Below are 55,796 nucleotides of genomic sequence, written 5' to 3'. Positions count from 1 at the left end.
TCTTCAACATCCCGATCTTCGGTTCGGTGAAGGAAGCCGCCTCGCAAACCGGCGCCACCGTGTCGGTGATCTACGTGCCGCCGGCAGGTGCCGCGGCCGCCATCTGGGAAGCCGTCGAGGCCGACCTGGACATGGCGATCTGCATCACCGAAGGCATTCCGGTTCGCGACATGCTCGAAGTGCGCAACAGGATGAAGGCCAAGGAAGCGGCCGGCGGCAAGAAGACCTTGCTGCTGGGTCCCAACTGCCCCGGCCTGATCACGCCCGACGAAATCAAGATCGGCATCATGCCCGGCCACATCCACCGCAAGGGCCGCATCGGCGTGGTCAGCCGCTCGGGCACGCTCACGTATGAAGCCGTGGCGCAGCTCACCGAAATCGGCCTTGGCCAATCGTCGGCCGTCGGCATTGGCGGCGACCCGATCAATGGCCTGAAGCACATCGACGTGATGCAGGCCTTCAACGACGACCCCGACACCGACGCCGTCATCATGATCGGCGAAATCGGCGGCCCCGACGAAGCCGACGCGGCCCGCTGGTGCAAGGAACACATGAAGAAGCCGGTGGTCGGCTTCATCGCCGGTGTCACCGCCCCTCCCGGCAAGCGCATGGGCCACGCCGGCGCGCTGATCTCGGGCGGCGCCGACACGGCCGATGCCAAGCTCGCCATCATGGAGGAGTGCGGCTTCACCGTGACGCGCAACTTCTCGGAACTTGCCAAGCTGCTCAAGGCACAGCTCTAGACAAGCCCCGGCAGTTTCTCCGCGATCCCACGCAAAAAGAAAAAGCGCCCGCAATCTGGATTGCGGGCGCTTTTTTCACTACAACACAGTGGAACAAGAGACATGGAACTCCTTCAAAGCACCGACTTCTGGATCGGCCTGATCAAGATTGTCTGGATCAACATCATTCTTTCGGGCGACAACGCCGTGGTGATTGCCATGGCGGCCCGTTCGCTGCCGCCCGCGCAGCAGCAAAAAGCCGTTCTGTTCGGCTCGGGCGCGGCCGTGGTGCTGCGCATCGTGCTCACGGTGGTGGCGGCCAAGCTGCTGGCGCTGCCCTATCTGCAGATCGTCGGCGGCCTGCTGCTGCTGTGGATCGGCCTTCAGCTGCTGAGCGAAGAAGACGAAGGCGAAGGCGATGCCAAGGAATACGGCAGCATGATGGCGGCCGTGCGCACCATCCTGCTGGCCGACCTGGTCATGAGCCTGGACAACGTGATTGCCGTGGCGGCCGCTGCGCAGGGCAACATGGTGCTGCTGGTGCTTGGCCTGGCCATCAGCATTCCGCTGGTGATCTTCGGCAGCACGCTCATGATCAAGCTGATGGAACGCTTTCCGATCGTCGTCATGCTGGGCGCCGCCCTGATCGGCTGGGTCGGCGGCGAAACCATTGCAAGCGACGTCTCGCTGCGGGAGGTGCTGGTTGCAAACCCCTGGCTGCACTATGCGGCGGCAGCCGCCGGTGCGTTGTTCGTGGTGGCCGTGGGCCGCCTGCTTCAGCGGCGCGCGCAAGCCGTTGCGGGGCACTGAAACCGTCGCGCGTCGACGCTTTTTGAAAATATATGGCAAGTGTCGGCGCGTCCCTTTTTTCCACCCGGCCCCATCTCGTGTGGGAGTTTGCGGCGCTGACCGATGTCGGGCGCACGCGCGCCCACAACGAGGACGACCTGCGCGTCGACCCGGCCCTCGGCCTGGCGGTGCTGGCCGATGGCATGGGCGGCTACAAGGGCGGCGAAGTGGCCAGCGCCATGGCCGTGTCGCTGGTGCAGGCCAGCTTCGCGCGCTGGTTCGCGCAAGCCGGCCTGCAGGCGCCGGCGCGGGTGGTCCGGCGTGCCTTGCAGGCGGCCACCGACGAGGCCAATTCCGCCATCTTCGATGCCGGCCTGGACAATGCCGAACTGCAGGGCATGGGAACCACCCTGGTGCTGGCCGCGTTCCGGCCGCAGCGCGTGCTGGTCGGCCACATCGGCGATTCGCGCTGCTACCGCCTTCGCAACAACAAGCTCGAGCAGCTCACGCGCGACCACTCGCTGCGCCAGCAGCAGCTCGACGCCGGCGCCATCACGGCCGAAGAAGCGCTGATTTCACCGCACCGCAACCTGGTGACGCGCGCCATGGGCGTGGAGCCACAGGTGGTGCTGGAAATGCACGAACACACCGCAAGGCCCGACGATCTCTATATGCTCTGCTCCGACGGGCTCAGCGAGATGGTCCCGGATGCGCAGCTTTTCACGCTTTTGAATCACGATGTCGAGCTTCAGCAGAAAGCCTCACTGTTGGTTGCGGTTGCCAACGACAATGGCGGCCGGGACAATATTTCAGTTGTCCTGGCCAGGGCGCGCGTTGGCAGTGCGCCTGAATAAAAACATGCATTCAGGGAGTCGGCAATGCCGAAGATGATCATTTCGATCGATGGCACTGTCATCGGGCAAATGGCGCTTGCCAAAGACCGGACCACGCTGGGGCGGCGCGCCTACAACGACATCGTGCTCGACAATCTCGCCGTCAGCGGTGAGCATGCCGTGCTGCACATGCGCGGCGCCGAAGTCGAAATTGAAGATCTCAACAGCACCAACGGCACCTACGTCAATGCGATCGTTGTCCAGAAGCAGCAGAAGCTCAAGGACAACGACGTCATCGAAATCGGTGGCTGCCGCCTGCACTTCCGCGCGCGCAGCAGCGTGGCCGCCAATGCCGCTTCCACGCGCAATGCGCGCGGCGAGTACCCGGCGTCCGTTCCGCTGTCGGCCGCGCCCACCGAAGCCGGCGCGCTGCTCGAACTGGGCGTGCCCGTGCTGCGCGTTCTTTCCGGCGCCGACCAGGGGCAGGAAGTGCCGCTGCAGAAAGTGGTCACCACCATTGGCAAGCCCGGCGTTGCGGTTGCGGTCGTCACGCGCCGCCGGCAGGGCTACATGGCCTCCACCATCATGGGCGGCGTCACGCTCAACGGCGCTCCGCTCGGCGCCGACCCCGTCGGACTGCAGGAAAGCGACGTGCTGGAACTCGGCGGCGCCACGCGCATGCAGTTCGTGCGGGTCTGATTTTCGCGGCGCAGCAGCGCCTAGGGTGCACTAGCGTGACCGCGCTCAGGCGCCACTGGCCGCGCATTGCCATCACCCTGCTGCCGGTCTTGCTCGCGCTGGCGCATGCCACCGGCCTCTGGCGCCTGGATGCCATCGACCGGCTCGACCACCTGATCTACGACACGCGCCTGCGCGCCACCATGCCCGGCACGCTCGACCCGCGCATCGTGATCGTCGACGTCGACGACGCCAGCCTCACCCGGCAGGGCCAATGGCCCTGGGCGCGCGACAAGCTGGCCCGGCTCACCCGGGAGCTCACCGGGCGGCAGCAGGCCGCGGCGCTGGGCTTCGACGTGATGTTCGTCGAGCCCGACCGGAGCGCCAGCCTCGACAAGCTGCGCCAGATTGCGCGCGGCCCGCTGCGCGACATGCCGGGCCTGGCCGCCGAAATCGACCGGCTCGCCCCCACGCTCGACAACGACGCCGCCTTTGCCGCCGCCATGCAAGGCCAGCGCGTGGCGCTCGGCTACTACTTCACGCGCACCGAAAAGCCCGGCGCCAAGGGCCAGCTGCCGCCGGCCCCGCTGCTGCGGGCCGAAGCCTTTCCGCCGGGCCGCGGCTACGCCACGGGCTGGAACGGCTTTGGTGCCAGCCTGCCCGTGCTGGCCGCTGCCGCGCCGGCGGCGGGTTTTCTCAACACGCTGGTCATGTCGAACGGCGACGGCGTCATCCGCGCCGTGCCGCTCATCGCCCGCTATGAGGGCGACCAGGCCCGGCCCGGCTACTACGAGTCGCTCGCGCTCGCCGTCTACCGGCTCGCCAGCGGCACGCCGCCCGTGCGGCCGGCATTTGCACCAGGTGGACCAGGCGGCGCCGCGCCGCGGCTCCAGTCATTGCTGGCAGGCGGCCTGCGCATACCCGTCGACGAAGCCGCCTCCATGCAGGTGCCGTTCCGCGGCCCCGGCGGCGCGCACGGCGGATCGTTCCGCTACGTGTCCGCCGGCGACGTGCTCGAAGGGCGGCTCGCGCCGGGCGAGCTGAAGGACCGCATCGTGCTGGTCGGCGCCACCGCGCCAGGCTTGCAAGACCTGCGCGCCACCCCCGTGGGCGCCGCCTTTCCCGGCGTCGAAGTGCATGCCAACATCGTCTCGGCCATGCTCGACCATCGCCTGCTCGCGGTGCCCGACTACGCCCCCGGCTACGAAGTGCTCAGCGTGCTGGCCGCGGGGCTCGTGCTGGCGCTGGGCCTCACGCTGCTGCCGGCCCCGCGCGCGGTGGTGCTCGCCCTTGCCACCGTCGCGGCCCTGGTCGGCGTGAACGCCTGGCTCTACCAGCGCCACAGCCTCGTGCTGCCGCTCGCCTCCGCGCTGGCCATGGCGGCGCTCGCCTTTGCCTTCAACATGGGCTGGGGCTACTTCATCGAGTCGCGTGCGCGCCGCGGCCTCATGCGGCTTTTCGGCACCTACGTGCCGCCGCAGCTGGTCGACGAAATGCTCGCGACCCCCGGCCGCTACAGCATGCGCGCCGAGAGCAAGACCATGACCGTCATGTTCTGCGACATGCGCAACTTCACCCGCCTGTCCGAGCAGATGGCCCCGGCCGAGCTGCAGACTTTCCTCAACACCGTGTTCAACCGGCTCACCCACGTCATCAGCACCCACCGCGGCACCGTCGACAAATACATGGGCGACTGCGTCATGGCCTTCTGGGGCGCGCCCATCGACACCCCCGAGCACGCCACCCTGGCCGTGCGCGCCGCGCTCGACATGGCCGAGGCCGTGCGCAACATCAACAACATCCACCGCACCACCGGCCGCCCTGAAATCAGCGTGGGCATCGGCCTCAACAGCGGCGTCATGAGCGTGGGCGACATGGGCTCGGCCGCGCGCCGCAGCTATACCGTGGTGGGCGATGCGGTCAACCTCGCCTCCCGCCTCGAAGGCCTGAGCGTGCACTACGGTGTCGAGATCGTCGCCAGTGCCGCCACCCGCGAACTCGCACCCGGCTTCGTCTGGCAGGAGCTCGACAGCGTGCTCGTCAAGGGCCGCGCCCAGGCCGTGGCCGTGTTCACGCCGCTGCACGCCAATACCGAGAGCGAGCAGCAGCCAACGCCTGCCGCACTGCAGCAATCCGCCCAGCTGCAGCGCTGGGCCGACGTGCTTGCCGCCTACCGCCGCCAGGACTGGGCCGTGGGCCGGAACCTGCTGGATCCGCTCTTGGCCGCGGATGCCAAAAAAATCCTTTACCAGCTCTACGCACAACGATTAGCCTCCATGGCGTTGCGGCCCCAAGACCCCGAATGGGACGGCGCAACCCGGTTCGAAACCAAATGACGGCAGCAGAAGACACAAGCAGAGGGTCTCTCACAATGCAGGTTCGCGTGCTGGGTTGCTCGGGCGCCATTGCCAAGGACTGCCGGACCACCTCGTTCCTGATCGACACCGACCTGCTCGTCGATGCGGGCACCGGCGTGGGCGACCTCACCCTCGAAGAAATGGCCGGCATCGACAACGTGGTGCTCACCCACAGCCACCTCGACCACATTGCCGCGCTCCCCCTCATGCTCGACGCCGTGGGCGGCCGCCGCACCCGCCCGCTGCGCGTGCACGCCCTGCGCGCCACCATCGAGGCCCTGCGCGCCCATGTGTTCAACAACGTCATCTGGCCCGACTTCGAGAGCATTCCAAGCCCCGAGGCCCCCTTCGTGAGCTTTCACGACATTGCCGTGGGCCAGGTGCTGCAACTGGGCGCCGCCGCCCCCAAGCGCATCGAGGTGCTGCCGGCCGTGCACACCGTGCCCGCCTGCGGCTTTGCCGTGAGCCGCGCCGAGGGCGGCGCCAACTGGGTCTTCACCGGCGACACCGAGCGCAACACCCCCTTCTGGGACCGCCTCAACGCGCTGGACGTGGCCATGCTCGTCATAGAAACAGCATTCAGCAACCGCGAGCAGGCCCTGGCGGAACGCAGCCTGCATCTGTCGCCGCGGGCGCTGGCCGACGAGCTGGCGCACATCGATCCGGGCAAGAAGTTTCCTATCTACATCACGCATACCAAGCCGGCGGAAACCGAAGAGATCATGTGGCAGATCGAGCACCTGGCCGGGCATCAGGTGGCGGGGCTGGCGCAGCGGGATATTCGGTGGTTGAAGGCGGATGGGGTGTTGACTTTTTGAGTCGGGCGGCGCCTAGCGCGCTGACAAATTTGTCACGACTCGTAGCATTTAGAAGCGATTTCTGTCACTTGATGTAACCAATATGAGTGCAAAGTGCTCAGTTCTGGCGGCATCGGGCCTCGAAGCGGGGTGGCACAGATGCTGCGGAAGTTACTGCGCTCCGGGCTTGGTTCCCGGGCTCTACAAACCAACCTGGAGTTTTTGAATGAACCGTCGTTCTATCGCACGCAACGTGCAAAAGGGTTTCACCCTTATCGAATTGATGATCGTTGTGGCGATCATTGGTATCTTGGCTGCTGTGGCGCTGCCGGCTTATCAGGACTACACGATTCGTGCCAAGGTGACTGAAGGTCTGATCTTGGGTAGCGCGCTTAAGACGACGGTTGCGGACAATGCTGCCAATGCTCTTCCTGATGCCTCGGGTGGTCTGTTTGCTAGCATGACCACCGGCACGAGGGCTGCGCCAACTACGTGTAGTGCCGCTGGTACCTGCGTTCTAACCGCTCCGACCAAAAACATTGCGACCATTACCGGAACCACTGGAAATGGCTTGATTTCGATCGCATTCACTACTGACATCGCGCCGGCCGCATCGAACACGCTGGAACTCTGGCCTTCGTCGAACGGTGCACTCTTGGCTGTGGCTACCCCCCCGCCAGGCCCGATCGTTTGGACTTGCTACACGGTTGGCAAGACAGCGATCAATGGCGCGACCAATGGCGCAACGCTCTTGGCAAAATACGCACCTGCCGAGTGCCGCTAATTAGTTGATTGGCTTTTAAAAAAAGGAAGGCCGCGATAGCGGCCTTCCTTTTTTGCGTTCAGAGGATGGTTTGTTGTTTGTGCATTTTGCGGAGTTGGGGAGCCGAATGTCAGATGAATATTTGATCAAAAAAATCTCGGCAGTGAATCTTCGATTTAGAGCGGCGGGAAGAGCAGCCCTACTGCATTGCTTGGGCTGTCTGGTTGTCGCCTTAATTGCCGCGGCACTAGTCTTCGGGATTTGGTTTCCCCATCCGTATGAAGCAATTGAGGGAGGGGGGAAGTTATTTGCACTGGTTATATCGATTGATGTTGTATGTGGACCATTGCTCACTTTCATTCTTTTTGACCCGAAAAAATCAAACAAAGAACTAGTGCGAGATCTTTCATTCGTTGTCCTTGTTCAATTGGCGGCGTTGGTTTACGGTCTCTGCAGCGTGTATATTGCCCGGCCCGTCTTTTTGGCATTTGAAGTAGATAGATTCCAGGTAATCAGCGCAGCCGAGATTTCAGAACAAGATCTTTCAAACGCAAGACAACCATTTCAAAAATTGAGTGTTCTTGGGCCAGCAGTAATCGCTGTGGAAGTACCAAAACCAGGTGACCCTACATACTTGCAGAGCATAGAACTTACTCTCAATGGTTTAGAGCCATCGCTCCGCCCAAGCTTGTGGCGTTCCTATGATGAGCAAAGAGAGTCGGTTAAGCGCAAACTGCGTTCAATAGCTGAACTGAAGCTGCGGCATCAAGAAAAACACATACTAATCAACTCAGAGATTGCTAAAACCGGAATGCCGGAAGATGAACTAGGCTACTTGCCAGTTGTCGGTCGAGGGGGTTCTGGATGGATTGCGCTCATTACTCGAAATGAAGCCAACTTATTGGGGTTTGTCGAAGTTGATGGATTTTGATTGTTGAATTCCAGCGATCTCTGACCTTAGATTTCCGCAAAAACTGACCTATCCGCTTTGCGAGCCTGAAGGCTTCACGGTGTGGATCCGTGCTTGATGTTCTCCTTTTAAGACGGAGACTGTCTGGATCTGCCGCAGATTGCGCCGCTGTTTCCGCGATTTGGTGGTTTCGATCGAGATCGCGTCGGACAATGACAACGCCCGATCCTCAATAGTTTTAGAGAATCATGAAATTCATCCGTTGGTCTGCTGCGTTTGCGTTATTGGCGCTTGCCGGTTGCTTCGCGTTCAAGCCCGTCGAGGTCCGCATTACCCCATCCGCCTATCAAGTAGGTGAAGTCAAATCTGCGCTTGCCACACCTGTAGTGGATGAAGTGGTACGGATCAAGCCGAGCAAGGTTCTGATTGTGTTTTGTAAGGCCACGCATCCGATGAAAGTTTTTCAGTTCGAACAAATGTTGAAAGCTCGGCATCATGTCGAACTCAGTTGGACCTTGGTCGACGAAGAAGGATGTCGATCTGCTTAGCTGTTGACTGCCACGAGAGGACTGTCGCTGCAAAGGTCAGGTCCGGACTCCTTCACACTTCACGGACAATCTGGACCATGATTTTTTCTTGGATCATGCTCGCTGCAGCGGCAATCTTTGGGTATCTCGCCTATGACGCTGCGCGCCTTTCGACGCGGCGAAGGATGTTTCTTCCTCCATGACCGCAAAGGGCTGGGGTGAGGATGTCGCGCATGTCTCGCTCGCGGAGCAAGAAAAGCGAAAGCAGTACAACGCCCTCCGTGGTCTCGGCGACCTCGGACAATCTGTTTGGCTCTTCGGCATTCTCTGCGTAGGTTGCCTGGTTTGGGCGGGACACGCTTTCTATGCTTGAGCGACGGGCTTGGCAGTCAAGCGCGATCGGATTCTCGAATGCAGTCGGCATCAGAATCGAAGTTCTTCGACTATTCCGCAGAAGCGAGCCGCCCCTATCTGCTGCCCTTCTCCGCAGCCGTATTGTCAAATACCACCTCCACCTTCTGCCGCGATCGGACCGCGCGGCCATCCATTTGCCCCGGTGAAAAAAATGCCGCGCTGAAGGATTGACGCGCAACCTGTTCAAACGCGGGAGGAAGGGGCGCGCCCTCCGCAGCTACATGTTTCACGTGCCCTTCTTCATCAATGAAGAGCGACAGAACACCGACATAGCGCCCAGCCGCAAATTCGCCCTCCGGCATATCCAGAACAATGGCAGTGAGGGCAGCTGGCGGAACTGTGAGCAGCGAACGAGGGATGTAGTCGCGGCCGTCGAAGTCTTCTTGGTCCGATGAGACGGTTTCGACGACCTGCGGGCGGACCTCGGGCAGGGGGTCCGGCGCAGCCTGCTCGATGGCGGGCTGTGGAGGCGTGCTGGGGGTCGGCGCGTCCGGTCGGGCGGGTGCCGCCATCGCCGCTGTTCCTGCGACAGGACTCGACAGCACTGCCGATTTCGCGGCCTGCGGCTGCTCTTGTCGCTGCTTCGCGGCTTCTTTGATCTCAGACACGGCGGCCGGTCGCGTCGGAATCACGCGTATCCGTGTGGCCCCGGAAGCAATGCTGCCATGGCCACCATGTGCGGCCGCTTCCGACGACAGCGGGGACGAAGGCGTCATGCGATACGCAAGCACTGCCGCGTGCAGCGAAACGGAGAGGGCCGCGCACAGCAACAACGGGCGCATGCCCCGCATTCTGCCGAGCACCCCCGTCATCGCGGTCATCGTGCGCACGTTCAGTCGGCAAGCTCCCGCCACGAGGTCCGAAGCGGGTTGCTTCCCGAGCCAGGTGGGTTGCCTCCCGACTCTCCCCTCAAGGCGCCATCCGTCGTCGGTCGAACGACGATCGTGGTGCCGTCCTTCAGCTTGACCCAGCTCTGGCCGGCAATCAGCGAACTGGCGCTCCAGAGTTCGCCGGCGTTCGCGAGAGAACCCGTGCCATCGGTCGCATTCAGGAAGTAGCGCCAGGAAGAACCGCCCGAACTGCAGGCGTCGCCACTCGGGATGCCTGTTGCTACGGAAAGCACGCCAAACTGCAGCGCGAGATTGGTGAACACGCGTTCTCCGCTGTGCGGCAGGTCGGCCCACCAGCCGTTGTTGGTGGTCCAGTTGACCGGGTTCTTGGTGATCGTTGCCGTATTGCCTGAGACGGTAAAGGTCTGGCGAACCATGGTGATGTTGGCGCGAACGTCTCCCAGGCCGGTTTCGGTGAGCGAATCCTTCACGGCATAAATGGTTTGCTGCGTGGTGTCTTCCACGTCGGCAGCGCCGAGATAGCGGCCCGTCGCAACGATGACCACCGGCTTGCCCGAGACCTCGACGGTTTCGGGCCGCGTGGTAATCGGCTGCGGCGTGGTCGCATTGACCTGGAACTTTGCCAGCAGCAGAGCGCCCTGGTTCGGCAGCACAAGGTTGTCGACGTCGAAGCGCCAGAGATTGCCCTGCAGGTCGCCCCCGTAAAAGCGCTTGGACGTGTTGTCCGACACGTCGTCGATCCAGGTATTGATCTTTGCAAGGCCGCTCGGATCGCTGGTCGAGCCGGCCGTGGTGGGAATGTCGCCGGTGATGACCTTGGCGCCGGTATTCGCATTCAGCACGTAGAGACGTCCCTTGCCGTCACCGCCGCTGCCGCCATCGCCCGTGCCGTTGTTGTAGCCGGAGGCGAACACCACCACCCAGGTGCCGTCCTTGCGCTTGGTGAGGATCGGGTTGCCGAAGGTAAGGCCGAGGTTGGCGTCGGTGAACTCCCAGAGCGGCTTGGGATCTTCCGGGTCGGTGATGTCGAGCGCGTAATAGGCGCGGCCGCCCTTGTTGAGGCCGCCGACGAGAATGGTCTTCCAGTCGGAACCCACCTTGATGTCGCCGATGACCGGGGCACCGTCCACGAAGTAGCGGTGACGCGATTCATAGCCTGTGTCCGCCAGCCTGTACATCTCCGGCATGACGGCGTTGGGAACGTAGGCCCAGCGCTCTGTTCCGGCATCGTCGCCACCGGCCGAGAAGGCATGCAGCATGCCGTCGTTGGCCCCGACGTAGACCATGGGCTTGCGGTCCTTCTTGGCAACCACGAAGTTGGTGTAGCCGGCATCGCTGTAGGTGAACGGCGGCTTGCCGACATACGCCGGCGCGCCGTTGATGATGTCGCCCAGCACGCCGCCGGCGCGCGGACGGTACAGCGCGCGGGTGGTTCCGTTGGCGGTGCTTGCCGATTCGAAGGTGCGGTCGCCGCGCAGAAACTTGACCAGGTTGTCGCCGCTGTTGATCTTTGCCTTTTCGTCATCCGTTGCGTTGTTCAGGCACTGCACCGCCACGAGCGAGCGCGAGCACAGGTTGCTGAAATAGGTGCCGTAGCCGTCCGCATTCAGGTTGGTCCAATCGAACATCTGGCGGGTGACAGTGTTGGGCTTGCGGTAGTAGATCTTGCGATCGCCGTAAGCTGTGGCGGCGAGCTTCGCCTTGGCCGACCAGACCGCCGTGGTACCAATCGCGCCGGTGTCGCCGTTGAGGGTATAGGCCTCGACATCGCCGCTCCACTTCTTGGTGGTGTAGCTGGCCTTGTAGACCTGGTTGTTGTCGCCGGCAACGAGTTCCAGCGCGCTGGTGGAAGCGGCAGAGGAGGTGCCTGAGACTTCCTGGATGGTATTGACCACGCCGCTGATGGCCTCGGCCAACGCGGTGGCGTTCAGTGCCGAGTAGTACTGGCCGCGGCCGTTGACGGCGGCGTGCCAGAGGTCGTCGATGTTGGTGGCATTGCCGCCGCTGTCACTCACTTCCGGAGCAGGCCAGTTCGCGTTGTTCTTGTCGTTGACCAGGTCAAAATAGGAGCCCGATGCCTGCGTCAGGTAATTGCGGTCATAGTTGAGCGTACCGTTCACACCCAGCCCGATGGTGAACGTGGTCATGTGCTGGCTCGTAGCGGTGTCGCGGCCTGCGGGCACGATGTTGTTGGAACACACATCCTGTTCCGAACCGGACGCCGACGATTTGCAGTTGCCCAGACCGGTGGTGCGCAGGTCTGTGTTGTAGTAGTACGCAGCCACGTCAGCCAGCGTGTTGCTGGTGCCCGCATCTTTCATGGGACGAGCCTCGGTACCGTCCTGCTGGCCTACTGAGCTCGATCCGTCGAGTTGGAGCGGGCCATAGCTGCTGCTCTCAGCGTCGGTGTTCCAGTAGCCGTCGGTCGAGAGCAGCGCATAGTTCCGCTGACAGGAGTACTGCATCGGATCGTAGGTCTGGTTGCTCATTTTCTTTGCGAAGTAGCGCCCGGCCTTGGAAAGCGCGCCTCTCAATGGCGTGTAGGAATTGCCCGTGGCCGCATAGAGCTTTGTATAAAAGGTCTGTTTGTGCGTGCCGCCGAAATCGTCGACATCCTGGAAGCCGGCATTCGTCGTGACACCGGTGTCGCTGATGGTCGTGAATCCGACGCGATAGCTTGAGTCGAGGGCCAACATGGCTTTGCCAGTCGCAGTGCGCATCAGGAGCCGCCGGGTGCGGTAGTACGAATACCAGTTGGCGTAGTTCTTGGCTTCGTCGGATGCGCTGGTTACAACCACCGGCTCGAAAAGAGCTCTGCCGGCCGAATCAGTCACTGCGTATTGGCACTCGGTATAGAAGGTGTTCTTAATGACCGCCGTACTGTTGTACTTCCAGTCCATCTTGGGTTGGCTGCCCTTGTAGACGTAGTAAGTACCGCCAAGTCGCGCAATCGCCCATGAAGTGGCGTTGCCGCTGCCGGAAGAACTGGTGACGTTGAGTGTGAGCGTCTTGGTTCCTGCGCTCCAGTTGGTGCTTGAATTGGTCCATGCTGTAACGACGCCGGTCAGGACTTTGGCATTTTTGCCGGAGCCCGAGGTCAATTTCAAGATTTGACCCACAGTGAACATGTTGGCCAGATAGCTCGGATCCGTGAACTGAAAAGACTTGCTGCCAGTGCCGACCGTGACCGAAGCGGTGGTGCTGACACTTCCGACATCGGTTGAAACGTCGTCAAGATCGTCAGAGCCCGATTTCGCGAAGCCGTCGGTCCACGCCGAACCGAAGGATGCGTTGGCAAATGCGATTCCGGCAGAGTCGACTGGCGGCGAATAAGTCAACGCAGGGTCATAGGCCACGCCATTGCATTGGGCGCTGCGGAAACCGAAGGCTCCCGTGTTGTTCATGTTGTCCGGCATGTACGCGTTGGCCATACTCCCGGAGTTGTCCAGGATAAAAAGCAGGTTGGGCTTTGCCTTGACGTTGGGCCGCGTGGCCAGCGGCTCGTCGAGGATCAGCGTATCTGCGGCCGAGGGCGCTGATGCCGTGCAGGCGAGCACGCCCATGCTGAAAGACAGCAGTACGGCAAACGACCGACGCGAGCCGGCATGCCACCGACGGTGGAAAGATGCATGAGACATTGAATTGGACTCCTCGTGTCGCGAAACCGCGCACCTGCTAATAGAAATTGACGATGGTTTCGGTGAAGCCGGTGGTGCTGCGCGCACCGAGTACACGTACGACGATTCGGTAATACGGGCCGCCTGTAGTGCTGAAGCGCGGCGTGGAATAGTCGATCAGCCCTCGCCCCGATGCCGACGTACTGCCTGCCAGCGGCTGGGCGCAGCTGTTGTTGATGTCGTCGTTGGAGTTGCCCGCGCTGGCGCACAGCCTGAAGATCACGTAGCGCACGTTGTTGCTGCCGGCAACCGAGGCGGCTTTCACGGATTGCAGATCGCAGGAGCCAAAGGTGCCCGCCGCGGCATAGGGACACTTCTTGTCCTGCCCATCGCTCCAGTCGACGAGCTTGCGATTGGCGACCGTTTGCTGTTGGCCGGTGACGTCGACCGGCGCATCCTTGGTCTTGTCGGCCTTCAGCTCCTTGGTGCTGGCGTAATAGCCGCTCGCGGGCGCGTCCGTATTGAGGTTGGCGGCATTCGCTTTCAGCCAAGCAATGGCTTCGCGCGCGGCCTGGTCGCCCGCCACGGTGGCATCTTGCTTGAAGCCTATGTTGCCCAGCACGAGGGCACCGGTGTCCACCGAGCGGACCAGCGCCAGCGTTGCGAGCGACAGGGCCACCAGCGCCAGCAGCGCAAAGATCAAGGAGACGCCGCGTTGCGCGCGGAAGGAAGTTTGAAATTTCATGGCGTGGCTGCCGAGTTCCAGAGCATGTTGCGCAACGGCACGATGGTGTCGTAGACCTTGTATCGGTAGTGCTCCCAATCGGGAACGTGGCTGATCTTGAGTTCGACACATTTGCTGGAGCCGCAGGTCGCTGCGCCGTCGACCGTGCTGTTCGCGCCAACGTCCCACGAAGGCGCAGCGCGTGTGACGATCTCCTTTTCGTACTGAGCACTTTTCGCCACCACGGCAATGCGGATCGCCAGAACGTTCTTCCAGTCGGCAGCGGTGGCAGGTGCGACCGTGTCGTAACTGCTGACCTGGCCTGTTCCGACCGCGGCCTTTCCGTACATCGCCTGCATGTTGACGATCTGCGGATAGAGCGACTCGGTTGCCGAAACAGCTTCGGCCGTGCGGGCTGTGACGTCGAGGCTCTGCGCGGCGGTGTTGACCGAATATGTGTTGAACGACAGGCTCCCCATGTTCAACAGATAGCTCTTCTCGAGATAGCCGTTGTCCGGAAACACGCTGCCGCTGTTCCACTTGCTGGTGCCGCCCGCAACATGGGGTACGTGGTGCGAATCCAATGTGGTTTCGGTCGGAGTGGCCGCGCCGTCGTCGGTCACGCTGAAAACCGAACACCAGTTGTTGGCATCCCATGTGCCTCCGGAGGGGACGGCGATCATCAGGTCGCCGGCACTAACGCCGAAGCTCGATTTCACGGTGAACGAGTTGCCATCTTTCGCGTGGTCTTTGGATACGAGCAAGGGAGCCGAGAAGTTCGCTTTCCGGCTTTGCAGCACGGTGATCTCGTCGGGTGCTCCGTTGGCACCATCCTTGATGACGACTGGCGCCAGAGTCGGCTTGAACTCAATGGCCGGCGTGGCGGCCGCGGCGCCGGGATCCTTGAAACTGCCTTTGACCGCACAGCCCAATGCTTCAAGGTTGCCGACGGCTCCATACCCTGCCATCTGGATGTCGCGTTGAAGCGTGTAGAGAGACAGCGCGCCATTCACCTGGGCATCGCTGCCCGAAGAAACTGTGCGCTTCTTGCCTTCCGCCAGCGAGGTCACTTCCGTGATGACGAGCACCGTGAGCATGCCCAATACAAGGCCCACCATCAGTTCGACGAGGGTGAAGCCGCGCGACGCGCGAGGGGCTTTCTGCCGTGAAAGGCGAGGGGGATGAATGTGCATCATCGTCAGCTCGCCGTCCTGAGCGCAATGGTGCTGCGCGTCACGTACTTGTGCGTTTCGCCGCCAGGCATCGACCACGATACGGTCACCGCTACATCGCCATTGGCAGCCACAACGATGGCGGCGGCGCCGCCTGGCAGCACGCTGGTCACCTTGTTGCGCCACTCGAGGCAACTTGCAGCCGTGCAGGTGGTGGCACCCGCATAGGCCGAGAGATTGGCAATGTCCACCCACATGCGGCCAACGACTTCGCTGGCTAGGTTGGCGGCGTCCGCCCGCATCTTGGAGTCGGTCTGCGTGCGGGTCATGGTGCCCTGCAGGCCGACGAGGCCGAGCACGCCAAGCATGAAGATCAGCATTGCGACCAGCACCTCGATGAGGGCCACGCCGCGGCTGCGAGAACGGGCTGCTGCGCGGCGCTGCCGGGGTTTGTGATGTGGGTGCATGGTCTTAATTCGATTCGGCCGGGCACAGGCGTGGGTCTGTGGTGGCTGTGCTGGGCACACTGGGGTCGCACATTCGGACCCCGCCTGAGGCTGTGAGATTGACGCGAAGATTCCGATACCGCGCACCGTCCCGAAGGCCGGTCACGTCGATCTGGGTAATGAAGGCGCCTGCGGCAGAGACCACCCGGCCAAAGCTGTTGAAAGTGACGGTGTTGCCGTCCGCGCTGACCTTCACGCTGCCGCCGCCATCTCCCACCGCGCGGGTTTCAACGATCATGGGCGCGTCGGTCGTAGAAGGGGCACTCGCGCATTTGCCGACCGGAGAGGTCACGCTGATGACCCAGGAGCCGCTTTCCGTAGAGAGCGCACAGGTGTTGTCCAAAGCGCCTGAATCGTTCGGCGAAACAAGGAAGAACGAAATGTTCTGGTTGCGCCGTATCGCTTCGCTGCGCGCCGTAAGCAAGCCGTTCTGCAACGATTCCGTGGCGTTCCGGATGCGGCTGTTGTCCATCCACGAGCCGATACTCGGCATGGCAAGGGCAAGAATCAGTGCCAGCACCGCGATGGTGACGGCCAGTTCGACGAGAGTGAAGCCGCGTTGCCTCATGGAAAACATGCTGCTCAGCACGTGGCGCTCTTGGTGAGCCAGCAGTTCTGGTCTACGGTTGCGTTCTTGAACTTTGTCGTCTTGCGCAAGCCGGCTTCATTGATCGTGTACACATGCCCTGTCACGGGGCCGCCGGAGCCGGTCGCGGTGATGGTGTAGCTTTGGAAAGTGGCGCCGCTTGCCACGCAACTGAACGAAAAGTGGTCGGAAGCCGTAAAAGTGTTCCAACTGGCGGCGGTTGGATCGGAGGCACACTTGTTGGCGGCGGTTCCATAGTTCCGGTTGTCCTGGTAGTACTGCTCCATCTTTGAGCGGTAGTCGGACAGGCGATTGAAGGCTTCCGGCAGTTGGCCGCGGCGTACATAGTCGTTGTACGACGGCACTGCGATCGAGGCCAGAATGGCGATGATCGCCACAACGATCATCACTTCGATCAGCGTGAAGCCGGACGAACCACGCAGTGCCTGGGCGGCGCGACGCAGAGAGCTTGCTTGTTTCTTCAAGAGACACCTTTCGGACCGATTCCGGGCCTTCCGCCGGAGGGCGGCAACAGTTGTAGACAGTTGTCTAAGAATGTCTCCAAATGTGTTTTTTCCGCAAAACCGCTCGTCTCCCAGCCGGTGCCATTCGTCGGCCCGCCGGTCGGCACAATCGGCAAATGACTTCCCACGCAGCGCCCGCCGAGGCCGCCGCTCTCTCTCCCAAAGCCGTCGGCGCCGTGCGTGCCGGGCTGGTCGCGTTTCCGTTTCTGTGCCCGCTGGTGGCCGGTCCTTCGGTCCAGGCGTGGCAGTTGCTGGCCACCTGGGTCTGCCTGGCGGCGATGCTTCTGGCCATGCCTCCCGCCGTGCCGGCGCGCGGCATCTGGGCCTGGCTCGGCGCCGGGGCGGCGGCAGTCGTGCTTTTCTCCTCCCCGCACGCCACGGCCGCTTCATGGCTGCCCGCCGTGGTCGTGGTGGCCACCATGGCGGCTGCGGCCTGCGTAGGCGCGGGCATGGCGCGCGGCGGGCCGGCCACCTCCGGCGTGCTGGCGACAGGCGTACTCGCCGCCGGGCTTGTCAGCGCGGTGCTCGGCCTGCTCCAGTACTACGGTCTGGCCGAGCCGCTGGTGCCCTGGACCACCACACCCGCGCTGGGCCAGGCCTACGGCAACCTGCGCCAGCGCAACCAGTTCGCCACGCTGATCAGCATGGCGCTGGTGGCTGCCCTCTGGATCTATGCTGCGCAGCCATCGGCGCGCATACGGCGCTGGCTGGTGGCGGCGGCATTGCTGCTGCTGGTGGCCGCGGCGGCGTCCACCTCGCGCACCGGGCTGCTTCAGCTGCTGTCGATCGTGGGCGTTGCCGCCTTGATCGCGCGGCGGGAGCGCCGCGGCGTGTCTTCTTCTTCAGAGCGCGCCGGCATGCCCTTCAGCCTGCCGCCGCCGCTGGTGCTGCTGGCGATGATCCCGGTCTATTTCGCCATCGCCTGGCTGCTGCCGCAGCTGGCGGCGGGCGAGGTCGAGGGCATGATGCAGCGGCTGCAGGAGGGCGCGCCGGGCGACCACACGCGGATGATCCTCTGGCGCAACGTGCTCTCGCTGATTGCCGCGCATCCGCTCGCGGGGTGGGGCTGGGGCGAGCTGGGCTTTGCGCACTACAGCACGCTGTACGACGGGCCGCGCTTCCCCGAGATCCTGGACAACGCGCACAACCTGCCGCTGCACCTGGCGGTGGAAATGGGCATTCCGGTGTCGGTGCTGGTCTGCGGCGGCTTCGCCTGGATGGTGCTGGCGGCCAGGCCCTGGCGCGAGCGCGATCCGGTGCGGCTGATGGCATGGGGCATGCTGGGCGCGATCGCGCTGCACAGCCTGCTCGAATATCCGCTCTGGTACGGGCCGTTCCAGCTGGTGTTCGGGCTCTGCCTGGGCATCCTGTGGCCGGCGCGGCCTGCCGGAAAGGCTGCAGTGCTGCCGCAACGCTTCACGGCCCGCTGGCTCGAGCCGCCGGTCTTGTCTTCCGTTGCGGCCGTGGTGCTGATGGGCGTGGTCGGCTATGCCACCTGGGACTACATCCGCATCAGCCAGATCTACCTGCCGCGCGACGAGCGCCTGCCGGCCTATGAAGACGGCACGCTCGCCAAGGCCCGGAATTCTTGGCTCTTCGCAAGGCAGGTCGACTTTGCCGAACTGACGCTCACGGCCGTCACGCCGGCCAACGCCGCCGAAATGCATTCGCTGGCCGAACGCACGCTGCATTTTTCGCCCGAGCCGCGCGTGATCGTCAAGCTGATCGAAAGCGCCGAGCTGATGGGGCGGGGCGACGAGGCGCGCAGCCAGGCGGAGCGCTTTCGCATCGCCTTTCCGGCGGAATACGAGCGCTGGCTGAAGGGGCTGCCCGTCGACGGGCAGGCGCCCTAGCCTTGAGGGGCTGCCAGGTAGCTGCCCGACTTGCCGCCATGCTTTTCCAGCACGTGCACATCGGTGATCCGCATGCCGCGGTCCACCGCCTTGCACATGTCGTAGATGGTGAGCAGCGCCACCTGCACGGCGGTCAGCGCTTCCATCTCGACACCCGTCGGCCCCACGGTCTCGACCGTGGCGGTGCACACCACCTGCGGCGCATTGCCCTTCTCGGCCAGCGCAAACGCCAGCGCCACGCGCGTGAGCGCCAGCGGGTGGCACAGCGGGATCAGGTCGCTGGTTTTCTTGGCCGCCTGGATGCCCGCGATGCGGGCGATGCCGAGCACGTCGCCCTTCTTGGCGGTGCCCGATTCGATCAGCGCCAGTGTGGCGGGCTGCATCTCGATGCGGCCCGTGGCCACGGCCACGCGATGGGTGGCGGGCTTGGCCGCCACGTCGACCATGTGGGCCTGGCCCTGGGCGTCGAAATGGGTGAGGGAACTCATGTGTGAACGATCGGTGTGGAGGTGCATCATACGAGCCCGAGCCAATGGACGAGGAATGCCGCGCTTGACTCCTTCTGCCACCCAAAAGACTTCCGTCGCGCCCGCCTTGCGGTCGCTCTGCGCTGCCGTTTTAATAGCTTGCCAGCTGGTGCTGCCGGTACCGGCCCGCGCGCAGCTGCAGGTGCTGCCGGGCCTGGGCGACGGCGGCGAAATGACGGCCAGTGCCGAGCGCCAGCTGGGCGACCAGATTGCGCGCGAGCTCTACCGCGACACCGACTATATCGACGACCCGGTGGTCGCCGCCTACGTGCAGGACATCTGGCAGCGCCTGCTGGCGGCCGCTCGCCAGCGCGGCGAGCTCACGCCCGAACTCGACGAGCGCTTTGCCTGGACCATCCTGCTGGGACGCGACCGCAACATCAATGCCTTTGCGCTGCCGGGCGGCTACCTGGGCCTGAACATGGGCCTGATTGCCACGGTGGGCAGCCGCGACGAGCTGGCGACGGTGCTCGGGCATGAGCTGTCGCACGTCACGCAGCGCCACATCTCGCGCATCATGAACAAGCAGGGCAAGCAGATGCCGCTGATGCTGGCCGGCCTCATCCTCGGCATGATCGCGGCCAGCAAGAGCCGCAACGGCGACGCGGGCCAGGCCGTGATGATGGGCAGCCAAGCGCTCTTCATGCAGAACCAGCTGAGTTTCTCGCGCGACATGGAGCGCGAGGCCGATCGCGTCGGCTTCGGCGTGATGACGCAGGCAGGCTTTGCGCCGCAGGGCGCGGCCGCGATGTTCGAGAAGCTGCAGTACGCCTCGCGCCTCAACGACAACGGCTCCTATCCTTACCTGCGCAGCCATCCGCTCACGTCGGAGCGCATCTCGGACATGCAGGGGCGCTTCCAGTTCCGCATCGACGCGGCCCCGGCCCTGCCGCTGGCCATGGACCACGCCATGATCGCCGCGCGCGCCCGCGTGCTCACGCGGCCGGGTGTCGACGTGCTGCGGCTCTGGGTCGATGCGGCCTCGACCGGTGAGTTCGCCAAGAGCAGCGCCGCCCAGCAGGCCGGCACGCTCTACGCGGCCGCGCTGTCGGCCAGGGAGCTGCGGGACTTCCGCGCCGCGCGCGCGCTGGCCGAGCGGCTGGCGGCGCGCACCGCCGACGACCCCTCGGCCGCCAGGCTGGCGCGCTGGCTCCATGCCGAGATCGAGCTTGCCGGCGGAGGCTCCTCCAAGGCCGCCGGCCTGCTCGACGCCAAGTCGAAGGAGCGGCCCGAGATGCTGCTCGCGGCCGATGCCGCCGTGGCCACGCGCCAGCCCGCGCCCATGGTGCCGGTGCTGCGCGACTGGGTGGCAACCCATCCGCGCGACGCCACGGCCTGGCGAGCCCTGGCCAACCTGTATGGCGCGCAGAACGATTCGGTGCGCGCGGTGCGCGCCGACGCGGAGGCCAACGTGGCCATCCTCGACTACCCGGCGGCGCGCGACCGCTTCAAGGCCGCGCAGGAGCTGATGCGCAGGCCCGGCGCGCCCGTCGACCACTACGAGGCGTCGATCATCGACACCCGCGCGCGGGCCGTGGAAGTCCTGGTGAAGCAGCAGGCCGAGGAGCCGCCGCTGAAGTGAGCGGGTGAGAGGAGGCGCCGGCTCAGCGCTTCGAGAGCAGCCCGCCCAGTGCGGCTTCGATGACCAGGCCCAGCAGCGAATAGATCAGCGAGCCGATCAGCGCCGCCACGAAGCCGCTCACCTGAAAGCCCGAGAGCAGCCCCGATGCGGCCCAGAACAGCAGCGCGTTGATCACGAACAGGAACAGCCCGAGCGTGACGATGGTGACCGGCAGCGTCAGCACCACCAGCACCGGCCGCACGATCATGTTGAGCAGGCCGATGACGGCCGCGGCAATCAGCGCGGAGCCGAAGCTCGCAACCTGGACACCGGGATAGAGATAAGCCACCGCGAGCAGCGCGACAGCGCTGAGCAGCCATTTGATGATGATGCGCATGCGGCGCAGGATACCCCAGAGCCCCCAAAACAACGAGCCCCGGAGCGTTGCCGCGCCGGGGCTCGTCAGGGAGAGGTTGCGCCTTTTTATTCGGCCAGTTCGTTCGCAAGCACCAGCAGTGCGCCCATGCCCATCACGGCGCCGGGAAAGGCCCAGCCCGACTGGCGCTGCGGTGTCTGGTCGATCGTGACCGGCTCCAGGTCGACGCCGATCTTCGGTCGGCGCGCATCGACCACGTGCGTGGCCGAGTGCTCGCGCTTGAGCTGCTGCGTCAGTTCGGGCAGCGGGCCCTTGGCAAGCACCGGCGTCACCTGTCCGCCATTGCGCTCGAGCAGCGGCAGCAGCTGCGCCTGCACCTTGCTGAACCACTTGGCGCGCCAGTTCTCGCGCGCGCTGTGGCTCACCCACTTGCTGATGCGGTGGGTCATGCGCGGCGCGCAGGCCACGAGCACCCAATGGCGCGCCACGACGCTGTTGGCGTCCGGAGCAAGCTCGGTGATCTGCTCGGCCGCATAGGCAGCATCGTCGACGTAGAGAATGACCTTTTCCATGGGGCGCTCCTTCAGGTAGTTAGAGTGGCAGAGACCGGGCGGCAGGGGAAGAGCATATTCGCCGATTGCTTCGGGCAGGCGTTCAGCTCGACGAGGTTGCGGGCTCGGCCGGCTTCTGGCGTGCCTGGCGCACGGCCACCCACTTGCCGACGGCCAGCACCAGCAGCGCACCGGCAATGCCCGCGCCATAACGGATGGCGTCGGTCTGCGGCAGCTTGGGCACCCAGGTCCACGCTGCGGTGTTCGACAGCGCCGGGTCGGACACCGCCATGGTGCCGGCAATCCAGCCCAGCAGCATGCCGCCGAGCGTGATGATGACCGGGAAGCGGTCCATCAGCTTGATGACCAGCTGGCTGCCCCAGACGATGATCGGAATGCTCACCAGGAGGCCGAAGATCACCAGCGGCATCTGGTGCGCCTGGCCGGCGCCCTGCGCGGCACCGGCAATGGCAATCACGTTGTCCACGCTCATCACCAGGTCGGCCACGATCACGGTCTTGACCGCGCCCCACAGCTTGTCGCTGCTCTGGATGTTGCCGTGTGCGTCGTCATGGTCGGGTGCCAAGAGCTTGATGCCGATCCACACCAGCAGTGCGGCGCCGACCAGTTTCAGGAACGGAATGGCCAGCAGCGTGAGCGCGAAGAAGATCAATATCACCCGCAGCACGATGGCGCCGGCCGTGCCCCAAAGGATGCCCTTGGTGCGCTGCGCGGGCGGCAGCTTGCGGCACGCCAGGGCAATGACGACGGCGTTGTCGCCGCCGAGCAGGATGTCGATCATGATGATCTGACCGACCGCGACCCAGAATTCCGGGGTCATGAACTGTTCCATACGTTCCTCTTGTCTTCGCGCGGCCCGTCCATCCTGGGCTGGATGGCAGCGGTCCGGCGCATGCGTTGCATTTCGATCCATCCCGTGCGGGAATGTCGAAGCGATGGCGAAGACCGGAAAATGACCGGGGATTCAGGAACGCTTCGATCAAACCTGCGCAGGTTCAAATCGAAGGTCTTGCTCGACAACGCATACCCAAGGGCACGTGTTGCCCGACAGGCCGGAAGTGTTGTGCTTCGTATTGACGACCTGTCGATCCCGCTGTGGTGCACGGCGGATGGGAGCTACTCCCCTTCGTGGAGGGATTAGAGCATCGAGGCCCGGGTTCTGGCAACCTCAAAATTGGGTGGCTTCAAAAGGAATGCTCCCGAAAGCCTTGTGAACATTGGCTCTGGCGCTATGTGTTTTGCAGCACCTATAACCTTCGACTGACGCGGGGCATTGCCGGACTATGATCGCCGCTCGCTGTTTTTTCTCTTCCATGGCCGCCATTCACATCACCGACATCGAGGCCGCCATCAACCATTGGCGGGAGAAAAGCCCCTCGCCCGACGGCATCACGCTGGCGCCCGAACTGCGCGCGCTGGCCGAGGTCTACGCGCTCATGGTGTTCCACCATGAAGACGAGGTCGACGAGTTCGGCTTCCCCGAAAAGGCCTGGGCCGCCTGGCTCGACTGGTACCACAGCACGCCCGACACCCCCTGCATCGCCATCTGCTCCACCAGCCAGGGCGACGACCAGTGCAAGGGGTGCGGCCGCAGCTTCGACGAGGTGCAGCACTGGCCCGCCATGTCGCCGGCCGAAAAGCGCGTGACCTGGCGCCGCATCACCATGGAAGATTCGGCCTGGCGCTTCAACAAGTACGCGGAGCGTGCGCGCGAGGCCGAGCCGCCGCAGTGGCCCGAAGACCCCGCCGAGCCCCTCGGCCCCGACGACGCCCCCTGAAAGAAAAAAAGGCCGCCGCATGCGTCGCTTTGCCCAGGCACCGAACCTCGCCATCGCGGCCCTGTGGGTGCACGCGCTGCGCGAGGAGGGCGTCGAGGCCACGGTGCAGCGCGAGTATCTCGGCGCCGTCATGGGCCAGCTGCCGCCCGACCAGTGCCTGCCCGAAATCTGGATCGACGACGAAACGCAGTTCGAGCGCGCGCAGCAGGTGCTGCATGCGGCGCAGCACCGGCCGCAGCGCAACTGGCAGTGCATCTGCGGCGAGCGGATCGAAGGCGGCTTCGAGCAGTGCTGGCACTGCGGCGCGATGATGCCGATGGTGTAGGGCTACTTCCAGCGCAGCAGTTCGACGTCGATGCTGTGGGTGCCGTCGCCCAGCGTCAGCGTGTTCTCCTGGATCGTCGCCTGCAGCTGCATGCTGCGCTGCGCCAGCGCGGCCAGCGCCTGGGAGGCCTCGGTCGGCACCCGGTAGACCTGCAGGTTCTGCGGCCGCGTGGGCCTTTTTCTTTCTGACACGGACATCGGGTAACCCCCGAGAGCAAACAGCTCGCGGCTGTGGAAAATTGGCCCTACCAATTTGGTCCTACCAATTTTGCACGATATGGTGACTGCCGCAATTCCCGCTCCCTCAGCCTCCCCGGTGCCGACCGAAAGCTCGCAATTGCTCGGGCGCATCCTTCCGTTCATTCGGGAGCGCGGCTACACGGCTGGGGAACGTATTCCTTCAGAGCGCGAACTGGCGGAGCGTTTTGGCGTCAGCCGCGGCCTGCTGCGGGAAACGCTGTCTACATTGGAAACCTTGCGCGTGGTCGAGCGCCGTCCGCAGTCCGGCATCTACCTGCGCGACGTGGCGCGCGAGGCATCGCTGGACATGCTGGTCATCGAGTCCGACCTTGGCATGCCCGTTTCACCCGCCGACGTCAAAGACCTCAATGAATTCCGCTCGATGCTCGAAGTGCAGTCGGTGCGCCTGGCCTGCAGCCGCCGCACCGATGCCGATCTGGCGCAGATCGACGAGGTGCTCGCGACGTCCCGCGCGCGCCTTGCGGCCGGCCAGTCGCTGAGCGCGGAAGACGCCCGCTTTCACATCGCGCTCTGCGCGGCCAGCGGCAACAAGCTCATCCAGCGTGCGGCGAATTCGTTCTGGCTCGCATCTCGCGCGCGTCGCGAGCGCTACTTCGACGATCCGGCCAACGCCAGGCGCTCATTGGCGCAGCACACCGCGTTGCGCGACGCCGTCGCGGCCGGCGACACGACGCGTGCCATGGACATCCTGGGCGACCACCTCGGCAACGTCGAGCGCTTCTGGATGGCGCAGGTCGGTCCGGACGCCGGCGGCGCAGCCACTTCGCCTGGCATCGCGCCGCGCTGAGCTCGCGCCTTTCTTCTTTCGGTCTCCAACAGATTGCCGCCTGTGGCCGCTGCCTTTCCTCTCGTCCTTCTCACCAACTCGATCGACCCGCAGCAGGCTGAATTGCTGGGCCGTCATGCGGACGTACGCGTGGCCAGCGCCAGCGACCCCGACACGCTGCGTCGAGAAGCGCGCAAAGCCAGCTTCGTCGTCGTCCGTGCGCCCCTGCCGGCGGCGCTGTTCGACGAGGCACTGCTGCTGCGCGCCGTGGTGCGGCACGGCGCCGGGCTGGACATGATTCCGGTCGATGTCGCCAGCCGCGCCGGGGTCGCTGTGGCCAACGTGCCTGGTGCCAATGCCGGCAGCGTCGCCGAGTACGTGCTCGCCCAGATGCTGGCGCTCGCGCGCCGGTTGCCGCAGGTTGACGTCGCGTTGCGCGCCGAAGGCTGGAACACGGCCCGCGAGGTCGCCGACAGCGGTGCCGATCTTGCTGGGGAGACCGTGACGGTGGTTGGCATGGGTGCCATCGGCCAGGCGCTCGCGCGCATCTGCGGCGCCGGTTTCGGCATGCAGGTGATCGGCGTGCGCCGCCATCCGCCGGCCGGCGAACTCCCACCGTATTTGCGCTACCTGCCTCTGGCCGATGCGCTGCCGCAGACCGATTACCTGGTGCTCGCCTGTCCGCTGACGCCGGAGACGCGCGGTCTGATCGGTGCCGACGCGCTGTCCCGCATCAAGCCTGGCGCGCGCCTGGTCAACGTGGCGCGCGGCCCTGTCGTCGTCGAGGCCGCGTTGGTCGATGCGCTACGCAGAGGCCGGCTGAGCGGTGCGGCGCTAGACGTGTTCGACACGCAGCCGCTGCCCGCCGATTCACCTTTGCGCAGCCTGCCCCAGGTGCTGCTCTCGCCGCACCTGGCCGGCATCACCCCGGAAAGCATGCGGCGCATGAGCGAAGGCGCCGTTGCCCAGGTGCTGGAGATGCTGCAAGGAAAGCTGCCTCGCCATTTCGTCAACCCCGAAGCGCAAGAAGCCATCCTCGCGCGCTGGTCAATCCTGCAAGCCGCATGAAAATCGCAAGCATTCGAGCCCGCTGGCTCCACGTTCCCATTCCCTACGAGAAGCAGCATGTGTCCGACTTCGGCCGCGTCGCTTCCTTCGATTCCGTGCTGGTCCGCATCGAGACCGAATGCGGACTGATCGGCTGGGGCGAAGCCAAGGAAGAAGTCGGCAGCGAGGGCAACAGCCACGGCCTCGTGGCCATCATCAACCAGAAGTTCGGTCCCAGTCTCATCGGCGAAGACCCGCGCGACATCAACCGGCTGTGGGAGCTCATGTACAACGGCTCGCGCGGTCACTACGCGCTGGCGCACGGCCATGTGTTCCCGATCATGGGACGTCGCGGCGTCTCGATATCGGCCATCAGCGGCATCGACATGGCGCTGTGGGACCTGCTCGGTAAACACCTCAATGCGCCGGTGTGGCGCCTGCTCGGCGGCCGCAAGGCCGAGCGCATGCCGGCCTACGCCTCGGGCGGCTGGGCCGATGCAGAACACATCGGCGAACAGCTGCTCGGCTACGTGGCGCGCGGCGGCTTCAAGGCGGTGAAGATGCGCGTCGGCGTAATCGATGGCGATCCGATCCACTCCGCACGGCGCGTGATCGCGGCACGCAAGGCGCTCGGGCCGGACATCGGCCTGGCCTGCGACGCCCACGGCACCTACACCGTCGCCGAAGCCAAGCGCTTCTGCCGGCTGGTCGAGGACTGCAACCTGCTGTGGTTCGAGGAACCGGTCACCGGTGACGACAAGCGCGGCATGGCCGAAGTGCGTGCCGCCACTGCGATTCCCATCGCAGCTGGCGAGAGCGAATTCAACCGCTTCGACTTCCGCGACCTGGCCGAGCTGCGCGCGGCCGATGTGTTCCAGCCCGATCTCGCCATCTGCGGCGGCATTTCCGAAGCCATGCGCATAGGCGCCATCGCCGCGGCCTGGAACATCAAGCTGGCCCCGCACCTCTGGACGGGCGCCCTTGCCTTCGCAGCCGGCATGCACGTCGCTGCCGCATCGCCCGCGGGCTGGCTGCTCGAGTACTCGGTCGGCGCGAATCCGCTGCTGCAGGAATTGGCCGAGGAGCAGTTCACCGTGGAGGACGGCACGGTCGAGATTCCCGATCGGCCGGGCCTGGGCATCACGGTCCGGCAAGACTTCGTCGAACGCCATGCGATCGCGTGAGAAAGCCACCATGACAATGAGCACGAAGATCGAGAGCGTCACCGCTTTCCCGCTGACGTATGAATTCCCCAAGGGCCGTACCGTGCCGATGGGCATCGGCAACGCACAGAAGCGCGACGTGATCGTGGTGCGCGTGACCACTGCCGACGGCCTGGTCGGCTACGGCGAATCGCACCCGGGCCGCAGCCCGGGCGCGGTCGCGAGCCTGATCGACAACACGCTCGGCCCACTGATCAAGGGCATGGATGCATGCGACGTCGTCGGCGTCTGGGCGCGCGTTCATCGCATGCAGCTCGCAAGTCACGGGCTGGGTGCTGCTTCGGCCATCGCTTTGAGCGGCATCGATCTTGCGCTGTGGGACATCCGCGGCAAGTTCGCGAACATGCCGCTGTACCAGCTGCTGGGTGGCACCCGGCGGCGCATCAAGGCCTATGCCGGCGGTGTGGCGATGGGCTACCAGCCGCCCGCCGCGCTGGCCGAAGAAGCGCAAGGCCACGTGGCGCGCGGCTACAAGGCGGTGAAGCTGCGCGTCGGCGACACCGTGGCGCGCGACATCGAACGCATCCGCACCGTGCGCAAGGCGCTGGGCGACGACATCGAGATCCTGGTGGATGCCAACACCGCCTACACGCTGGCCGACGTGCGCCGCGTGCTGCCGGCGCTCGAAGAGCTTCGGGTCGGCTGGCTTGAGGAGCCCTTTGCATGCGACGACTTCGCGTCGTACCGCGCCGCGGCGCAGATCAGCCATCGCGTGCCGCTCGCAGCCGGCGAGAACCACTACACGCGCTACGAATTCGCCCGGATGCTCGAAGAACGCGCCGTGCAGATCTTCCAGCCAGACCTGTCGAAAACCGGCGGCATCACCGAGACACTGCGCATCGCCGCCGCCGCATCGGCCTGGCGCATTCCGGTCAACCCGCACAGCTCGGCCGGCGGCATCAACATGGCCGCGACCGTGCAACTGCTGGCCGCCATCGACAACGGCGGGTACTTCGAGGCGTGCGTTTCCCAGCTCAACCCGCTGCGGGACATGTTCGGCGCGCCGTTCGAGATCGGCGCCGACGGCTGCGTCGAACCCATCGACCGGCCCGGCATCGGCCTGGAGATCGACGAGTCGGTCTTCAAGCAGTTCCCGCTGATCGACGGCCTCGGTTTTTCCTGAGCCGGCTTTCCTTGAGCACGGCAGCTCTCGTTGCCAACAACCCAAAAACTATCGGAGACTTTCATGAACCCTTGCCATTCCACTGGCTTCCCGCGCCGCCTCGCGCTGATGGCCGCGCTGGCTGCCGCCTGCTTCGGCCCGCTGGGCGCCGCCGCGCAAAACGCGTATCCGGACAAGCCGATCCGGTTGCTCGTTCCGTTCGCCGCAGGCGGAACCACGTCGGTACTTGCACGTTCGCTCGCCGACCGCATGTCGAAGGCGCTGGGGCAGCCCTTCATCGTCGACAACCGGCCCGGTGCGGGCGGCAACATCGCGATGGAAGCGGTGGCGCGCTCGGCGCCCGATGGCTACACGTTGTTGATGGGCCCGATCGGGCTGGCCATCAATCCGGCGCTGTATCCGAAGCTCAACTTCGACCCCGTCAAGGACTTCGCGCCGATCGGCCTGTACGGCGGTGTCGCCAACATCCTGGCGGTGAACGCCGCGCTGCCGATCCACTCGGTGAAGGAGCTGATCGCGTACGCCAAGGCCAATCCAGGCAAGTTGTCGCAAGGCTCGAGCGGTAATGGCAGCTCCAGCCACCTGGCGGGCGAAATGTTCAAGGCCAGCACTGGCATCGACATCCTCCACGTCCCTTACAAGGGCGGCGCGCCGGCGATGAACGATGTGCTGGCTGGCCAGACGTCGATGCTGTTCGACCAAGTGCCGGCGGTATTGCCGCAGGTGCAGGGCGGTCGAGTGCGCGCGCTGGCCGTGACCACCGCGCAGCGCTCGTCCGCGGCGCCGGACATCCCGACGATGGCGGAGTCCGGCGTGCCCGGCTACGACGTCAACGTGTGGTTTGGCATCCTGGCGCCGGCCGGCACGCCGGCGCCGGTGGTCACTCGCCTCAACACCGAGATGAACAAGATCCTGCAGGACCCGGAGTTCCGTGCCAGCCTGACCAAGATGGGCGTTGATCCGATGCCCGGCACACCGGCCGAATTCAGCGCCTTTCTGGACAAGGAATTGCAGCGCTGGGCCCAGGTCGTGAAGAGCTCTGGTGCGAAGCTGGACTGATGAAGGAGAAGCTCCAATGAATCGCATCGCTTTTCTTCGCTGCGCACTGGCGCTCGCTTGCACCGCGGCCGTGACAGTACCGACGCTGGCACAGGCTCAGGCGGCCACCGACTACCCGACCAAGGGCCTGCGCGTGATCGTGCCTTTCCCGCCCGGCGGCGCCTCGGATGCGCTTGGCCGCATGGTCGCGCAGCACCTGTCGAACGCCTGGGGCCAGCCCGCCGTGGTCGAGGACCGGCCCGGCGCGGGCGGCAACATCGGCGCCGAAGCCGGCGCCAAGGCAGCACCCGACGGCTACACGCTGACGCTGGCGGCCGCTGGCTTCATGGCGGTGAATCCGTCGGTGTATCCGAAGCTGGGCTACGACTCCGCCATTGACTTCCAGCCCGTTGCGCTGCTCGTCAATGCGCCGCTGCTGCTGGTCGTCAATCCCAAGATTCCGGCCCAGAACGCGCGCGAGTTCATCGAACTGGCCAAACGCGATCCGGGCAAGCTCACTGTAGGCAACGGCGGCACGGGCACTGCGCAGCACCTGGGTGGCGTCAGCTTCGCGCTGGCCGCCGGCGTGGACGTGCAGCACATCCCGTACAAGGGCAGCGCCCCCGCCACCACCGATCTGCTCGGCGGCGTGACGGATGCGCAGTTCGACAACCTGGTCACGCTGGTGCCCTTCGTGAAGAGCGGCAAGCTGCGTGCGCTCGGCGTGTCGTCGACCAAGCGTGTCGCCGCTTTGCCCGACGTGCCGGCGCTGGGGGAGATGGCTCTGCCGGGCTTCGAGACAGGCACCTGGTACGGGATCGTCGTGCCCAAGAACACGCCCAAGGCGGTCGTCGACAAGATCAACGCTGCATTGCTCGCAATGCTGGCGCAGCCCGACGTGAAGGAGAAGCTGCTGGGGATGGGGTTGGAGCCAGAAGGCGGCACGCCCGCGCAGTTCGGTGCGCTGATCCGCAGCGAGATCGCGAAGTACGCGACGATCGTGAAGTCGGCAAACATCAAGGCGGAGTAGCGACTGCCACGCCGTGTATCGCATGCTCGGCGCCATGGATTTGGCGCACTCCTGGCACCTGGGGGGGCTGCAACTGCATCCCGCTCTCTCCCGAGCCATCGGATCCGTTGCTCAGCGAGAAAGCCGTCGCCCGTGAAAAGGCCTGGCCGCAGCCGGCCTGCGAAATCACTTCCAGCGCAGCAGTTCGACGTCGATGCTGTGGGTGCCGTCGCCCAGCGTCAGCGTGTTCTCCTGGATCGTCGCCTGCAGCTGCATGCTGCGCTGCGCCAGCGCGGCCAGCGCCTGGGAGGCCTCGGTCGGCACCCGGTAGACCTGCAGGTTCTGCGGCCGCGAGAGCTTGTTCTCGATGCCGCGCCACCAGATCTCGGCGGCGTGGTTGAAGCAGTAGACGATCACCTCGTCGGCCTTGCCGCAGGCCTTGATGACGGGCTTGTCCTCGGGCTGGCCGACCTCGATCCACAGCTTGGTCTCGCCCGTGAAGTCGCGCAGCCAGACATCGGGCTCGTCCACGTTCGACAGGCCCGCGCCAAAGGCCAGCGTGCCGTCGCCGTGGCACACGTCCTGCAGCTTGTGCGCGTTGAGCGCGAGCGCGACGAGCCGGATCATCATCCGCTCGTCGGTCTCGCTCGGGTGGCGCGCCAGCGTCAGCGCATGGTCGGCGTAGTAGCCGTGGTCGATGTCGGCCACCGCGAGGGCGGCCTTGAAGATGGTGGATTTGAGGGCCATGGGTGCGCGAGTGTATTCGCCCCCATGGGCTTCGTCAGAACGCCACCGATGCCTGCAGGTACAGCGTGCGCGGCTGGCCCACGTACTTGCCGCCGTTGTTGTCGACCGAGCGGTTGTAGTAGCGGCGGTCGAACAGGTTCTTGACGCCCACGGCCAGCTTCAGGTGGCTCATCGAGGGGCCGAAGTCGTACGCGGCGCGCAGGTTCACGGTGGCGTAGCCCGGAATGTTGCCGAGCCGGCCGGTCGCGTCTTCCAGCGTGATGTACTGCGCGCCGTCGTCCGGCGAGCCCGGCGAGCGCTGCTTCGACTGCGCGTACACGTCGGCGTTGAAGGTCCACGGCCCGCGCTCGTAGCGCGCGCCGAGCGTGGCCACCTGGCGCGAGTAGAAGGGCAGGTCGCGGCCGGCAAAGGCGCCGGCCTTGGCAATGGCCTGCGTGTAGGTGTAGGTCGCCGACACCGACAGGCCCTTGAGCGAATCGCTCAGGCTGCCGAGCTGATAGCGCAGCGCCGACTCCAGCCCGCGATGCCGCGTGGCGCCCAGGTCGGTCCACTGGCCGACGTCGCCGGTGATGGAGCGGGCCAGCAGCAGTTCCTTGTCGAAGTTGATGTTGAACAGCGTGAGCTCGCCGCTCCAGGCCTCGCCCTTGTAGTGCGTGCCGATCTCGTACGTCTTGGCCTTCTCGGGGTGCAGGCCGCTGGTGGACTGCGCGAGTTGCGCGTACTGCTGCGGCCCGAACGACACGCCGGCGTTCGCGAACACCGACCAGCGCTCGTTCATGCGGTAGAGCACCGACAGCGTCGGCAGCACCTCGTTGGAATCGATCTTCGGATAGTTCGCGCCGGTGACGCGGCCGTTGGCCAGCGTGAAGACGTCGTTGTGCGAGCGGATCGATTCGTAGCGCACGCCGGGCGTGACCGTCCAGTTGCCGAAGTCGATGCGGTCGTCGATGTAGACGGCGTGGGCGGTGGTGCCGCCCTTGCTCGACTGGTAGGCAGGCTGGGCGAGGGCGTAGGCGTCGAAGCCCGGGCTCGGCCGGTAGTAGGCGCTGCGCGTCGCCACCTCGGAGGCCTCTTCCTTGAGGTAGCGCGCGCCCACGCTGATTTCCTGCACCACGCTGCCCGAATCGATCAGGCGCGAGTAGCGGGGCTCGAAGGCGTAGGTCTTGTAGTTGCGCGGCGCGCTGGTCAGGCGCCGCCGGCCGGCGCTGGCGCCGGTGCCTTCCTGCTCGAGGTAGCTGCTGCGGTAGGAGTCCGTGTAGTAGCTCAGCATCTCGAACTTATTCACGCCGTCGTCGTGCGTGTACTTGACCGAACCGTCGGTGCGGCGCCCGGTGAATTCGTCGAACGGGCGGTCCGACTGGAACGGGTTGGCCGCGAACTGCGCGGTGCTCAGCCCGCCCGGCATGCGCCCCTTGCCTTCGAAGTGATGCAGCGTCACCGCGATGTCGTCGGTCTTCGACAGGCGGTAGGCGCCCTTGAGCATCAGGTCGTCGATGCTGGTGTGGTCGTTGCTCTGGCGAAAGCCGTCGCCGTGCGTGCCCGAATAGAGCAGCGCCAGGCCCAGGCCGTTCTCGTTGGTGCCACCCATGAACAGGGTGGGCGAGGTCTTGGTGCCGCCGCCGTGGCCCGCGCTTTCGACGCCCACGCTCATTTCACCCGCGAACTGCTTGGGAATCGAGCGCGTCACGAAGTTGATGATGCCGCCCACGTTCTGCGGGCCGTAGCGCACCGAGCCCGCGCCGCGCACCACGTCGACCGCCTCCAGGCTGCCGAGCGACAGCGGCGCCAGCGACAGCTGCGGCTGGCCATAGGGCGCATAGGCCAGCGGGACGCCGTCCAGCAGGATGGTGGAGCGCGGCGACAGCCGCGAGGTGAGCCCGCGCACGCCCACGTTGAGCGAGATGTCGCTGCCGCCCGTGCCGTTGCTCTCCTGCACCTGCACGCCGGGAACCTGGCGCAGGGCCTCGCGCACGCTGGTCGCGCCGCTTTCCTGGATCTGCGTGCGCTCGACGATGCTGCGCGCGCCCGGATGCTCGAGCACCTTGGTCTCGCTGGGCGTGCCGAGCCAGTCGCCCGTGACGGTCACGGCCTCCAGCGACTTCGCGCCGGACGCGGCACCGGTGGGCTCGGCTTCGGCCGCCAGGCTCTGGAAGCTGATGGGGAACAGCGCCATGACGAGCGCGGCGCACTTCTTTTGTTTGAACAAGGCTTCTCCTCGGATATCAAGAAATCGAAAGCTGCAGCGTCCCGCTCAGGAGGACGTGCGGTTGTCGGCAAGAGCAATGCCGCGGGCCGCGGCGGCCAGCGCGCGGCGCCGCCGCCACCAGAGCCAGATGCCGCTCAGGCCCAGCCCGCCGAGCGCAAGGCCGAGCAGCGCCGTGACCGCCTGGTGCACCGGCCCGCCCAGCACGCCGGTGTGCAGTGGATAGATCACCACCACCGCGCCGTTGCCGGCGTCCAGGTCCTGCCAGCGGCGCACCGCCAGCACCTCGCCGGTCAGCGGATGCAGCCACACGGAACTGATGCCGTTCGGATGCGGATCGTCGGGCAGCCGGAAGCGCACGCGCATCGGGCGGTTCGGCCTGGCTGGCACCTGCACATAGCCGATCGGCTGGCCCGGGAACACCTGCTGGGCGCGGGCGACGAGTTCGTCGAGCGAGAGCCGGGGGCCTGTCGCGACGCCCTTCGGAACCACGGGCGGCTTGACCTGCTGTTGCCCGACCGCGGCTGAAATGAAGTTGCCGAGCGGCCGCCACGCCATGTAGGCGCCGGTGAACACCGACACCGCAATCAGCAGCCCGAGCACCGCGCCGCCGGTCCGGTGCAGATCGAACAGCCCGCGCAGCAGGCCGCGGTTCAGCGAAATGCGCAGCGACGGCGGCCAGCGCGTGGGCCACCAGAGCACCAGGCCCGTGACCAGCAGGAAAAGGTAGGCCAGCGCCACGAAGGCCAGGATGCCCTTGCCCGTGTCTTCCAGCAGCAGGCTGCTGTGCAGTTCGAAAAGCAGGTTGTAGGCGCCTTCGTGCGAGCCGCGGCGGCCTTGCTCCGCGCCGGTCGCGGGGTCGAGGTAGAGCGTGCCGTCCCAGGGGCCGCGCAAATACACCCAGAGCGTCTCGCCGGGGCTGCGCGGCGGGCGCAGCGTGAAGCTGGTGTCAGGGCCGAACTCGGCCAGCATGCGCTGGCGCAGCGGTTCGAGCGGCTGCGCGGGCGCGTCGCCTGCGCTCCTAGCCACGAAGAAGGCAGGATGCGCGTAGCGATCGATCGGCAAGGCCACCACCAGCACGGCGCCAAGCAGCGCCGTGAGGGCCAGTACCGGACCGAGCGAGAGGCCGATCCAGCGGTGGATCTTCAGCCAGAGGCGTCTGAGAGGGGCGCGCAGCATGAACAACAGGGACTTCGAAAGAGCCCCGTCTGGTTGTTGGCTGGCGCGCCGCATGCGGCGCGTTGGCTGAAAAGGGGCGTGGCACGAAGCAAACAGCCGCCCTCGGGCGGCTGGTGCATCGACGTGCGGGAACGCTAGATTCTACTGGCGAGCTCCGCGGCCTTGCCGGTGTAGCTTGCGGGCGTCATGGCCAGCAGCCGTTCCTTTTCTGCCTCGGGAATGTCGAGCGAGCGGATCAGGCCGTGCAGCGCCTCGGCCGTCACCGTCTTGCCGCGGGTCACTTCCTTGAGCTGCTCGTAGGCGCCCTGCACGCCGAAGCGGCGCATCACGGTCTGGATCGGCTCGGCCAGCACTTCCCACGAGGCGTCGAGGTCTTCGGCCAGCGCTTCCTCGTTGAGTTCCAGCTTGCCCAGTCCGGTGGCCAGGCTCGCATAGGCCAGCGCGGCATAGCCGAAGGCCACGCCGATGTTGCGCAGCACCGTGCTGTCGGTCAGGTCGCGCTGCCAACGGCTGATCGGCAGCTTTTCGCTCAGGTGGCGCAGCACCGCGTTGGCCAGGCCCAGGTTGCCCTCGGCATTCTCGAAGTCGATCGGGTTGACCTTGTGCGGCATGGTCGAGGAGCCGATTTCGCCCTTCTTGAGCCGCTGCTTGAAGTAGCCCAGGCTCACATAGCCCCAGATGTCGCGCGAGAAGTCGACCAGGATGGTGTTGGCGCGCGCCACCGCGTCGAACAGCTCGGCCATGTAGTCGTGCGGCTCGATCTGGATGCTGTAGGGCTGGAAGCTCAGGCCCAGGCCGAGCGGCGCCGGCGTTTCGATGACCTTGCGGCTGAACGCCTCCCAGTCGAAATCGGGCCAGGCCGCGAGGTGGGCGTTGTAGTTGCCCACGGCGCCGTTCATCTTGCCGAGCAGCTGCACCGAGGCGATCTGCGCGCGCGCCTTCGAAAGCCGCACCGCCACGTTGGCGATTTCCTTGCCCACGGTGGTCGGGCTGGCGGTCTGGCCGTGCGTGCGCGACAGCATCGAGACGCCGGCGAACTGGTGCGCCATTTCGCGCAGCTTGACAATCAGCCCGTCGATGGCCGGCAGCATCACCTTCTCGCGCGCGGCCTGGATCTGCAGCGCATGGCTGGTGTTGTTGATGTCCTCGCTGGTGCAGGCAAAGTGCACGAACTCGGCGGCGGCCAGCAGCTCGGGCCGGGCTTCGAACTTGGACTTGATCCAGTATTCGACCGCCTTCACGTCGTGGTTGGTGGTTTTTTCGATGTCCTTGATGGCCAGTGCGTCGGCCTCCGAGAAGTGGGCAACCAAGCCCAGCAGGTACTTGCGGGCGCCGCCCGTGAGCGGCTTGAATTCGGCAAAGCCGCAGTCTGACAGCGCGATGAACCACGCCACTTCGACCTGCACGCGCCGGTGCATGTAGCCCTGTTCGCTCATCAGCGGGCGCAATGCCGCGAGTTTGGCCGCATAGCGGCCATCAAGTGGGGAGAGGGCGGAAACGGTGGAGAAGCTCATTCCCCGAATTTTAGGTGGCTTGGCGCCGATGCACGTTCGCCACGGATCCGGACCCGCTCTTTGGGCCTTCCCCTAAAATGACCATGAACAAACGTTATCAATGCAAGGGGAGAGAGCTTTCATGAAACTGATCGGATCAGCCGCCAGCCCTTATGTGCGCAAGGTGCGCGTGGTGCTGGCCGAAAAGCGTCTCGACTACCAGTTCGTGATCGAGAACGTCTGGGCTGCCGACACCACGATCGCGCACTCCAACCCGCTCGGGAAGGTGCCTTGCCTCATCATGGAAGGCGGCGACGCGATGTTCGACTCGCGCGTGATCGTCGAATACCTCGACACGCTGTCCCCCGTGGGCAAGCTGATCCCGCAGCAGGGCCGCGAGCGCGCCGAGGTCAAGACCTGGGAAGCGCTGGCCGATGGCGTCATGGACGCCGGCGTGCTCTGGCGCCTGGAGGCCACCTGGACTGGCCGCAGCGACGGCGAGCGCAGCGCCGCCTGGATCGAGCGCCAGCGCGCCAAGGTCGAGGGCGGCATCGCCGCCATGGCCAAGGGGCTGAACGACAAGCCCTTTTGCAGCGGCATTCACCTGAGCCTCTCCGACATCGCCGTGGGCTGCGCGCTGGGCTGGCTGGGACTGCGCTTTCCGGAGATCGACTGGCGCAGCCAGCACTCCAACCTCGCAAAGCTGTACGACAAGCTGATGCTGCGGCCCAGCTTCATCGACACCCAACCATGAAAAAAGGCGCCTCTGGCGCCTTTTTCGTTTCAGGGCGCCGGTGTTGCCGCGCCCCGCCCCTCTGGGGAAATACAAAAATGCTGCGAGGCGCCCCGACGCGAAGGAGGGAGGGAGGGAGGAGGAGAAGAATCGCCTCGGGATTTCGACCAGACAAGACGCCTGGAAGACCTCGCAACATGAAAACTGGAAGGCATTGGCTGCCTTCGCTCGGTATGAGCACAGTGTGCCAGCCCGGTTCCCCCTCCAGTGGTAAACGTTTGTGACGATCAGTTCACTTTGGCAAGGCCCTCAGCTCCCAGCCGCGAGCTGGCTCTCGATGACCTTGACGAAGGCGCTTTCATCGGGCGCCGTCATGCTGGACCAGGCCTGCACCACCTTGCCGTCCCGCCCGATGAGGTATTTGTAGAAATTCCACTTCGGCGTGGTGCCGGAGGCCAGCGCGAGCTGCTTGAACAGCGGGTTGGCATTGGCGCCGCGCACCGACGACTTCGCGAACATCGGAAACTTCACGCCGAAGGTGCTTTCGCAGAAATCGGCAATTTCCTTGTTCGAACCCGATTCCTGCGCGAAATCGTTGGAGGGAAAGCCCAGCACCACGAGCCCGCGCGAGCGGTATTTGCTGTCCAACGCCTCCAGCCCCTTGTATTGCGGGGTAAAGCCGCAGAAGCTCGCGGTGTTCACAACCAGTACCACTTTGCCGGCGTACTGGCACAGCGATTGGGGTTTTTCGTCCTGCAGCCGCGGGAAGGTGTGCTGCAGGGTGGGCGGGCAGGCTGCAGCGGCGGCGCCGTCGGCCGGGGCGGATGGCGCAGGAGATGGTGTCGGAGAGGGGGCCTGGGCGAGCGCCGTGCCAGCGGCAAGGAGGCATGCGGCCAGGGCGGCAGGGATTCGCATAAGGGGGCTCCTGAAGACAAAAAAGTGTGCATTTCGCGTCATAAGACCGCGCTTATGCACGCATCATCGCGCGTCTGTCACGGGTGCGCCAAACGAGCCGACTAAAATCGACGGCCTTAGAAAGACTTTGATGCTTTATCCGGAACTCTTCAGACAACTCGAATCTGTCCGCTGGGACATGGACAAGGACATTCCCTGGCAGTCGTTCGACGCTTCGCTGCTGTCGGAAGAGCAGGCGCAGACCATCAAGATGAACGCCATCACCGAGTGGGCGGCGCTGCCGGCCACCGAGATGTTCCTGCGCGACAACCGCCACGATAGCGATTTTTCCGCTTTCATGTCGATCTGGTTCTTCGAGGAGCAGAAGCATTCGCTGGTGCTCATGGAGTACCTGAAGCGCTTCAGCCCCCAGCATGCGCCCACCGAGCAGGAACTGCACGAGGTGCGCTTCGACTTCGACCCGGCCCCGCCGCTCGAAACCCTGATGCTGCATTTCTGCGGCGAAATCCGCCTCAACCACTGGTACCGCCGTGCCGCCCAGTGGCACACCGAGCCGGTCATCAAGCACATCTACACCACGCTGAGCCAGGACGAGGCCCGCCACGGCGGCGCCTACCTGCGCTACATGAAGCGCGCCATGGAAAAGTTCGGCGACGAGGCGCGCGCCGCCTTCACCAAGGTGGGCGTGCTGATGGCCAGCGCGCGCCGCACCGCCCAGGCGCTGCACCCGACCAACCTGCACGTCAACAAGGCGCTGTTCCCGAACGACACCATCCAGAGCCGCATGCCCGACCCCGACTGGCTCGAGCACTGGCTCGACAAGCAGATCAAGTTCGACGCGGTCTGGGAAAGCAAGGTCGGCGAGCGCATCCTGCACAACCTGAGCCTCCTGATGAACCGCAGCTTCAAGACCGTGCAGGAGCTCAACCGCTACCGCAAGGAACTGGCCGCCACGCTCGGCCCCAAGCCCGAATACCAGGGCGCATAAGAACTTCGCCCCGCCTGCCGGGGCGATTTTTTTGGCACGCGGTGTCACAAGCCGCGGGTGCCCAACGTCTAATCGGGCATGGACGACCCGACCCTCGCCTTCGACAGCCACCGCCGCCGCCTGCAGGGCATCGCCTACCGCATGCTCGGGTCCGTCGCGGAAGCCGAAGAGGTGGTGCAGGACGCCTGGCTGCGCTGGCACGAGGCCGACAAGGCCGCCTTCGACCGCGCCGAAGCCTGGCTGGTCACCGTCGTCACGCGCCTGTCGATCGACCGGCTGCGCGCCGCCAAGGTCCAGCGCGAGCACTACATCGGCGCCTGGATACCCGAGCCCACGCTGACCGACGGGCCGGACACCCCGGAACAATTGCTCGAGCGCGCCGACAGCATCTCCGTTGCCTTCCTGGCCGTGCTCGAGCGCCTGGCGCCCGAGGCGCGTGCGGCCTTCCTGCTGCGCGAAGTGTTCGACGCCGGCTACGACGAAGTGGCCCGCGCGCTCGGCAAGACCGAGGCCGCCTGCCGGCAACTGGTGCACCGCGCCAAGGCACAGGTGCAGGAGGCGCGCCCGCGTTTCCAGGTGCCGCGCGAAACCCACCAGCGCCTGCTGCGCGCCTTTGCCGATGCGGCCGCGCGCGGCAGCCTGCAGGACCTGAAGGCGTTGATGGCGGAAGACGTCGAACTCATCGGCGACGGCGGCGGCAAGGTGCAGAGCTTCAGCAAGGTCCTGCGCGGCAGCCAGCGGCTCGCGCAGCTGTATTTCGCGCTCTGGCGCCGCATGGGCGCCTCGGTGCGCATGGAACTGGTGGAGATCAACGGCGAGCCGGGGCTGCTGCGCTTTCTCGACGGCCAGCTCGAATCGGCCCAGACCTTCGAGATCGAGGGCGAGCGCATCGTGCGCGTCCGCGTGCAGCGCAACCCCGACAAGCTCGCGCGCATTGCGCAGCTCTATTCGTCGAAATAATTTTCGCGCGGTGTGTCACACGGCCAATGGCTGGCCCGTCTTCAGTGGGTAGGAAGCAGATTTTTCAACCACCTGGAGTACATGCCATGAGCAACACCATCGTCCCCCGCCTCACCTGGGCCAAGATCGCCCCCAAGGCCTTCCAGGCCATGATCGGCGTCAACGGCGCCATCGAGTCGAGCACGCTCGGCAAGGTGCTGGTCGACCTCGTCTTTGCCCGCGTCTCGCAGATCAACGGCTGTGCCCACTGCCTCGACATGCACGTGCGCGACCTGCGCCATCAGGGCGAGGACTGGCAGCGCATCAACAGCTTGCCGACCTGGCGCGAAGTGAATTTCTTCAGCGAACGCGAGCGCGCGGCCCTCGCCTGGGCCGAAACGCTGACCCGCCTGGCCGACCGCCACGAAGACCGCGATGCCGAGTTCGAGGCGCTCCAGGCGCATTTCAGCGAACTCGAGATCGTCGAACTCTCGATTGCCATTGCGCAGATCAACGCGTGGAACCGCCTGGGTGTCGGCATGCGCTCGCCAGTGGCGGCCAAGGCGATGCCCTGAGGCTTTGAATCAGCGGCGCTCGACCACCATCGGCGAGATGCGCAGGCTCTCGCGCAGTTGCGTGACGGCCTCGCCGGCCGCGCTGCGCGAGGCGAACGGGCCGGCCTGCAGGCGGTGCGTGCCGGCCTCGCTGAACACGCGCAACTGCGGCGCCAGCGCGGGCAGGCCGCGCGCGGCCTGGTTCTGCAGGCTCTCGGCGCCATCGCGCTCGCGGAAGGCGCCGAGCTGCACCCAGAAGCCCGCTGCCGCGGCCGATGATGAAGAGGGCGCATTTGCCGTCGAGGCGGCCGCGGGTGCCGGCGGCGGTGCCGTGAGTGGTGCCATCGGCGCAAGGTCGGTGACCATGATCGGCTGGCGGGGCGGTGCCGCTTCCGGCTCGGTTGCGGCTGCGGCTGCGGACGAGGGCGCCGGCGGCGCAGCCTGCGGCACGGGCTCGGCAGTCGCCCCTGGCGCCATGGACGCCATCGGCGTTTGCGGCGCGACCGGCATCGCCCCGGCCGGCGCTGCGGCGTTCATCGCCACCGGCGCCGCCCAGGCCGAGGGCGCGGCCGCCACGCGCTGGGGCGGCGGCGGCGCAGCCACCTGCGAGGCCGAGGCATACGCCGTGCCCGCATCGCGCCGCCATGCGCCCGTGCGGATGTCCTCGTTCGTGATGCGCTCGATCTCCACCGGCGCCACGCCGCGCAGCAGGTCGAGCTTGAGCGCCGCCGTGTAGCTCAGGTCGATGATGCGGCCGTCGACGAAGGGCCCGCGGTCGTTCACGCGCACGATCACCTCGCGCCCGTTGGCCGGGTTGCGCACCCTCGCGTAGCTGGGCAGCGGCAGCGTCTTGTGCGCGGCCGTCATGGCGTACATGTCGTAGGGTTCGCCGCTCGCGGTCGAGGCGCTGTGGAACTTGCGGCCGTACCACGAGGCGACGCCCGATTCGCGGAACGGCCGGTCGTCGGTGATCGGCTGGTAGGCCCGGCCCAGCACCGTGTAGGGCTTGCTGGTGCCACCGCTGCCGCGGATGGTTTCGACGCGGGGCTCGGCATCGGGCACGCGGTCGAGGTCTGAGGGGATGTTGCTGCCCGGGCCGTCGCGGCCGCCCAGTGCGCCGCCGCCGCTGCGCGTGCCGCTCGCGCAGCCCGCGAGAAGGACGGCGACGGCCACCGCGCAGGCAGCCAGCGCGGGGGTGGCGAGGGCGCGGGCGCGCTCAGCCAAATACCGCCTTCCACAGCGCCAGCATCGCATCGCGTTCGGCGGCCAATGCAGGCGGGGTGACCTGGGTCGGTTCTTCATTGAGGCGGGCACGATGCTGCACGCGGCGCAGTTCGCGGTAGGCCCTGGCCGCGCTGCGGCCGATGCCTTCGGGCAGCAGCCCCGCCAGTTCGGCGCGCAGCAGCAGCGCGATGTTGCCGACGTTCGGAATCAGTTCGGGATGCTCGCCCGACGACGACAGCACCAGGAACTGCACCGCGAACTCGGCATCCACCATGCCGCCAGGGCTGTGCTTGACGTCGAAGCGCTCAGCCTTCACCGGGCGCGCGCCGCGCAGCTTGTCGCGCATCGCGATGATCTCGGCCTTCAGCGCCTCGTGGTCGCGCGGCGCCACCAGAACGGCCTCGCGCACCTGGTCGAAGCGTGTGCCCAGATCGGCGCTGCCCGGCCCGCCGCCGGGCCGCCCCAAGGCGGGCTGCGCCCCCTCGGGGGGCAGCGAGGACACGCCAGTGCCGAGCGTGGGGGCCATGCTGATGAATCTCGCGCGCGTCATGGCTTGATGCTCCCAGGTCCACGCGGTGTTGCTGCCGCGCCCCAATTGGTAGCGCTCGTAGGCCTCGAAGCTGGTCGTCAGCAGGCCCGAATTGCCGTTGGGGCGCAGCGCGGTGTCGATCTCGAACAGGTCGCCCTCGCGCGTCTTCACGGTGAGCCAGTTGATCAGCTTGCGCACATAGGCCGCATAGACCTCGCCCGCGCGCTCGTCGTCGTCTTCGTAGACGAACACGATGTCGAGGTCGCTGCCGTAGCCCAGCTCTTTTCCGCCGAGCTTGCCGTAGCCGATGATCGCGAACTGCGGCAGCTCGCGGTGCCGGTTGCGCACATGCGGCCAGCACCAGCTGGCCGTCACGCGCAAGGTGGTGTCGGCCAGCGCGCTCAGGTCGTCGGCCACCTGCTCCACGGTGATGCGGCCGTCCACGTCGCGCGCCAGCGTGCGGAACACCTCGGCGTGGTGGGCGTGGCGCAGCAGGTTCAGCAGGCGCTCCTCGTCGGCTTCGCCGGTGCGGCTGAGCGAGGCGTGGCGCGCCTCGAGTTCGCGCTCGAACTCGGCCGCCATGAAGCGGCCCGAGAGCATCTCGTCGCTCGCGAGTTCGTCGATGACGCCGGGGTGCTGCATCAGGTAGCGCGCCGGCCACTTGGCGGCGCCCAAAAGCCGCAGCAGCCGTTCCTGCACCGCGGGCCGTTCGACCAGCAGCGCCAGGTAGCTCTCGCGCCGCAGGAGCGGCTCGATCCAGTCGGCCCAGCGCAGTGCGGCATCCACATGGCGCGGCGTTTGTCCGGGGCCGTCGCCGTCGGGCTCTTTCAGCCATTGCCCGGTGCGCTGCACCAGCTGGCGCAGCCGTGCTCGCGTTTCCTCGCGCAGGGCCAGCACGCGGGGCTGCTCGCACCAGTTGCGGATGCGGTCGGCAAAGGCCGGCGGCAGGTCGTCGAGCAGGTCGGCCAGGTCGGTGGGCGCGGCGGCCTTCTTGCCGTTGCACTTGCCGTTGCAGGGCTTCTCGCCGCCGAGCAGCTTGTCGAACTCCTGCGCCACGAACTCGCGGTGCGTGTCGAGCTGCTCGAGGAAGGGGCAGCAGCCGGCATAGCCCATGGTCTGCGCGATCCAGCGCAGGTCGTCGTCGGCCACCGGCAGCACGTGGGTCTGCTGGTCGTCCAGGTACTGGATGCGGTGCTCCACGCGGCGCAGGAATTCGTAGGCCGCGGCCAGTGTGTCGGCGGTTTCCTGCGGCATCAGGCCGGCGCGCGCGAGCCGCTGCAAGGCGTCGAGCGTGGGTCGGGTGCGCAGTTCGGGAAACTGGCCGCCGCGCACCACCTGCAGCAGCTGCACGGTGAATTCGATTTCGCGGATGCCGCCGCGCGAGAGCTTGACGTCGTTGGCGCGCTCGGGCCGCCCCGCGCTGCGGCGTGCCGACTGCTCGCGGATCTGCCGGTGCAGCGTGCGCAGCGAATCGAACACGCTGTAGTCCAGGTAGCGGCGGAACACGAAGGGCAGCACCGTGGCGCGCAGGCCCTGCGCAAGGCCTTCCGCGACGATGTCGCGCGGCGCCACTACGCGGCTCTTCATCCAGGCAAAGCGCTCCCATTCGCGGCCCTGCACCTGAAAGTATTCTTCGAGCGCGTCGAGCGACACCACGCTGGGCCCGGAGTTGCCGTTCGGCCGCAGCGCAAGGTCGACGCGGAACACGAAGCCGTGCTCGGTGATGTCGCCCACCAGCGCATAGATGCGCTTCACGGCGCGCGAGAAATATTCCTGGTTCGACAGGCGGCCGCGGCCATCGGCGTCGCCGCGGGTTTCGCCGTCCAGGTCGTACAGGTAGATCAGGTCGATGTCGCTCGACACGTTGAGCTCGCGCGCACCGAGCTTGCCCATGCCCACCACCCAGAGCTGCGCGCGCTGCCCTTCGGGGCCCAGCGGGGCGCCGTGCACCGCATCGAGTTCCTGGCAGGCGTCGCGGCAGGCGACGTCGAGCGCGAATTCCGCGAGCTCGGTCACGGCGGTGGTCACCACGGCCAGGGGCGCCTGGGCATCGCAATCGAGGGTGACAAGCCGCTCCATCACCAACTGCCGCACAATGCGCAGCGCATCGCCGACGCCGTCCCCGCGTTCGCGCAATGCCTCGTAGGCCTTCGACATCGACTCGCGCCGCGGCGCGCCAGGGGAAAGCAATGCAAGCTCGGCCGCATACCTGCGGCGCAGGCGCTGGACGAAGCGCGAATAGGAAGAGAACGCGACCTCGGTCGCTTCTGTCGATGGCGTGGCTGGCAACTGGTTCACACTGGTGTTGGTTTCCGTGGAACCCCTCTGAATGCTGGCGGTCATAATTCCGGACACAGCGCGATCCTCAATGAACGACACGGCGTCTTCCCCTTCACGTCTGCTCAAGATCACCGCTGCGACGGCGCGCTGGCTGTTGGGTTTACTGATCGCTGCATGGCTTCTGCTGGCACTGTCAGTGGTTGTCCTACACGCGTGGATTGTGCCGCGAATCGGCGATTACCGTGGTGCGCTCGAGGCACAAGCCAGCAAGGCCATCGGGGTACCCGTGCGCATCGGGTCGATCACCGCCCGTTCCGATAGCCTGTTTCCCGTCTTCGAACTGCGCGACGTGGTGCTGCACGATGCGCAGAAGCGCGAAGCCCTGCGCCTCGTGCGGGTGGTGGCCAGCGTGTCGCCGCGCTCGTTGTGGCGCCTCAATTTCGAGCAGCTCTATATCGAGGGGCCGCAGGTCGACGTGCGCCGCGACGCGCTCGGCAAGCTGCACGTGGCGGGTCTCCACATGTCCACCGACACCACCGGAGAGACCCGCGCCGCCGACTGGTTTTTCGCCCAGCGCGAGCTGGTGGTCGAAGGCGGCACCGTGCGCTGGACCGACGAGCAGCGCCAGGCCGAGCCCCTGCTGTTGACCGACGTGCGCTTTGTGGCGCGCAACACCGCCCGGCGCCACGGTCTGCGGCTCGATGCCACGCCGCCGGTCGGATGGGGCGAGCGCTTCACGCTGCGCGGCCAGTTCCGCCAGCCGCTGCTGTCGGTGCGCTCCGGCCGCTGGCAGACCTGGGACGGCCAGGTCTACGCCGACCTGCCCTATATCGACGTCACCCGCCTGGGCCGCTATGTCTCCCTCGACGCCCGCATCCGTGAAGGCAGCGGTGCACTGCGCCTCTGGGCCGACATGAAGAAGGGCCAGATCGTGGGCGGCGCGGCGGACCTCGGGCTCAACCGCATCGATGCCTCGCTGGGCCGGGGCCTGCAGCCGCTGGTCTTGCGCTCGGTGACCGGCCGGCTGGCCGGCCAGCTGAATGAGGAGCAGCTCGAGTTCTCGACCACCGCCCTGCAGTTCGACACCGCCGACGGCATGCGCTGGCCCGGCGGCAACCTGTGGCTGAAGCACGCGCCCGCGCGCGGCCGCACGCCCGAGCAGGGCGCCTTGCGCGCCGACCGGCTCGACCTGGCCGCGCTGGCCCTGATTGCCGACCGGCTGCCGCTGGGCGACGCCACGCACCGCGTGCTCGATGCCTATGCGCCGCGCGGACTGGTCGAGCGCATCGACCTGAACTGGCAAGGTTCGCTGGGCGCGCCCGAGCGCTACCAGGCCAAGGGCCGGGTCAGCGGCCTGCGCATCGCGTCGCAGCCGGCGCCACCGGCAGCTGCCGCCACCGTCCCGCCGGCCGCCGCAACCGGCTCTGCCGGCGCCACGCCTGCTGCCCAACGGCCGCACGCCGGCTCGCCCGGCCTGAGTGGCGCCACCATCGAGTTCGATGCCACCCAGGCCGGCGGCAACGCCGCACTGTCGATGGCGCAGGGCACGCTCGAATTTCCGGGCGTGTTCGAGGAACCGGTCATCCCCATCGACCGGCTCGCGGCCCAGTTGCAGTGGAAGCTCGACAAGGGCCATGCGCAATTGCAGGTTTCCAAGCTGCGCTTCGCCAATGCCGATGCCGACGGCGAAGCCGAAGCCAGCTGGCGCACCAGCGACCCCGCCGTGTCTTCCGGCCGCGCGCGCTACCCCGGCGTGCTCGACCTGCAGGGCAAGCTGACCCGCGCCGACGGCACGCGCGTGTTCCGCTACCTGCCGCTCGAGATTCCCCAGCACACGCGCGACTACGTGCGCGAGGCGGTCACCAAGGGCACGGCCAGCAGCGTCGACTTCCGCGTGCGCGGCGACCTGCACGACATGCCGTTCATGGACCCGAAGCAGGGCGAGTTCCGCATCGTGGCCAAGGTGTCCGACGTCAACTACGCCTATGTGCCGCCGACTTCGGCCATGGCCGCGTCGACGGCATCGAAGGCGCCGCCCTCGGCGGCCCGCAGCGGTGCGCCCGCGCCGGCCTGGCCCGCGCTCACCGGGCTTTCGGGCGAACTGGTGTTCGAGCGCGCGGGCATGCTGGTGCGCAACGCGCGCGGGCGGCTGGCCGGCGCCAACGGCATCGAGGTGACCAAGGCCGAGGCGCAGATTGCCGACATGTCGCACCACGCCTCGCTGCTGCGCGTCGATGCCCAGGCCAAGGGCCCGCTCGGCGAACTGCTGCGCGTCGGCGCGCCGCTGGCCGGCGAAACCGGCGAGGCGCTGTCCCGCGCACGGGCCACCGGCACGGCCGACTACCGCCTGCATCTCGAACTGCCGCTGGCCGCGCTGGACACGGCCAAGGTCCAGGCCAGCATCGCGCTGTCCGACAACGAGCTGCAGCTGGTGCCCGAAGCGCCGTCCTTCACGCATGCGAAGGGCGTCGTCGGCTTCACCGAAACGGGCTTTTCGCTGAACGGCGTCAACGCCAGGCTGCTGGGCGGCGACGTTCGCGTCGAAGGCCGCGGCCGCTTCGCCGGGCCCAACCGCGAGGTGGCGCTGAAGGCGCAGGGCACGGCCACGGCCGAGGGCCTGCGCGCCGCGCGCGAGGCCGAGTGGCTCGCGCGCATCGCGGCCAAGGCGAGCGGCAGCACGCCTTACGCGGCCACCTTCTCGATGCGCGACGGCGCGCCGGAGTTCTCGCTCACCAGCACGCTGCAAGGCCTGGCGCTGCAGCTGCCCGCGCCGCTCGTGAAGACGGCCGACGAACAGATGCCGCTGCGCATCGAGAAGAAGGTGCTGCAGCGCGAGACCCGGGCCGGCGCTGCCGTGGCCGTGCAGGACCAGCTCTCGATGGAGCTCGGCCGCGTCGGCACCGTTCAATATGTGCGCGACATCTCGGGTGCCGAGGCGCGCGTGCTGCGCGGAAGCATCGGCATCGGCCTGGCCGCGGGGGAGACCGCCAGCGTGCCCGACAAGGGCGTGCTGGCCAATGTCAACATCGCAAAGTTCGACATGCCCGCATGGCAGGCCCTGGTTGGCGACACCGGAAGCAGCACGGCCGAGGCGGCGGGCGGCGCCGAGCGGCCCGAAGACGCGGCCATGGGCTACCTGCCCACGCGCATTGCGGTGCGCGCGCAGGAGCTCGGCATCGCAGGCCGCACGCTGCACAACGTGGTGCTCGGCGGTACGCGCGAGGGCGCGCTCTGGCGCGCCAACATCGACGCCACAGAACTCAGCGGCTACGCCGAGTACCGCCACGCCCAGGCCGGGCGGCTCTATGCGCGGCTCGCGCGGCTCAAGATTGCGCCCACGGAGGCCAAGCAGGTCGAAACCCTGCTCGACGAGCAGCCCGGCACGCTGCCCGCGCTCGACATCGTCATCGACGACTTCGAGCTGCTGGGCAAGCGCCTGGGCCGTGCCGAAATCGATGCCGTCAACCGCGGCGGCGCGGGCCGCGAATGGATGCTCAACAAGCTGAGCTTCACCATGCCCGAGGCCAGTTTTTCGGCCAAGGGCACCTGGGCCGCCGCGCCGGGCGGCACGCCGGGGCGCGCAGAGCAGCGCCGCACGGCCATGACCTTCAGGCTGGACATCGCGGATGCCGGCGACCTGCTTGCGCGCTTCGGCATGTCCGGCGTGCTGCGGCGCGGCAGCGGGCGGCTCGAAGGCGAGGTCAACTGGCGCGGCTCGCCGTTCTCGCTCGACTATCCGAGCCTGGGCGGACAGCTTCAGATCAACGTCGAATCGGGCCAGTTCCTCAAGGCCGACCCGGGGCTTGCCAAGCTGCTCGGCGTGCTGAGCCTGCAGGCACTGCCGCGCCGGCTCACGCTGGATTTCCGCGATGTCTTCAGCCAGGGCTTCGCCTTCGACTTCATCCGCGGCGACGCGAAGATCCACAACGGCATCGCGAGCACCAACAACCTGCAGATGAAGGGCGTCAACGCAGGCGCGCTGATGGACGGCTCGGCCGATATCGTGCGCGAGACGCAGGACCTGCGCGTGGTGGTGGTGCCCGAAATCAACGCCGGCACGGCCGCGCTGGTCGCCACCGCGATCAACCCCGCGATCGGCCTGGGCACCTTCCTCGCGCAGTGGGTGCTGAGCAAGCCGTTGGCCGCCGCCGCCACGCAGGAGTTCCATATCGAAGGCACCTGGGCCGACCCCAAGATAGCCAAGGTGCCACGATCCATCCTGCCGAACGTACCCGGCCCAGCCGCGGCGCCGGCCGGCGGGCAGGGCAAGTGAAAACGGAGACCACGCAATGAAAGTCGCAGCCATCCAGATGGTGTCGGCCATCGCCCGCGAAGCCAACCTCGCACGCGCCCACAGCCTGCTCGCGCAAGCCGCCGCGGCCGGCGCCGAGCTGGCGGTGCTGCCCGAGTATTTCTGCATGATGGGCGCACGCGACACCGACAAGCTGGGCCTGCGCGAAACCGCCGGCGCGGGCACCGTGCAGGGCTTTCTCGCCGATGCGGCGCGCGAGTTCGGGCTCTGGATCGTGGGCGGCACGCTGCCGATCGACAGCGGCGATGCCGAGCACGTGTTCAACAGCTCGCTGTGCTACTCCCCTGACGGCCAATGCGTGGCGCGCTACGACAAGATCCATCTGTTCTTCTTCGACAACGGCACCGAGCGCTACGACGAGCGCCGCGTGATCGCGCCGGGCGCCACGCCCGTGGTGTTCGACCTGCCTTCGCGCGACGGCCACCGCTGGCGCGTGGGGATGAGCGTGTGCTACGACCTGCGCTTTCCCGAGCTTTACCGCGCGCTCGCCAAACAGGGCGCCGAGCTGCTGCTGGTGCCCAGCGCCTTCACCCGCACCACCGGCGCCGCGCACTGGGAGGTGCTGCTGCGTGCGCGGGCCATCGAGAACCTGGCCTGGGTGGTCGCGCCCGCGCAGGGCGGCACGCACGAGAACGGCCGCCACACCTGGGGCCAGTCGATGGTGGTCGACCCCTGGGGCACCGTGGTGGCGCAGCAGGCCAGCGAAGAAGGCGTGGTTCTGTTCGACATCGATGCCGGGCAGATCGAGCGCATGCGCGCGCAGCTGCCCGTCTTGTCCCACTGCGTGCTCTAGATGGAAGAGGCCTTGCCTGTCGCACCGCCGCGGTGGGCGCTGTCGGCGTTCGCGCGCCTGCGCTCGCTCTGGCAGCGCTGGTTTCTCTGGCTGATCCTGGCCGTGCTGGTGTCGGCGTTGCTGATCACCGTGGTGTGGCTCGCGGGGCGGCACGAGGTCGAGCAGGTGCAGGCGACACTCGACCGCGACACCGCCGATGCGGTGTCCGATCTTCGCATCGGCCTGCAGCGCAACGCCCAGAGTCTGCGCGCCACGCAGGCTTCCGGCCTGGACCGCGCGCATTGGCCCGAAGCCGCGGCCTCGCTGCTGCGCGAGCACCGCGAGTGGCTCCGGCTCGAATGGCGCGACGCTGCGCTGCGTCCGCTCGAAGCGGTGAACACGCCCTACCGCATGCGCCTGATCGCCGACGAGAGCCGCGGCGCCGACCAGTCCGACGTGGGGCTCGCCTGCGCCGCCGCGCGCAAGCTCGGTGCGCCGGCCTATTCGCCGAGCCACTACGTGCCCATCCTCGGCGGAGGCGGCGTCGAGGTGATGGAGCTTTGCGTGCCGATCGACGCGGGCGGCTTCCTGGTGGCGAGCTACTCGCTGCGCGACACGCTCATCGAACTGGTCGGCCACACGCTCACGCGCGGCCAGGAAGTGGCCTTTACCGAAACCGACGGCACGCGGCTGGTGGCGCTCGGCACTTCGCGCCGCATGGGGACGCGCGTCTTCACCTCGCAGCAGCTGATCGACCTGCCCGGCGCCGCGCTGATGCTGCGCGTCGACGGCTGGCGCGCCGCACCCGATCTTTTTCCGAACGTGCTGACGGCGCTGGTCACGGCCATCTCGATTGCGCTGGTCTCGGTGCTGGTGCTGCTCGCGCGCGACACGCGCCGCCGCCTGCGCGCCGAGCGCGACCTGGCCGACGCGCTGGCCTTCCGCAAGGCGATGGAAGACTCGGTCATCACCGGCCTGCGCGCACGCGACCTGCAGGGGCGCATCACCTACGTGAACCCCGCGTTCTGCGAAATGGTCGGCTTCAGCCCCGAAGAGCTGATGGCCGGCAGCGGCGAAGACATCGAAGCCCCCTACTGGCCGACCGAGCTGGCGCACGAATACCAGCAGCGGCAGGCCCGGCGGCTGGCCGGCGGCATGCCGCCGCGCGAGGGCTTCGAGTCGGTCTTCATGCGCAAGGACGGCACGCGTTTTCCGGTGCTCATCTTCGAGGCCCCGCTGATCAACGCGCAGCGCGTGCAGACCGGCTGGATGAGCGCCTTCATCGACATCAGCGAGCAGCGCCGCATCGAGGAACTCTCGCGCGCCAGCCAGGAGCGGCTGCAGGCCAGCGCGCGGCTTGCCACGGTGGGCGAAATGGCCTCGCTGCTGAGCCACGAACTCACCCAGCCGCTGGCCGCCATCGCCAGCTATGCGACTGGCTCGCTCAACATGCTCGGGCCGCACGCCAAGGGCGAGCAGGCCGAAGTGGCCATGGCGGTGCGGCGCATTGCCGAGCAGGCCGACCGCGCCGGCCAGGTGATCCGCAGCGTGCACGACTTCGTGCGCCGCCGCGACCGCACGCGCGAGGCGGTGGCGCCGCAGGCGCTGATCGACGCCGTGCTGCCGCTGGTGCGGCTGCAGGCGCGCAAGCTCGGCGTGAGCATCGAAGTGGTGTTCGAAGACCGCCTGCCCGCGGCCGTGTGCGACCGCACGCTGGTCGAGCAGGTGCTGCTCAACCTGGCGCGCAATGCCATGCAGGCCATGGACACGCCGGAGCACGTGGGCGACCGCGTGCTCCGGCTGCGTGTGTCGCGCGTGGTCGCGGTCGGCGGCCCGGGCGCGGAGGATGCGCGGCGCTGGCTGGAGTTTGCGGTGGCGGACCTCGGCTGCGGCATCAGCGAAGAGGTGGCGGATCGGCTCTTCACGCCTTTCTTCACCACGCGGGCCGACGGCATGGGGCTGGGCCTGAGCCTGTGCCGCACCGTGGTGGAGCAGCATGGCGGTGTGCTGGTCTTCGAGCCCAACCGGCCCCGCGGCACCGTGTTCCGGTTTACCCTGCCGAGTACATGAACAACCCCCAGGCTTTTGTGCCCGTTTCTGAAATCGACATGACATGCAACCGCTGATCGACGGCCTGATCTTCATCGTGGACGACGACGCCAGCGTGCGCGAGGCGCTGGCCTGGCTGCTGCGTTCGCGCCGCCTCGAGAGCGAGCACTTCGCGAGCGCCGAGGCCTTCGAGCTGCGCCTGGCCGAAGGCTCGCTGCCCGAGCAGCCGCTGTGTCTGCTGCTGGACGTGCGCATGCCCGGCACCAGCGGGCTGGTGCTGTTCGACCGGCTCGCAGAACGCGGCCTGCTGCAGGCCATGCCCGTGATCTTCCTGACCGGCCATGCCGATGTGCCGACGGCCGTGGATGCCGTCAAGCGCGGCGCCTTCGACTTCTGCGAGAAGCCGTTCTCCGACAACGCCCTGGTCGACCGCATCGAGCAGGCGCTGGGCGCTTCGCTGCGGGCGCTGGAGATGCAGCGCGCCCGGCGCGGCCTGGCCGGCCGCATCGCCGAACTGACCGAGCGCGAGCGCGACGTGATGCGGCTCGTGGTCGAAGGCCTGCCGAACAAGCTGATTGCCGATCAGCTGGCCATCAGCGTGCGCACGGTGGAGGTCCACCGCGCGCGCGTGTTCGACAAGATGGAAGTGAAATCGGCGGTCGAATTGGCCAACCGCCTCAGGGATCTCTAGGAGATCAGACCTTTTCCGCCACGAAGATCTCGACGCGGCGGTTCTGGGCACGGCCGGCCGGCGTGCCGTTGTCGGCGATCGGCTCGCGCGAGCCGCGGCCGTCGGTGGTGATGGCCGTGGTCGAGACGCCGCGGCTCACCAGGTGGTTGCGCACGCTGTCGGCGCGGCTCACCGAGAGGCGCTCGTTGCCTTCTTCGCTGCCGGTGTTGTCGGTGTGGCCCACCACGCGCACGCTGGCCGCGGTGGCGCTGCGCAGGCCTTCGGCCGCCTTGTCGAGCACCTGGGCCAGGTTGCGCTTCACGTTGGCGCGGCCCACGTCGAACGACAGTTCATTGGGAATCACGAGGTGCAGCTGGTTGTCCGCCGTCTGCTCGATCACCGCGCCCGTGCCCTTGGTCGAATTTTCCAGCTCGGTCTTGAGCGCCGCCAGGCGCGCAGTCCAGCTGTTCGCAGGCGCGGCCGTCTGGGCGGCTGGAGTGGCGGCCGATCCCGGCGCGGGCGATTGCGAGGCGCACCCCGCAACGAACAATGCGGCCGCAGCCGCACCCGAAACAACAAGCTTCCTCATGAGTTTTCCCTCTCTCCGTATGAACATTGAAACGATGGCAATGGGCGCCGGCCGCTCCCGCACGGCCGGCTTTCTTTTTATCTATCGATCCGGTCAGCCGCGCGGCGCGCGCTCGCCCACGTAGATCTCGACGCGGCGGTTCTGCGACCGGCCGGCATCGCTGTTGTTGTCGGCGATCGGCTCGTGCGAGCCGCGTCCTTCGATGCGGAAGGCCGCGGCACTCACGCCGCGCGCCACCAGGTAGTCGCGCGTGCTGGCGGCGCGGTCGACCGACAGCGGGTTGTTGATGGCGTCCGAACCGGTGCTGTCGGTGTGGCCGATGATGCGCACCTCGGCATTCGGGTTGTTGCGCAGGCCGCCCGCGAACTGGTCGAGCACCGGCGCGAAGTTGGGCTTGATGTTGGCGCGGCCCACGTCGAAGGACACGTCGCTCGGGATCTGGAGCTTGAGCTCGTTGTTCGGGGTTTGCGTCACGGCCACGCCGGTGCCCTGGGTGGCGGCTTCCATCTGGCGCTTCTGGTTTTCCATGCGCTGCGACCACAGGTAGCCGCCGAGCGCGCCGGCTGCGGCACCGACCACGGCCCCTGTGCCGATGGCGCCGCGGTTGCCGCCGGTGGCGGAGCCGATGGCCGCGCCGCCCAGTGCGCCGATGCCGGCGCCGATGCCGGTGTTGCGCTGGGTGTCGGTCATTCCGCCGGCGCAGCCGGACAAAACGAGGGCGGCAGCGGTGGCGGCGAGTACAAACTTTTTCATGGCAATCCCTTTCAAGGTTGATTCAGGCGGGCCACAGCTTAGCTTCGGCGAGCATGCCATGGTACGGCCTTCCCAACCTGCAGGAAAGAAGAAAACTTTCTGCAAAGCCCCGTGAATGCTGCGATGATTGCTACTAAAGTAATAGCTGGCAGGCTGTTTTCCGACATGCCCCTGCGGCTACCGGCTACGCAATGAATTCACGCTTTGGGCGGCAGATCCTTCTTTTCGTCGGGTCCGTTGCCATTGGCGGCTTCGTCGTCGTCGTGGAGTTCGCCCTTTTTTCGGCCGGAAAACATGGTCCACCAGACGATCAATATGAACACGAGTCCGGCCCCGAGGGCTTCAAGCAAAATCAAACCCATGAGAAATGGACTCCAGTGGCTGGTTGGGCTCACGATCGTAGCAACGCTGGCCGGCTGCTCGATGGCCCCGCGCGCGCCCGACACGCCGGCTCGGCCCGCCGCCACGCCGCCGCGCGACCTGGGCCCGCTGACCGGTTCGCTCGCGCATCCCAAGAGCCGGTGGGTGCCCGTCGGCTGGTCGGAACTGCCGGGTTTCGGCGACGACCCGCTGCACGAAGCCTGGATTGCGCTGCTGGCCAATTGCGCGCGGCCCAACGCCGCCTTTGCGCCGCTGTGCCGCGACGTGCGCCAGCTGGCCATCGCCACGCCGGAGGAGCAGCGCCAGTGGATGACCGACAGGCTGCAGCCCTACCGCGTCGAGTCGCTCGCAGGCTCGAGCGAAGGCAAGCTCACGAGCTACTACGAGCCGGTCTACGAAGCCTCGCGCGTGCCCAGCGCCGCCTTCAGCATTCCGATCTACCAGGCGCCGGACGGCCTGGTGCCGCGCCGCCCCTGGTACACCCGGCAGGAAATCGAAACCCTGCCCGAGGCCCAGGCCGCGCTGCGCGGCCGCGAGATCGCGTGGATGGCCGACCCCATCGACGCGCTGATGCTGCACATCCAGGGCTCCGGGCGCCTTCGCATCACCGAGGCCAACGGCGTCCAGCGCACCGTGCGCGTGGCCTTCTCGGCCACCAACGAGCAGCCGTACAAGAGCGTGCAGCAATGGCTGATCGCCCAGGGCGTGGCCAAGGTCGGCAAATGGCCCGACGACACCAAGGCATGGGCCGCGCAGAACCCGCAGCGCGTGACGCAGCTGCTGTGGAGCAATCCGCGCTATGTGTTCTTCCGCGAGGAAACGATGAGCGAGCTCGACGCCGCCTTCGGCCCGCGCGGCGCGCAGGGCGTGCCGCTGACCGCCGGGCGTTCGATCGCGGTCGACCGCGACAGCATTCCGTACGGCACGCCCGTCTGGCTTGCGTCGAGCGGGCCCGCGGCGCAACTGCAGAAGCTGGTGGTGGCGCAGGACACCGGCAGCGCCATCCTCGGTGCCGTGCGCGCCGACTACTTTGCTGGCACCGGCGCCGACGCCGGCCGCCTGGCCGCCAGCATGAACCAGCCGCTGCGCCTGTGGGCGCTGTGGCCGCGGCAAATGCCGGCGCCTTGATGGCGGCGCGGCGCGCTCCCTTTCAGAAACACCGTGGAACCGGCTTTGCCGGGCCACTGGTGTTGCCCCCGGTAGGGGGTTGGCGAAGCGACACGAAGTGCGCGCAGCTTGGGGGCGAGCATATTCACGCGGGTGTCATGCGAAGTGCCTAACTTCGCGGGTTGATTTCAACCCACGAAAGCGATTGCGCATGACCGCAAACACCCGTACCGATGCCAACGGCATCGACCTCGACGACATCGGCACCAACCCCACGTCGAATCCGTCCTTCACCGACCTGGTTGCATCGCGCCTGAGCCGTCGCCAACTGTTCGGGCTGGGCGTCGGCACCGCCAGCACGGCGCTGCTGCAGGCCTGCGGCGGCGGCGGCGGCACGGCTTTCCCGATCATTCCGCCCGCACCGGCGCCCGCCCCCGCGCCGGCCCCGGCCCCGGCTCCCGCGCCGGCCCCCGCACCGGCCAAGCTCGGCTTCAACGCCGTGGCCAAGAGCCTTGCCGACGTGGTCACCGTGCCCGCCGGCTACACCGCCAGCGTGCTCTATCGCCTGGGCGACCCGATCGCCGCGGGCGTGGCCGCCTACAAGAACGACGGCACCGACGATCCGGCCACCTATGACCGCCGCGCCGGCGACCACCACGACGGCATGACCTTCTTCGGCATGAACGCGTCGAACAAGTGGGACGCAGCCAGCGCCGCGCGCGGCCTGCTCGTGATGAACCACGAAGCCATCACGCCGCTGTTCCTGCACCCCGCCGGCCAGACCATCAGCGGCACCGGCAACGCCGCGGTCCGCACTTCCGCCGACGAAGTGCTGCGCGAGTTCTACCTGCACGGCGTGAGCGTGGTCGAGATCAACAAGAGCGGCAGCGCCTGGAGCTACAAGCAGGATTCGAGCTTCAACCGCCGCGTCCACACGCTCACCGAAATGGCCTTCTCGGGCCCGGCCGCCAGGACCGACTACCTGAAGACCAAGTATTCGACCGACGGCAGCAAGACCCGCGGCACGCTCAACAACTGCGCCAACGGCACCACGCCCTGGGGCACCTACCTGACCTGCGAAGAGAACTGGGCCGGCTACTTCCGCCGCATCAAGGCCACCGACGACCCCAAGCGCAGCGCCAGGGAAATCG

Annotated in this window: 50 protein-coding genes and 1 pseudogene (2 of these 51 only partly in view); 29 read left to right on the top strand and 22 right to left on the bottom strand. The window is 66.6% G+C overall.

Annotated elements, in window-relative coordinates:
- From sucD to QFZ47_RS12110, 9 genes are all read left to right on the top strand, one after another.
- A protein-coding gene (sucD, locus tag QFZ47_RS12150) for a succinate--CoA ligase subunit alpha (RefSeq protein WP_307655864.1) crosses the window boundary here: on the top strand, window positions 1–743 show its 3' portion. It extends 151 nt beyond the left edge of the window; only the last 743 of its 894 coding nucleotides appear in the window; the start codon falls outside the window, past its left edge; it ends in the stop codon at window positions 741–743.
- Window positions 744–845: 102 nt separating this feature from the next.
- Window positions 846–1,532, top strand: coding sequence for a TerC family protein (locus tag QFZ47_RS12145; RefSeq protein WP_307655863.1), 687 nt, complete (start codon window positions 846–848; stop codon window positions 1,530–1,532).
- Between the two features lie 32 nt (window positions 1,533–1,564).
- A complete protein-coding gene (locus QFZ47_RS12140) occupies window positions 1,565–2,365 on the top strand; it encodes a Stp1/IreP family PP2C-type Ser/Thr phosphatase (RefSeq protein ID WP_307655862.1) in 801 nt (266 codons plus the stop codon).
- A gap of 24 nt (window positions 2,366–2,389) precedes the next feature.
- Window positions 2,390–3,043 carry an FHA domain-containing protein gene (locus QFZ47_RS12135; protein ID WP_307655861.1) on the top strand — a complete coding sequence of 218 codons (654 nt, stop codon included), beginning with the start codon at window positions 2,390–2,392 and terminating at the stop codon, window positions 3,041–3,043.
- 35 nt (window positions 3,044–3,078) lie between these two features.
- A complete protein-coding gene (locus QFZ47_RS12130; RefSeq protein ID WP_307655860.1) occupies window positions 3,079–5,358 on the top strand; it encodes a CHASE2 domain-containing protein in 2,280 nt (759 codons plus the stop codon).
- A 35-nt stretch (window positions 5,359–5,393) separates the two neighbouring features.
- Window positions 5,394–6,197, top strand: coding sequence for a 3',5'-cyclic-nucleotide phosphodiesterase (locus QFZ47_RS12125; protein WP_307655859.1), 804 nt, complete (start codon window positions 5,394–5,396; stop codon window positions 6,195–6,197).
- 205 nt (window positions 6,198–6,402) lie between these two features.
- Window positions 6,403–6,960, top strand: a complete 558-nt coding sequence (locus QFZ47_RS12120) for a pilin (RefSeq protein ID WP_307655858.1) — start codon at window positions 6,403–6,405, stop codon at window positions 6,958–6,960.
- A gap of 106 nt (window positions 6,961–7,066) precedes the next feature.
- Window positions 7,067–7,870 carry a TfpX/TfpZ family type IV pilin accessory protein gene (gene tfpZ / locus QFZ47_RS12115; RefSeq protein ID WP_307655857.1) on the top strand — a complete coding sequence of 268 codons (804 nt, stop codon included), beginning with the start codon at window positions 7,067–7,069 and terminating at the stop codon, window positions 7,868–7,870.
- A gap of 227 nt (window positions 7,871–8,097) precedes the next feature.
- Window positions 8,098–8,397 carry a hypothetical protein gene (locus tag QFZ47_RS12110; RefSeq protein WP_307655856.1) on the top strand — a complete coding sequence of 100 codons (300 nt, stop codon included), beginning with the start codon at window positions 8,098–8,100 and terminating at the stop codon, window positions 8,395–8,397.
- A 446-nt stretch (window positions 8,398–8,843) separates the two neighbouring features.
- Here the strand turns inward: QFZ47_RS12110 and QFZ47_RS12105 are convergent, their stop codons facing one another.
- The 7 genes from QFZ47_RS12105 to QFZ47_RS12075 are packed head-to-tail and all read right to left on the bottom strand — an operon-like array spanning window position 8,844 to window position 16,731.
- On the bottom strand, window positions 8,844–9,611 hold the full coding sequence (locus QFZ47_RS12105) for an energy transducer TonB (RefSeq protein WP_307655855.1): 768 nt from the start codon (window positions 9,609–9,611) through the stop codon (window positions 8,844–8,846).
- Between the two features lie 11 nt (window positions 9,612–9,622).
- Complete coding sequence (locus tag QFZ47_RS12100; RefSeq protein ID WP_307655854.1) at window positions 9,623–13,279, bottom strand: pilus assembly protein; 3,657 nt, start codon at window positions 13,277–13,279, stop codon at window positions 9,623–9,625.
- A 37-nt stretch (window positions 13,280–13,316) separates the two neighbouring features.
- Complete coding sequence (locus QFZ47_RS12095; protein WP_307655853.1) at window positions 13,317–14,003, bottom strand: pilus assembly protein PilX; 687 nt, start codon at window positions 14,001–14,003, stop codon at window positions 13,317–13,319.
- Window positions 14,000–15,178: a PilW family protein gene (locus QFZ47_RS12090; RefSeq protein WP_307655852.1), complete on the bottom strand. Its 1,179-nt coding sequence runs from the start codon at window positions 15,176–15,178 to the stop codon at window positions 14,000–14,002. Before QFZ47_RS12090 ends, QFZ47_RS12095 begins: the two co-directional genes overlap by 4 nt.
- Window positions 15,179–15,180: 2 nt before the next feature.
- Window positions 15,181–15,621, bottom strand: a complete 441-nt coding sequence (locus QFZ47_RS12085; protein WP_307655851.1) for a type IV pilus modification PilV family protein — start codon at window positions 15,619–15,621, stop codon at window positions 15,181–15,183.
- A gap of 4 nt (window positions 15,622–15,625) precedes the next feature.
- The gene (locus tag QFZ47_RS12080; protein ID WP_307655850.1) at window positions 15,626–16,249 is read right to left on the bottom strand and encodes a GspH/FimT family pseudopilin; all 624 of its coding nucleotides are present in this window, start codon (window positions 16,247–16,249) and stop codon (window positions 15,626–15,628) included.
- A complete protein-coding gene (locus tag QFZ47_RS12075; RefSeq protein ID WP_307655849.1) occupies window positions 16,243–16,731 on the bottom strand; it encodes a type IV pilin protein in 489 nt (162 codons plus the stop codon). Before QFZ47_RS12075 ends, QFZ47_RS12080 begins: the two co-directional genes overlap by 7 nt.
- Before the next feature lie 155 nt (window positions 16,732–16,886).
- Between QFZ47_RS12075 and QFZ47_RS12070 the strand changes: the two genes are divergently transcribed.
- Window positions 16,887–18,623, top strand: a complete 1,737-nt coding sequence (locus QFZ47_RS12070; RefSeq protein ID WP_307655848.1) for a PglL family O-oligosaccharyltransferase — start codon at window positions 16,887–16,889, stop codon at window positions 18,621–18,623.
- Here QFZ47_RS12070 and moaC read toward each other — a convergent pair.
- A complete protein-coding gene (moaC, locus tag QFZ47_RS12065) occupies window positions 18,620–19,111 on the bottom strand; it encodes a cyclic pyranopterin monophosphate synthase MoaC (protein WP_192324895.1) in 492 nt (163 codons plus the stop codon). The genes QFZ47_RS12070 and moaC overlap by 4 nt on opposite strands.
- Before the next feature lie 55 nt (window positions 19,112–19,166).
- Here moaC and QFZ47_RS12060 point away from each other — a divergent pair, with 55 nt between their 5' ends.
- Window positions 19,167–20,732, top strand: coding sequence for a M48 family metalloprotease (locus QFZ47_RS12060; protein ID WP_307655847.1), 1,566 nt, complete (start codon window positions 19,167–19,169; stop codon window positions 20,730–20,732).
- A 22-nt stretch (window positions 20,733–20,754) separates the two neighbouring features.
- Here QFZ47_RS12060 and QFZ47_RS12055 read toward each other — a convergent pair whose 3' ends face one another.
- The 3 genes from QFZ47_RS12055 to QFZ47_RS12045 all read right to left on the bottom strand — a co-directional run bounded on the left by QFZ47_RS12055 (window position 20,755) and on the right by QFZ47_RS12045 (window position 22,491).
- The gene (locus tag QFZ47_RS12055; protein ID WP_307655846.1) at window positions 20,755–21,108 is read right to left on the bottom strand and encodes a phage holin family protein; all 354 of its coding nucleotides are present in this window, start codon (window positions 21,106–21,108) and stop codon (window positions 20,755–20,757) included.
- A gap of 86 nt (window positions 21,109–21,194) precedes the next feature.
- Complete coding sequence (locus QFZ47_RS12050; protein WP_307655845.1) at window positions 21,195–21,659, bottom strand: hypothetical protein; 465 nt, start codon at window positions 21,657–21,659, stop codon at window positions 21,195–21,197.
- An 82-nt stretch (window positions 21,660–21,741) separates the two neighbouring features.
- A complete protein-coding gene (locus QFZ47_RS12045) occupies window positions 21,742–22,491 on the bottom strand; it encodes a TerC family protein (protein WP_307655844.1) in 750 nt (249 codons plus the stop codon).
- A gap of 481 nt (window positions 22,492–22,972) precedes the next feature.
- Here QFZ47_RS12045 and QFZ47_RS12040 point away from each other — a divergent pair, with 481 nt between their 5' ends.
- Entirely contained in the window at window positions 22,973–23,437 is a 465-nt protein-coding gene (locus QFZ47_RS12040; protein WP_307655843.1) for a DUF3717 domain-containing protein, read from the top strand.
- Window positions 23,438–23,456: 19 nt separating this feature from the next.
- Window positions 23,457–23,762, top strand: a complete 306-nt coding sequence (locus QFZ47_RS12035; protein WP_307655842.1) for a putative signal transducing protein — start codon at window positions 23,457–23,459, stop codon at window positions 23,760–23,762.
- A gap of 2 nt (window positions 23,763–23,764) precedes the next feature.
- Here QFZ47_RS12035 and QFZ47_RS12030 read toward each other — a convergent pair.
- A pseudogene (locus QFZ47_RS12030) lies at window positions 23,765–23,932 on the bottom strand (YaeQ family protein); the annotation flags it as partial.
- Between the two features lie 145 nt (window positions 23,933–24,077).
- Between QFZ47_RS12030 and QFZ47_RS12025 the strand changes: the two are divergent.
- The 6 genes from QFZ47_RS12025 (at window position 24,078) to QFZ47_RS12000 (ending at window position 30,249) form a co-directional block, all read left to right on the top strand.
- Window positions 24,078–24,809 carry a FadR/GntR family transcriptional regulator gene (locus QFZ47_RS12025; protein ID WP_307655841.1) on the top strand — a complete coding sequence of 244 codons (732 nt, stop codon included), beginning with the start codon at window positions 24,078–24,080 and terminating at the stop codon, window positions 24,807–24,809.
- 42 nt (window positions 24,810–24,851) lie between these two features.
- Window positions 24,852–25,856, top strand: coding sequence for an NAD(P)-dependent oxidoreductase (locus QFZ47_RS12020; RefSeq protein ID WP_307655840.1), 1,005 nt, complete (start codon window positions 24,852–24,854; stop codon window positions 25,854–25,856).
- Window positions 25,853–27,019, top strand: coding sequence for a mandelate racemase/muconate lactonizing enzyme family protein (locus tag QFZ47_RS12015; RefSeq protein WP_307655839.1), 1,167 nt, complete (start codon window positions 25,853–25,855; stop codon window positions 27,017–27,019). The genes QFZ47_RS12020 and QFZ47_RS12015 overlap by 4 nt, the downstream gene beginning before the upstream one ends.
- Before the next feature lie 10 nt (window positions 27,020–27,029).
- Window positions 27,030–28,181 carry a mandelate racemase/muconate lactonizing enzyme family protein gene (locus QFZ47_RS12010; RefSeq protein ID WP_307655838.1) on the top strand — a complete coding sequence of 384 codons (1,152 nt, stop codon included), beginning with the start codon at window positions 27,030–27,032 and terminating at the stop codon, window positions 28,179–28,181.
- 63 nt (window positions 28,182–28,244) lie between these two features.
- Window positions 28,245–29,240 (top strand): tripartite tricarboxylate transporter substrate binding protein, encoded by a 996-nt coding sequence (locus tag QFZ47_RS12005; RefSeq protein WP_370880634.1) that lies wholly within the window; start codon window positions 28,245–28,247, stop codon window positions 29,238–29,240.
- Window positions 29,241–29,256: 16 nt separating this feature from the next.
- A complete protein-coding gene (locus tag QFZ47_RS12000; protein ID WP_307655836.1) occupies window positions 29,257–30,249 on the top strand; it encodes a Bug family tripartite tricarboxylate transporter substrate binding protein in 993 nt (330 codons plus the stop codon).
- A gap of 165 nt (window positions 30,250–30,414) precedes the next feature.
- On the opposite strand, the gene QFZ47_RS11995 is transcribed toward QFZ47_RS12000, so the two are convergent.
- From QFZ47_RS11995 to purB, 4 genes are all read right to left on the bottom strand, one after another.
- Window positions 30,415–30,975 carry a YaeQ family protein gene (locus QFZ47_RS11995; RefSeq protein WP_307655835.1) on the bottom strand — a complete coding sequence of 187 codons (561 nt, stop codon included), beginning with the start codon at window positions 30,973–30,975 and terminating at the stop codon, window positions 30,415–30,417.
- A gap of 34 nt (window positions 30,976–31,009) precedes the next feature.
- On the bottom strand, window positions 31,010–33,148 hold the full coding sequence (locus QFZ47_RS11990; RefSeq protein ID WP_307658931.1) for a TonB-dependent receptor family protein: 2,139 nt from the start codon (window positions 33,146–33,148) through the stop codon (window positions 31,010–31,012).
- 78 nt (window positions 33,149–33,226) lie between these two features.
- Window positions 33,227–34,357: a PepSY-associated TM helix domain-containing protein gene (locus tag QFZ47_RS11985; RefSeq protein ID WP_307655834.1), complete on the bottom strand. Its 1,131-nt coding sequence runs from the start codon at window positions 34,355–34,357 to the stop codon at window positions 33,227–33,229.
- Between the two features lie 134 nt (window positions 34,358–34,491).
- Window positions 34,492–35,871 (bottom strand): adenylosuccinate lyase, encoded by a 1,380-nt coding sequence (purB, locus tag QFZ47_RS11980; RefSeq protein ID WP_307655833.1) that lies wholly within the window; start codon window positions 35,869–35,871, stop codon window positions 34,492–34,494.
- A gap of 121 nt (window positions 35,872–35,992) precedes the next feature.
- Between purB and QFZ47_RS11975 the strand changes: the two genes are divergently transcribed.
- A complete protein-coding gene (locus QFZ47_RS11975) occupies window positions 35,993–36,604 on the top strand; it encodes a glutathione S-transferase N-terminal domain-containing protein (protein WP_307655832.1) in 612 nt (203 codons plus the stop codon).
- 288 nt (window positions 36,605–36,892) lie between these two features.
- On the opposite strand, the gene QFZ47_RS11970 is transcribed toward QFZ47_RS11975, so the two are convergent.
- Window positions 36,893–37,498, bottom strand: a complete 606-nt coding sequence (locus QFZ47_RS11970; RefSeq protein WP_307655831.1) for a glutathione peroxidase — start codon at window positions 37,496–37,498, stop codon at window positions 36,893–36,895.
- Window positions 37,499–37,628: 130 nt separating this feature from the next.
- Between QFZ47_RS11970 and QFZ47_RS11965 the strand changes: the two genes are divergently transcribed.
- The 3 genes from QFZ47_RS11965 to QFZ47_RS11955 all read left to right on the top strand — a co-directional run bounded on the left by QFZ47_RS11965 (window position 37,629) and on the right by QFZ47_RS11955 (window position 40,000).
- Complete coding sequence (locus tag QFZ47_RS11965) at window positions 37,629–38,486, top strand: ferritin family protein (RefSeq protein ID WP_124959112.1); 858 nt, start codon at window positions 37,629–37,631, stop codon at window positions 38,484–38,486.
- Between the two features lie 78 nt (window positions 38,487–38,564).
- Window positions 38,565–39,446 (top strand): RNA polymerase sigma-70 factor, encoded by an 882-nt coding sequence (locus tag QFZ47_RS11960; RefSeq protein WP_307655830.1) that lies wholly within the window; start codon window positions 38,565–38,567, stop codon window positions 39,444–39,446.
- 86 nt (window positions 39,447–39,532) lie between these two features.
- Window positions 39,533–40,000 carry a carboxymuconolactone decarboxylase family protein gene (locus QFZ47_RS11955; protein WP_307655829.1) on the top strand — a complete coding sequence of 156 codons (468 nt, stop codon included), beginning with the start codon at window positions 39,533–39,535 and terminating at the stop codon, window positions 39,998–40,000.
- Window positions 40,001–40,009: 9 nt separating this feature from the next.
- On the opposite strand, the gene QFZ47_RS11950 is transcribed toward QFZ47_RS11955, so the two are convergent.
- Together QFZ47_RS11950 and glnE are read right to left on the bottom strand one after the other, a co-directional pair.
- The gene (locus tag QFZ47_RS11950) at window positions 40,010–41,203 is read right to left on the bottom strand and encodes a septal ring lytic transglycosylase RlpA family protein (protein ID WP_307655828.1); all 1,194 of its coding nucleotides are present in this window, start codon (window positions 41,201–41,203) and stop codon (window positions 40,010–40,012) included.
- Window positions 41,196–44,075 (bottom strand): bifunctional [glutamate--ammonia ligase]-adenylyl-L-tyrosine phosphorylase/[glutamate--ammonia-ligase] adenylyltransferase, encoded by a 2,880-nt coding sequence (glnE, locus tag QFZ47_RS11945; RefSeq protein WP_307655827.1) that lies wholly within the window; start codon window positions 44,073–44,075, stop codon window positions 41,196–41,198. The genes QFZ47_RS11950 and glnE overlap by 8 nt, the downstream gene beginning before the upstream one ends.
- 25 nt (window positions 44,076–44,100) lie before the next feature.
- On the opposite strand from glnE, the gene QFZ47_RS11940 reads away from it, so the two are divergent.
- Genes QFZ47_RS11940 through QFZ47_RS11925 form a run of 4 tightly spaced genes read left to right on the top strand, consistent with a single transcriptional unit; the run spans window position 44,101 to window position 51,836 of the window.
- Window positions 44,101–48,285, top strand: coding sequence for a YhdP family protein (locus QFZ47_RS11940; RefSeq protein ID WP_370880576.1), 4,185 nt, complete (start codon window positions 44,101–44,103; stop codon window positions 48,283–48,285).
- 16 nt (window positions 48,286–48,301) lie between these two features.
- On the top strand, window positions 48,302–49,117 hold the full coding sequence (locus tag QFZ47_RS11935; protein ID WP_307655825.1) for a carbon-nitrogen hydrolase family protein: 816 nt from the start codon (window positions 48,302–48,304) through the stop codon (window positions 49,115–49,117).
- Window positions 49,118–51,166, top strand: a complete 2,049-nt coding sequence (locus tag QFZ47_RS11930; RefSeq protein WP_307655824.1) for a two-component system sensor histidine kinase NtrB — start codon at window positions 49,118–49,120, stop codon at window positions 51,164–51,166.
- A gap of 43 nt (window positions 51,167–51,209) precedes the next feature.
- Window positions 51,210–51,836 carry a response regulator transcription factor gene (locus tag QFZ47_RS11925; protein WP_307655823.1) on the top strand — a complete coding sequence of 209 codons (627 nt, stop codon included), beginning with the start codon at window positions 51,210–51,212 and terminating at the stop codon, window positions 51,834–51,836.
- Between the two features lie 4 nt (window positions 51,837–51,840).
- Here QFZ47_RS11925 and QFZ47_RS11920 read toward each other — a convergent pair whose 3' ends face one another.
- The 3 genes from QFZ47_RS11920 to QFZ47_RS11910 form a co-directional block, all read right to left on the bottom strand.
- Window positions 51,841–52,404, bottom strand: a complete 564-nt coding sequence (locus tag QFZ47_RS11920) for an OmpA family protein (RefSeq protein WP_307655822.1) — start codon at window positions 52,402–52,404, stop codon at window positions 51,841–51,843.
- A 93-nt stretch (window positions 52,405–52,497) separates the two neighbouring features.
- Complete coding sequence (locus QFZ47_RS11915; protein WP_307655821.1) at window positions 52,498–53,157, bottom strand: YiaD family glycine zipper/OmpA-like lipoprotein; 660 nt, start codon at window positions 53,155–53,157, stop codon at window positions 52,498–52,500.
- Window positions 53,158–53,354: 197 nt separating this feature from the next.
- Window positions 53,355–53,519, bottom strand: a complete 165-nt coding sequence (locus QFZ47_RS11910; RefSeq protein WP_307655820.1) for a hypothetical protein — start codon at window positions 53,517–53,519, stop codon at window positions 53,355–53,357.
- Between QFZ47_RS11910 and mltA the strand changes: the two genes are divergently transcribed.
- Both mltA and QFZ47_RS11900 read left to right on the top strand, forming a co-directional pair.
- A complete protein-coding gene (mltA, locus tag QFZ47_RS11905; RefSeq protein ID WP_307655819.1) occupies window positions 53,518–54,666 on the top strand; it encodes a murein transglycosylase A in 1,149 nt (382 codons plus the stop codon). The genes QFZ47_RS11910 and mltA overlap by 2 nt on opposite strands.
- A 190-nt stretch (window positions 54,667–54,856) precedes the next feature.
- On the top strand, window positions 54,857–55,796 hold the beginning of the coding sequence (locus QFZ47_RS11900; protein ID WP_307655818.1) for a PhoX family protein. It continues 1,307 nt past the right edge of the window; the window shows 940 of its 2,247 coding nt (coding positions 1–940); its start codon is at window positions 54,857–54,859; its stop codon lies beyond the right edge, outside the window.

The organism is Variovorax paradoxus (assembly GCF_030815975.1).
In the GTDB taxonomy this organism is placed as follows: domain Bacteria; phylum Pseudomonadota; class Gammaproteobacteria; order Burkholderiales; family Burkholderiaceae_C; genus Variovorax; species Variovorax paradoxus_N.
Note: the sequence above shows the minus strand (reverse complement) of the source record. Positions and strands in the feature narration are given on the sequence as shown.

What these genes read in the sequence shown, in the direction of transcription:
- QFZ47_RS12145 (WP_307655863.1), top strand. Translation starts at nt 846, where the DNA reads ATGGAACTCCTTCAAAGCACCGACTTCTGGATCGGCCTGATCAAGATT.
- QFZ47_RS12140 (WP_307655862.1), top strand. Translation starts at nt 1,565, where the DNA reads ATGGCAAGTGTCGGCGCGTCCCTTTTTTCCACCCGGCCCCATCTCGTG.
- QFZ47_RS12135 (WP_307655861.1), top strand. Translation starts at nt 2,390, where the DNA reads ATGCCGAAGATGATCATTTCGATCGATGGCACTGTCATCGGGCAAATG.
- QFZ47_RS12125 (WP_307655859.1), top strand. Translation starts at nt 5,394, where the DNA reads ATGCAGGTTCGCGTGCTGGGTTGCTCGGGCGCCATTGCCAAGGACTGC.
- QFZ47_RS12120 (WP_307655858.1), top strand. Translation starts at nt 6,403, where the DNA reads ATGAACCGTCGTTCTATCGCACGCAACGTGCAAAAGGGTTTCACCCTT.
- tfpZ (WP_307655857.1), top strand. Translation starts at nt 7,067, where the DNA reads ATGTCAGATGAATATTTGATCAAAAAAATCTCGGCAGTGAATCTTCGA.
- QFZ47_RS12110 (WP_307655856.1), top strand. Translation starts at nt 8,098, where the DNA reads ATGAAATTCATCCGTTGGTCTGCTGCGTTTGCGTTATTGGCGCTTGCC.
- QFZ47_RS12105 (WP_307655855.1), bottom strand. Translation starts at nt 9,611, where the DNA reads ATGACCGCGATGACGGGGGTGCTCGGCAGAATGCGGGGCATGCGCCCG.
- QFZ47_RS12100 (WP_307655854.1), bottom strand. Translation starts at nt 13,279, where the DNA reads ATGTCTCATGCATCTTTCCACCGTCGGTGGCATGCCGGCTCGCGTCGG.
- QFZ47_RS12095 (WP_307655853.1), bottom strand. Translation starts at nt 14,003, where the DNA reads ATGAAATTTCAAACTTCCTTCCGCGCGCAACGCGGCGTCTCCTTGATC.
- QFZ47_RS12090 (WP_307655852.1), bottom strand. Translation starts at nt 15,178, where the DNA reads ATGATGCACATTCATCCCCCTCGCCTTTCACGGCAGAAAGCCCCTCGC.
- QFZ47_RS12085 (WP_307655851.1), bottom strand. Translation starts at nt 15,621, where the DNA reads ATGCACCCACATCACAAACCCCGGCAGCGCCGCGCAGCAGCCCGTTCT.
- QFZ47_RS12070 (WP_307655848.1), top strand. Translation starts at nt 16,887, where the DNA reads ATGACTTCCCACGCAGCGCCCGCCGAGGCCGCCGCTCTCTCTCCCAAA.
- moaC (WP_192324895.1), bottom strand. Translation starts at nt 19,111, where the DNA reads ATGAGTTCCCTCACCCATTTCGACGCCCAGGGCCAGGCCCACATGGTC.
- QFZ47_RS12060 (WP_307655847.1), top strand. Translation starts at nt 19,167, where the DNA reads ATGCCGCGCTTGACTCCTTCTGCCACCCAAAAGACTTCCGTCGCGCCC.
- QFZ47_RS12055 (WP_307655846.1), bottom strand. Translation starts at nt 21,108, where the DNA reads ATGCGCATCATCATCAAATGGCTGCTCAGCGCTGTCGCGCTGCTCGCG.
- QFZ47_RS12050 (WP_307655845.1), bottom strand. Translation starts at nt 21,659, where the DNA reads ATGGAAAAGGTCATTCTCTACGTCGACGATGCTGCCTATGCGGCCGAG.
- QFZ47_RS12045 (WP_307655844.1), bottom strand. Translation starts at nt 22,491, where the DNA reads ATGGAACAGTTCATGACCCCGGAATTCTGGGTCGCGGTCGGTCAGATC.
- QFZ47_RS12040 (WP_307655843.1), top strand. Translation starts at nt 22,973, where the DNA reads ATGGCCGCCATTCACATCACCGACATCGAGGCCGCCATCAACCATTGG.
- QFZ47_RS12035 (WP_307655842.1), top strand. Translation starts at nt 23,457, where the DNA reads ATGCGTCGCTTTGCCCAGGCACCGAACCTCGCCATCGCGGCCCTGTGG.
- QFZ47_RS12015 (WP_307655839.1), top strand. Translation starts at nt 25,853, where the DNA reads ATGAAAATCGCAAGCATTCGAGCCCGCTGGCTCCACGTTCCCATTCCC.
- QFZ47_RS12010 (WP_307655838.1), top strand. Translation starts at nt 27,030, where the DNA reads ATGACAATGAGCACGAAGATCGAGAGCGTCACCGCTTTCCCGCTGACG.
- QFZ47_RS12005 (WP_370880634.1), top strand. Translation starts at nt 28,245, where the DNA reads ATGAACCCTTGCCATTCCACTGGCTTCCCGCGCCGCCTCGCGCTGATG.
- QFZ47_RS12000 (WP_307655836.1), top strand. Translation starts at nt 29,257, where the DNA reads ATGAATCGCATCGCTTTTCTTCGCTGCGCACTGGCGCTCGCTTGCACC.
- QFZ47_RS11995 (WP_307655835.1), bottom strand. Translation starts at nt 30,975, where the DNA reads ATGGCCCTCAAATCCACCATCTTCAAGGCCGCCCTCGCGGTGGCCGAC.
- QFZ47_RS11990 (WP_307658931.1), bottom strand. Translation starts at nt 33,148, where the DNA reads ATGGCGCTGTTCCCCATCAGCTTCCAGAGCCTGGCGGCCGAAGCCGAG.
- QFZ47_RS11985 (WP_307655834.1), bottom strand. Translation starts at nt 34,357, where the DNA reads ATGCTGCGCGCCCCTCTCAGACGCCTCTGGCTGAAGATCCACCGCTGG.
- purB (WP_307655833.1), bottom strand. Translation starts at nt 35,871, where the DNA reads ATGAGCTTCTCCACCGTTTCCGCCCTCTCCCCACTTGATGGCCGCTAT.
- QFZ47_RS11975 (WP_307655832.1), top strand. Translation starts at nt 35,993, where the DNA reads ATGAAACTGATCGGATCAGCCGCCAGCCCTTATGTGCGCAAGGTGCGC.
- QFZ47_RS11970 (WP_307655831.1), bottom strand. Translation starts at nt 37,498, where the DNA reads ATGCGAATCCCTGCCGCCCTGGCCGCATGCCTCCTTGCCGCTGGCACG.
- QFZ47_RS11965 (WP_124959112.1), top strand. Translation starts at nt 37,629, where the DNA reads ATGCTTTATCCGGAACTCTTCAGACAACTCGAATCTGTCCGCTGGGAC.
- QFZ47_RS11960 (WP_307655830.1), top strand. Translation starts at nt 38,565, where the DNA reads ATGGACGACCCGACCCTCGCCTTCGACAGCCACCGCCGCCGCCTGCAG.
- QFZ47_RS11955 (WP_307655829.1), top strand. Translation starts at nt 39,533, where the DNA reads ATGAGCAACACCATCGTCCCCCGCCTCACCTGGGCCAAGATCGCCCCC.
- glnE (WP_307655827.1), bottom strand. Translation starts at nt 44,075, where the DNA reads ATGACCGCCAGCATTCAGAGGGGTTCCACGGAAACCAACACCAGTGTG.
- QFZ47_RS11940 (WP_370880576.1), top strand. Translation starts at nt 44,101, where the DNA reads ATGAACGACACGGCGTCTTCCCCTTCACGTCTGCTCAAGATCACCGCT.
- QFZ47_RS11935 (WP_307655825.1), top strand. Translation starts at nt 48,302, where the DNA reads ATGAAAGTCGCAGCCATCCAGATGGTGTCGGCCATCGCCCGCGAAGCC.
- QFZ47_RS11930 (WP_307655824.1), top strand. Translation starts at nt 49,118, where the DNA reads ATGGAAGAGGCCTTGCCTGTCGCACCGCCGCGGTGGGCGCTGTCGGCG.
- QFZ47_RS11925 (WP_307655823.1), top strand. Translation starts at nt 51,210, where the DNA reads ATGCAACCGCTGATCGACGGCCTGATCTTCATCGTGGACGACGACGCC.
- QFZ47_RS11920 (WP_307655822.1), bottom strand. Translation starts at nt 52,404, where the DNA reads ATGAGGAAGCTTGTTGTTTCGGGTGCGGCTGCGGCCGCATTGTTCGTT.
- QFZ47_RS11915 (WP_307655821.1), bottom strand. Translation starts at nt 53,157, where the DNA reads ATGAAAAAGTTTGTACTCGCCGCCACCGCTGCCGCCCTCGTTTTGTCC.
- mltA (WP_307655819.1), top strand. Translation starts at nt 53,518, where the DNA reads ATGAGAAATGGACTCCAGTGGCTGGTTGGGCTCACGATCGTAGCAACG.
- QFZ47_RS11910 (WP_307655820.1), bottom strand. Translation starts at nt 53,519, where the DNA reads ATGGGTTTGATTTTGCTTGAAGCCCTCGGGGCCGGACTCGTGTTCATA.